The following is a 53,864-nucleotide window of genomic DNA, read 5'->3' as shown; positions in this document are numbered from 1 at the left end:
CTCGCCAGGGGCAGCGGCGGGAGTGGCTGGGGCCGCAACCGGCGCAGCGGCCGGAGCAGTTGCCGCTGGTTCTGCCGGCTGGGCAGGCGCGGGGTCAGAACCGCCACACGCCGCAAGGGCGAGCGCAGCAATCAGGGCGAGCGGGGCAGCAGCAGAAAAGCGCATGGGTTTTCAATACCTTGTAACGGCCTGGATACATCCGGGAGCATCTTCGCGCCGCAGCCGCCCAAACTCAACAGACAGCCTGCCGCAGCGGCGAAAATTCTCAAAGCCTGCCGAAACAAGGCGCTGGCAGCCAGTCCCCGGGCGGGCGGGACGGGGCGCAGCGAAGCGCAGGACAGCCCGCCCCCGATCGGCTACTCTCCTCGGCCCATGGCTGATTCTGCTCCTCCCCGCCCTACGATCCGCAAGCTGCCTGCGGATGTGGTCAACCGCATCGCCGCCGGCGAGGTGGTGGAGCGCCCGGCCGCGGCCGTGAAGGAGCTTGTGGAAAACGCCCTCGATGCTGGCGCGCGCAATGTTGCCATCGCCATCGAGGAAGGCGGCCTGAAGCGCATCACCATTGAGGATGATGGCTGCGGCCTTTCTGCCGAAGACCTGCTGATCGCGCTGGAGCGTCACGCCACCTCGAAACTTGTGCCGGATACCGACGGGCGCGTTGATCTTCTCAACATCTACACCATGGGCTTCCGGGGCGAGGCGCTGCCCTCCATCGCCTCGGTCAGCCGTATGCGCATTGTCTCGCGCGCGACCGGGGAAGAGGCTGCCGAAATCTTCTCCGAGGCCGGGCGTCTCGATGGCCCGCGCCCGGCGGCTTATACGGGCCGCAGCGCCACCGGCACGCGCATTGACGTCAACGACCTCTTCCACGCCACGCCCGCCCGCCTCAAATTCATGCGCGGCGAACGCGCCGAAGCCATGGCCGTCACCGACGTGGTCAAACGCCTCGCCATGGCCAATCCGGAAGTAGCCTTCAGCCTGGAAAGCAATGGCCGCAGCCTCTTCCGCTATGCCGCCGAAGGCCCCGGCGATGCCGGCCGCCTGAAACGTCTCGGCGCTATCATGGGGCGGGAGTTTTCGGAGAATGCCGTTGCCGTGGACGCCACGCGCGAGGGCGTGCGCCTGTCAGGCTTTGCCGGCCTGCCCACGCTCAATCGCGGCAATGCCCAGCTGCAATTCCTGTTCGTCAATGGCCGCCCCGTGAAAGACCGTATGCTGACGGGCGTTGTCCGCGCGGCCTATCAGGATTTCCTGGCGCGGGACCGCCATCCGATGGTGGCACTGTTTGTGGATCTTGATCCGGAAGGCGTGGACGTGAACGTCCACCCGGCGAAGACCGAAGTGCGCTTCCGCGACGCGGGCGGTGTGCGCGGCCTGATGGTTTCGGCCCTGCGCCATGCCCTTGCCGCCGCCGGTCACCGCGCCTCCACGACGGTGGCGGGATACACTCTCGGCAAGGTGCGCGCCGAGCCTGCGCCGCAAGCGGGCTTCCTGTGGCAGGCGCCCCAGAGCGGCGGCTATGTGCAGCGCCCCGCCATGCCGCCGCAGGCTTACGCCCCGCGCCATGTGGAGGAAGACGCGGCGGAAGAAGAGTACACCCCGCGCGGCTATGTGCCGGAGCCGGGCGCGCCGGAAGCTGCGCCCATGGCCAGGGTTGAGACCGGCCCCATGCCCGCCCCCGGCACGCTTGCCGAATATCCTCTCGGCGCGGCCCGCGCGCAGGTTCATGAGACCTATGTTATTGCTCAGACGGCGGACGGTATAGTCATTGTTGATCAGCACGCCGCCCATGAACGCCTCGTCTATGAGGCGATGAAGCGCCAGATGGCCGAAGGCGGCGTGCGCCGCCAGGCGCTGCTGATCCCGGATATTGTCGAGCTTTCCGAAGACGAGGCCCACCGCGTGTGCGCCCGCGCCGAGGAACTCGCGGCTCTCGGCCTCGAAATCGAGCCCTTCGGCCCGGGCGCCATCGCCGTGCGCGCTACCCCCGCCCTCTTCGGGGAAATGGATGCTGCCGGGCTGATCCGCGACCTTGCCGATGATTTTGCCGAATATGAAGCCGGGCTCACCCTGTCGGAGCGGTTCGAGGAAGTGATGGGCAATATGGCCTGCCGCTCCTCAATCCGCGCCGGGCGCCGTCTGAATGGGGACGAGATGAACGCGCTCCTTCGCCAGATGGAAGCCACGCCCCATTCGGGCCAATGCAATCATGGCCGCCCCACCTATGTCGAGCTGAAGCTGGCCGACATTGAACGCCTCTTTGGCCGCAGAGGGTAACCCCGCGATGAATTTCAGTGCCCTGATCTTTGACTGTGATGGGGTATTGGTGGATTCCGAGGCGATTGCCATTGCCGCCGAACGCGAGATGCTTGCGGGCTGGGGCCTGGACTACGATTTCCAGACCTTCGTTTCCCGCTTTGTTGGCCTGCACAACCGGGATTTTTACACGGCGCTTTCGGCGGACGCTGCCGCGCTCGGCCTTGCGCTGCCTGAAGGCTTTGGCCCGGCGCTGCAGGCCAATAACTGGAAGCGGTACGAGACGGAGCTGACGGCCATCGAAGGCGTCGCCAGCGTGACCGAAGCTTTCGGCGGGGCCCTTGCGGTTGCGTCCTCATCGGAAGCTGACAAGCTCGTCCGTAAGCTGCAGATCGCCGGACTGCATGACCTTTTCGTGCCGCATATCTATTCCTCCGATCTCGTCACCAATGGCAAGCCTGCGCCGGATCTCTTCCTGCTTACGGCGGACAAGCTGAACGCCGCGCCCGAAGCCTGTCTCGTCATCGAAGACAGCATCAACGGCATCAGGGCTGCCCGCGCCGCGGGCATGACCGCCTGGGGTTTTACCGGTGGGGGCCATGCCGACGCAGGGCTTGCCCAGCGCCTTGAAGCGGCGGGCGCGCACGGCGTTTTCAGCTCCCACCGCGAAATTGCCAGCGCCCTGAGCGCGCGCTAGCCTGGTGCCCATGTTCACGCGCCGCGCCGTCCTCACTGGCCTTTCCGGCCTTGCTCTCTCGGCCTGCGCCCACCGCTCCGGCGCGGACGCATTGCGCATCCCCGCGGCCTCCGCGCGCCGCCGCATCGAGGATCTGGTCTATTCGGCCATGGTGCCCGCCGCGGGTCTGGTCGTGCGCTATCGCGGCGAGGTTGTCTTCGCCCATGCAGAAGGCCTCGCCCAGGGCGCCGCCGGGGAAGCGGACCGCGCGCCCTTCACGCCGGAAACCGCTTTCTGTGCCGCTGCGCTCTCGCCGCTTGCCGCCGCGCCCCATGATCCCCGCTTCGCACCGCGCGGACCTGCCGCCACGCTCTATACCCGCGAAGATGAGGGCTTGTGGCAGGTACAGACAGAGGCTGGGGAATGCGCCGGCGCCAGCTTTCTGGGCCTTGCCAGCCTCGCCCGGGCAGCGGGGCGAACCTCAGACCTTCCGGGCGTCCAGACCTATCAGGCAGACACCTCGCCGATCCCGGGCGTAAAGCTCATCGGCCGTCAGGGCGAAGCTTATGGATCATATTCCGCCGCCTTCCACGCGCCCGATCTGGAGGCTGAAATCGCCTTTGCTGTCACGGGAACGTCCGTGTCCGGTACAGAAAGATCAGTCCATCATCCCGTGATGATCAAGGCGACCGAGCCGCTCTGGGCGGCCGCGGAAACCTTACTCGCCGCTCTCTAGCACGGCAGCCTTCGGCGGCGGTCCGATCAGCAGGAAGTTATAGGGCGTACAGGTTCCCTCAACGATGTAGCGCTTTTCGAAAAGATAGTATTGCCCAACTTCAACAGGCTCCCGGAACGCTTCGGCCCGCTGGTAAAAGGTCACGCCGTCTTCATCGACAAGGTCAATCTCGGGGTCGCCAACGCCGGTAACGGTCGCGCCGATCACCTTGGTCTCATAGCTGCACGGCCCGCCCACCATTGGGGGATCCGGTGGCATCGCGCAGGCTGAAAAGCTCACGGCAAAAGCCAGCAATGCAGAGGTGGCGGCAAATTTCATGGTAGGCGTCTTCCCGGAAAACCCGCCCCACCCTTATCTCTGCTCTTGCAGCGCGCAAGCCGGTCTCAGCCGGATTTCTTTTTCGCCTTGCGCGGTTTGGCGGCTTTCTTCTCCGCTTCCTTCGCCTTGCGGGCCCGGTCGGCCCCGCCGCTGGCGACCCACCAGAAGATGCGCCACCCTTCCGCGAACGTCATCTTGGGTGCCGGAGCGAGCGTGCCCTGCTTCTCGGGCTGGGCCACTTTCGGTGGTTTGCGTTTCTTCTTCAGGGGGCGGACAGGTTCGGCGGGTTTGGGCGGGCTCTCCAGGGGTGCCTCATCCTCTGTAAACTCCACCTGCGCGGGCACGTCCCCACCCTCGAACTCCGCCTGCAGATTATTCAGCAGGTGCGCGTCGGAGAAGTCGATCGCCAGCTCCACCCAGAGCGGCAGGTGATCGGACATCTGCCAGGTCAGCCAGCGTTTGGCGTAATAGTCCTTGTCCTTGCCGGCGTCGCGTGGGCTGCCATCGGGTTTGAGGTCGCGGTGGCGCGTGGGCAGGATTGGCGCATAATGCTCGTAATGATCCGGCCGGAATACGGTCTGGCTCCAATCGAACACCCCGGACGACAGGAAGGTCAGTTCGTCCTTCTGCGTGCGGAACGCGATCTGGTCATAATAGTGGGTTCCCAGAAGGTTTGACGGATACTGTTCCGGCGGCAACTGGAAGCCCGCCTTGGTCAGGGCGCCCATTGTTTCATCAACCGGGTTCTTGATGTTGAAATCGCCCAGAAGAATGTAGTTCTCGTTCTCCCGGTCGGCGCGGCTGGCCATCTCGCGGGCGATATAGTCGATCTCCGACACGCGCCGGGCATAGCCATCGCTCCCCTTCGATGCCTCCCCGAAATAGATATGCACCGTGCACAGTGAAAACTTGAACCATCCCGCCTGAAAGCTCACCATGAACGGCGTGCGCGCAAACTGTTGCTCGCCGGGCAAGAGGGCGTGTTTGGGCAGCACGATTTCGCCCACGATATTCCGGAAGCGGACCTTGCGGGCATCAAACACAAAGCACATGCGTTCACGATTGCCGCTGGCGCCGGTCGTCACATCCGTCGCGATGAAGTCCCAGCCGGGCCCCATCAGTCGGATCACATCCTTCAACGGCCCCAGATCCTCGTTCACTTCCTGAAGGGCACACACATCAAACGAGGAGAGCACTTCGGCAATATAATGCAGGCTCTCGCGGCGGCGGGGGCCGTGGCGGAACTTGTTGTTGTCGAAATCGCGGATGTTCCAGGTGCCGATAATGAGGCTGGCATCCTTCGTTCGCCGGGGTACGCCGCGTGGAGGCGGCGAGGCGAGTTGCGCACGCAGCTCCAGCAGGCGGCGCGAGGTCCAGTCGCTCTCGGCCTCCGAGAAAAGCTTGCGATTCCGAAGGTCGGTATACCAGACCATAATGTCCCCATCGCGTTCTGCGGCTGGCCTGCTTTGCGGAGGCCGTGGTTAACGAAGGGTTAATATGCCGCCGATTCGCCGGGCGGGGCAGGGTGTCAGACAGTCACAACCCGGCCAGGGTTCATGATGCCTTGTGGATCCAGCGCCCGTTTGATCGCGCGCATGGCGTCTGTGGCCGCGGGCGGGCGCAGGCGGGCCAACTCGTCCCGTTTCAGGCGCCCCACGCCATGCTCGGCAGAGATGGAGCCGCCATGGGCCATCACCGTATCATAGATCACCCGCGTGATGGCCGCTTCCTTCGCTTTCAGCTGCGGGCTTGCCGCATCCAGGGCTTCAACCACCGAATAGTGCAGATTTCCGTCACCCACATGCCCGAAGATAACGAAATCTGCCGTAGGCAGAACATCCCGCACAGCCGCGTTGCACGCTTCGATGAATACCGGAATGCGGCTCACCGGCACGGAGATATCCTGGTTCAGCGCCGCCCCGTAGGCGCGCTTGGACAGCGGGATCGTCTCGCGGATATGCCAGAAGGATTTCGCCTGGGTTTCGCTTTCCGCAATCACGGCGTCCTGGATCAGGCCTTCTTCCATCGCCGCTTCCAGCGCGCTTTCCAGCAGGCTGCGGGCATAGGCCCCATCGGTCTGCGAAATATCCATCAGCACCCGCCACGGCGCGTTCGACGGCATGGGGTCGCGCGTGGTGGGGATATCGGCGACCACCATATCCACCGCATTGCCGGGGATGATTTCGAAACTCGTTACCGAATCCCCCACCCGCCCGCGCACCAGCGCCAGCAGCTTCACCACATCTTCCGCAGACGCACAGATCACCCAGGCGCTTGCCCGCTGCACCTGCGGGAACAGCTTCAGCGTCGCTGCCGTGATCAGTCCCAGCGTGCCCTCGGCGCCTGCGAAAAGATGTTTGAGATCATAGCCGGTATTGTTCTTGCGCAGGCCGGAAAGCCCGTCCCACACCTCGCCGGAAGGCAGCACCACTTCCAGCCCCAGGATCAGGTCGCGCATCATGCCATAGCGCAGCACGGCCACGCCCCCGGCATTGGTGGAGATGAGGCCGCCAATCGTCGCGGTGCCTTCCGAACCGAGCGAGAGCGGGAACAGCCGGCCCGCCGCATCGGCCGCTGCCTGCGCGGAAACGAGCGTCGCGCCTGCCTCTATGGTCAGGGAATTGTTGAACGGGTCGGTCTCGCGCAGGGCGGTCATCCGCGTCATCGACACGCAGACTTCGCCATGCGGCGTGCCGCCATCGATCAGGCCGGTATTGCCCCCCTGGGGCGTCATCGCCACGCCATGCTGCGCGCAGAGTTTCACCAGCGCGGCAGCCTCGGCGGTGGAGGCAGGCCGCGCGATCAGCGGCGTTTCGCCCTTATAGGTGCCCCGCCAGGGCGTTGCGGCGGCATCGAGCTTTTCCGGCTCCTGCGTCCAGCCCCTGGGGCCGAGCAGGTCTTTGACGGCGGCGAGAAATATCGGTGGCAAGGTCTGGGTCATGGTTCATTCTAGCGCGTCTCGCGCCCCTGTCATCTCGGAGGGTTCCGTATCGGCTGGTGGATGTCCGCTTATCCTGCCTGCGCCGCCAGCGCGCCCAGCGCGTCGCCATCCACCCGGTAAACCGTCCACTCATCCATCGGCCGCGCGCCGAGCGCGAGGTAGAAGTCGATCGACGGCTGGTTCCAGTCCAGCACGGACCATTCCAGACGCCCGCAGCCGCGCGCCATGGCAATCTCCGCCAGTTTTGCCAGCAGCGCCTTGCCATAGCCCTTGCCGCGCGCGGCGGGGGTTACGAACAGGTCTTCCAGATAGATGCCGGGCCTCGCCAGGAAGGTGGAGTAGTTGTGGAAGAACAGGGCAAAGCCATGCGGCTTCCCCTCCTCCTCGATCAGCAGGACTTCGGCATAAGGCTTTTCCCCGAACAGGGTGGCGCGCAGGGCTTCCTCCGTGGCCACACATTCGTGTTCCAGCTTTTCATATTCAGCCAGCGCGCGAATGAAGCCGAGGATCACAGGCGTATCGGCCGCCTGCGCGAAACGAATGCGGTGCATGTCTTGAAACCTTCTGTCAGATACAAAAAGGCCCGCCTTGGGGGCGGGCCTTTCCGGTAAGGATCAATCCTCGAAATCTTCGTCCTCAACGACGACATCCGCGCCGCTATCCTCGTCGGCTTCGTTACGCAGTTCCTGTTCGGCTTCTGACAGGCGGCGCAGCAGGTATTCCTCGCATACGGCGATCAGCTCGTCACGGCGGTCTTGGTAGAAGTGGTTGGCGCCGGCCACCTTGGCGCGGTCAACCTTCTGGCCCTTCTGTACACGGACTTTCGTCAGCGCGCGTTCCACATCTTCGGGAGACGCAATGGAATCCTTGTCGCCGGCCACGATCAGGCCGGAGGCCGGGCAAGGCGCGAGGAAAGAGAGGTCGTAATGGTTGGCCGGCGGCGAGATGGCGAGGAAGCCGTCAATCTCCGGGCGGCGCATCAGCAGCTGCAGCGTGATCCACGCGCCGAAGGAATAGCCCGCACACCAGACGAAGCGCGGCGATTCCGACAGGTTTTCCAGATAGTCGAGCACATAGGCGGCGTCTTCCAGTTCCCCGATGCCCTGGTCATAGGCACCCTGGCTGCGGCCCACGCCGCGGGAGTTGTAGCGCAGCACGCCGAAGCCATGCTTTTCGAACAGCTGGTAGAGCATGATCGTGATCGGGTCCTGCATCGTGCCGCCCGCTTTCGGGTGGGGGTGCAGGATCAGCGCAATCGGCGCGCCCGGATACGGCGGCTCGGTGTAACGCGCTTCAATACGGCCCTGAGGGCCAGGAATGATGATCTCGGCCATCGCAAACCTCGGCATTATTTCCACAGAAGGGGGGGTAGATAGGCCAACTCGCCTTCAAAATGCAAATTTTTCTGCAGGGTGCGGGATTGCCCGGAAAACACTATATAAAAGGAACCATGATCTACGCCGATTACAACGCCACCGCCCCCCTGCGGCCAGAAGCCCGCGCGGCCATGCTGGCTGCGCTTGATCTGGGGCCGACGAACCCCTCCTCCGTCCACAAGGCCGGGCGGGCGGCGCGCGCCGTGGTGGAGAAGGCCCGCGCCGAGGTCGGCGCCGCTATCGGCAGCCGCGCTGAAGACATCGTATTTACCAGCGGGGGCACCGAATCTCTCGCCCTTGCCATTCAGGGCGCCGTTGCCGCGCTCGATGGCGCCGCCACCCTCATCGTCTCCGCCATAGAGCATGATGCCGCCACCAAGGCCGCCGCCCATGCCGGCGTGCCAGTCGAGACCGCCTACGTCCTCCCCAGCGGCCAGGTTGACCTTGACGACCTCAAGGCCCGCCTCACCGCCTGGGACCGGAGCCTGAAAGGCACGCCCATCATCGTGCTGATGCTGGCGAACAATGAAACCGGCATTCTCCAGCCCGTTCAGGAGGCCGCCGCCCTGATGCGTGAGGCGGGCGGCCTCACCGTGTGTGATGCCGTTCAGGGCCTCGGCAAGGTGCCGGTCAATGCCGCCCTGCTGGGTGTCGATTACATTGCCCTCTCCGCCCACAAGATCGGGGGGCCGCAAGGGGTGGGCGCGCTGTGGCACCGGGCGGGCGCGCCGCTCAAAGCCGTTCAGTATGGCGGCGGCCAGGAGCGCGGCCTGCGCTCAGGCACCGAGAATGTCGCCGGAATTGCCGGTTTTGGGATGGCTGTGTCCAAAAGTGTCCAGGATTTGCCGCGCTATGCCGCGCTTGGGGCCCATCGTGACGCGATGGAGGCGCGCCTGAAGTCCGAAGGCGGCGTCACCGTGATCGGCGAAGGCAGCCCGCGCCTTGCGGGGGTGTCCTGCTTCGCCCGCGCTGGCTTTCGGGCGGAAACCCAGGTGATGGCCCTTGATCTGGCAGGGGTTTGTGTTTCGGCAGGCTCTGCCTGCTCGTCGGGCAAGGTGAAAAGATCGCTTGTGCTTATGGCGATGGGCGCAGATGACGCCCTTGCGGAATCGGCCATCCGCACCAGCTTTGGCTGGAACAGCCAACCGGAAGACTTCCGCAACGTCGCTGACGCCTGGCTTCAGGTAAACCAGCGGGCAAGCTCAAAACTGGGCGCCTGACCCTGACGTTCACAGCCCAGCGCTTACTGTTCCTTGGGGCCGACGGCTGCGGGCTCTTCCAGGAAGACCCTGGCGAATACGTAGCCTCCATAGGAATACTCAGTCTTGGGGCCAGCATCTGCTGCGGTCCCAATTTGCGTTTCGGCAGGGTTGGCGGGCTGTTCCGTGAAAAGGTAAGCCTTGCCGATGAGGTCGGGATTTGCGCGGATCAATACATACCGCTCGTTGGCGCGGGATGGAAAGAACACGGACCATGTGCCGCCGCGTTGCAGGAAGGCTTCCGGGCCGAATGTGCGAACAGGCGCCAGTTCCGCGTCGAGGGTAACGACTTCAGAGGCAAACAGGCGTTTGGCCTCGAATACGCCCCCAGCCTGAATGGTGGAAATCTCGACGGAGCCGGGCAGCTTGTACAGCACGTAGGGGAGCTTGGTCTCGTTGACGACCTGACAGGCGGTTTCTGGGCCAGCGATGATTGACAGGGTGCCGGCGCGCTGGCGCTTCTTGATGGTCACCGTCTGAGCTGTGTGCGCTTCAATGTTCTGCGTGCAGCCCGCCGCCCCATCAAATGACAGGCTGGCCGGAGGCGGTGGTGGTGGCGGCGTCGCGCAGGCGACAACCATGCAGAGGGCGGCGGCCGCAGAGGCGGCCTGCAAGTGGGAAAGTTTCATCTGGAACAAAGCCTTCTGGAAAGTTGCGATCACAGCGTTTCGGTTACCGTGTCTGCATCGGGCGCCGCTGAAGAGGCCGTTGGGGTTTCGGCATCAACACCCTTAAGCCCATCGGCTATCGTAACGGGCGAAGAGGGCGCCGCTGCGAGAATGAGGGCGGCCGTTGCCTGCGCGGTGCGTTGCAGGGCGTGGGTCAGCGCTGCCACGGCGCGCTCGGGCTCATCCTGGGTGTAGGCGTCAACATTCTTGAAGGCGCTGTCCAGAACATAGGGCACGACGATTGTTGTGGAGCCAACATTGGGGTCTGCGGGCTGGTATGGATTCATCTGGACGGGCGCCTGCAGCCCTGGGCGGCCATAGCTCAGCGCGTCGTTCATCAGCAGCTTGCCCGTCTTGGCGTCGTGGATCTTCACCTGGGCGAAGACGGAAGGATACTAGACCATGTTGTCGATGGTGAAACCATACTGGCGGATCAGGACATCCACTGACGCATCGTGTTCGGCGGCAGGGTCCGCCGTTACGGGAACGAATGTCCCCTTCGCGCGCGAGACCGGCTTGTGGCTGGCTTCGATCTGGCCTGCTGAAAGAGCGCTCACTAGAGCTTCCTCAAAAATGGCGCGGGCATCGAAGCCCTGCTCGGCCAGCATCCGCTCGATCTTGCCGTTCCGATTGGAGTCTATGCCTGCATCGATTGCGGCCACCACCAGCGCGCCCAGAATGCCGCCTGCGGCGCCGGCGCCTGGTGAGACCTGACCCGAATTGACCATCGACTGGGCCGTTGCGTTGCCTACCGACATGTCTATGGGCATGTCTTCCCCGGTTGCCCGCTCAGGCATGCCCGTAGACATAAGGACCACACGGTTTAGTTGAATTTGTTCGGCATCCAGGGCCAGAACAGGATCTTTATCGGATTGCGCGTTCGCCTGAGAAGCGAATACAAAACAAAGTACTGCGGCGCACGCCGCGAAAGAGCGATGAGTCATGAGTTACCCCCCGATTGCAGGCGGAACGCTTATTGGCCAGGTATTTGTTGTCAATATGCCAACCATAAATTGCCTGGATGCTCGTCTTTTCTTGACGCTTTTGTTTCTGTGCGGCGTTCGGCTTTCCTGCCGGCTGCGTTTTTGCGGGGTTCCGCCGCAAGATGTCTCCGGCTAATGCTGCCGAAAGAACGGCGCGCGAACCTTGAAGCTGGCTCGATGACAGCCATGTCTAGGGCTCTCACTAGGCGCAGACGGATGGACCGGTATGGAATGCTGCGGCGGAATTGAAGAGCATGATGACGAGTGCACCGAGGTGAAGGTGAAGGAAGGCATCGATGCGAAGACGGTCGAGGCGGCAAAGCGCCTGGAGTCGGAGAATTATTCTGCCGGTTTCGTCACGGACATTGAAATGGACATGGCCCCGAAGGGTCTTTCCGAGGATACCGTCCGCTTCATCTCCGCCAAGAAGGGCGAGCCCGAATGGCTGCTGGAATGGCGCCTAGAGGCCTATCGCCGCTGGCTGACCATGGAAGAACCCTCCTGGGCCCGCGTCGATTATCCCAAGATCGACTTCCAAGCCTATTATTACTACGCGGCGCCCAAGGCCGGCGCGAAGTACAAGTCGCTCGATGAAGTCCCAAAGGAAATTCTGGAGACTTACGAAAAGCTCGGCATCCCGCTGCGCGAGGCGGAAGTGCTGCTCGGCGTCGAAGGCGCGGCTGAAACCGCCGCGACCGCGCGCGAGCGGCCCAAGGTGGCCGTCGATGCGGTGTTCGACTCCGTGTCCGTTGCCACCACTTTCCGCGAGGAGCTGAAGAAGGCCGGCGTGATCTTCATGTCGATCTCCGAAGCCGTGCATGAGCATCCGGAATTGGTGAAGAAATATCTCGGCTCGGTCGTTCCGACCTCCGACAATTTCTATGCGACGCTCAATTCGGCTGTCTTTTCCGACGGGTCGTTCGTCTATATTCCCAAGGGCGTACGCTGCCCGATGGAGCTGTCGACCTATTTCCGCATGAATGCGGAGAATACCGGCCAGTTCGAGCGTACACTGATCATCGCCGATGAGGGCGCCTACGTTTCTTATCTTGAAGGCTGCACCGCGCCGATGCGGGACGAGAACCAGCTTCACGCCGCCGTGGTTGAACTCGTGGCGCTCGATGACGCCGAAATCAAATATTCCACGGTGCAGAACTGGTGGCCGGGCGATGAGGATGGCAAGGGCGGCATCTACAACTTCGTAACCAAGCGCGGCGATTGCCGCGGCGCCCGCTCCAAGATTTCCTGGACGCAGGTGGAAACAGGGTCTGCCGTCACCTGGAAATATCCGTCCTGCGTGCTGCGGGGCGACGATTCTGTCGGCGAGTTCTATTCCATCGCCGTCACCAATGGCCGCCAGCAGGCCGATACCGGCACCAAGATGATCCATCTGGGCAAGCGCACGAAAAGCCGGATTATCTCCAAGGGCATTTCGGCGGGCAAATCCGACAACACCTATCGCGGTCTTGTTTCCATTCACAAGAAGGCTGAAGGCGCGCGCAATTTCACCCAGTGCGACAGCCTTCTGATCGGCGACCGGTGCGGGGCCCATACTGTGCCCTATATCGAAAACCGCCGCGCCGACGCGCAGCTCGAGCATGAAGCGACGACGACCAAGCTCTCCGAAGACCAGCTTTTCTATGTCCGCCAGCGCGGCATTGGCGAGGAGCAGGCTGTTGCCCTGCTCGTCAACGGCTTCGTCCGCGAAGTGCTGCAGGAACTGCCGATGGAGTTTGCTGTCGAGGCGCAGAAACTTCTGGAAGTCAGCCTCGAAGGCAGCGTTGGCTAGATTGCGTTTTTCTCCCGGCGCGCGATAGGATCGGCTGCGGAGGAGAGACCCATGAAATTCCAACTGCTTGCGGCTTTGCCGCTTGTCGCACTGATCGCCTGTACGCCGAAAGCGGAGGCGCCGGGTGAAACCGCCCCCGTTGCGGAAGAAGCCGCCGTCACGGCCGCCAGCCTTCCCACCTGCGCGGATGCCGAGGCCACGAGCGGCGGGCAATTGCCCCAGCTTACCAGCTGCCGGCTGGAACTGGGCGATGGCAGGAATGTTGTGGTCAGCTCTACACAGATGACGGATGGCGAAGGCACGCTTCGCGCCGAGCTTACAGGCGCTGATGGCGCCTCCCTGCAGGTCATCGAAGAAGCGGCCACCGGTTTCTACAACTATCCTTTCCTGGAAGACCTGACCGGCGATGGCGCGGCGGACCTGATGCTGCCGCAACTCTCCGGCATGGTGAACATCAGCTATGCGCTCTGGATTCAGGGCGCTGATGGCTTGTTCAGCCGGGCCGGCGAGCTTGGGGGCTTTGACATCACGCTGGGCAGCGACGGCCTGATCGCTGCGTCTGGCCGTTCTTCTGCCTTCGAATGGGAGACGAGCTATTATTCGGTCGAGAATGGTGCCCTGAAGGAGATTGCCGTCGTGGTGACCCGCGCCGATCCGGAGGAAGGCGAGCCGGCGTCAGACCAGCCCGCCTGCGAAGTCATCCGATCTGCCGACGGGGTGGATATCGCGCCTTTCTGCCAGCCGGCTGCTGACGCGCCCACCGAATAAAGCCGGGCAGGCACGAAACTTGCTGGGGTGGCGGCAGGAAACCGCCGGCTCGCAGGGACTCTGGCATGAAAAACCTGGTTAAAATCGCTGTTGGTCTGGGCCTCGCCGCCCTGATGCTGACGGCTGCCTGCGCCACAAATCCAGACATTTCGCCCGAAGAAACAGCCGAGCGCCGTGCCCGGCTGGCCGCTGTGTCGCTGCTGCCGGACTGCGCGGCGGCTCAAACCCTTACTGGCGACCGTGCCGAGCGGCTCCCCGATTGCCGCTTCAGCGGGGTGAAAGGCCTTCACCTGATCCTCAAAACCGACCCTCTGGACTGGGAAATGCTCGGTCCTTCGGGCTTTGTGAGTATTTCGGTGATGGATCGCCAGGGCCGCCCTATCGCCGATTTCTCCGAAGTCATCCACGGGCTGTACGTCTATCCGCAACTGCTGGACGTGAACGGCGACCGGCGCGCGGACCTCATCATTCCCCGCTCTACGGACGCCGTAAATATGGTCTATGCCCTGTGGATACAGCAGGAGAGCGGCGATTTTATTCATGCCGGGCAGGTGACCGGCGCCGAAATCGCCTGGACAGCCGGCGGCATGATCGCCGCAGCCAGCCGCACCGGCGCGTCAGACTGGGAAACCGCCTATTACCGCGTGACCGGCGCCGCGCTTCAGGAGCTCGCCCTGGTCCACGCGGCAGGGAGCCAGCCACCCCGGCGCGGGGGGCGCTGCGAAATCCTCCGGCTTGCGCCGGGGCTTGAGCCCACCAGCTTTTGCGCGGCCCCCTGAACGGTTCAATCGGGCACAATTCTTGCTGATGACAGCCCGGCGGGGGCCGGTGGGGCCCCCTGAGGGAGCATCACCCATGTCGGGACTATTCAAGGAAATTGGCGGCTATGTGCTGCTGGCGCTGGCCATTTTTGCCGCTCCGCTGCTGGCTGCTGTCATCGGTTAGGGGCGCAGCAGCGGCTTTTCGGCGCTTTGCGCTTTCAAATCATCGCAGGGCGCCCTAAATCCCCGCCATGTTGAAGATCCAGAATCTGAGCGCCACGGTTGGCGAAGGCGAAGCGGCCAAGACCATCATCAATGGTCTGTCGCTGGAAGTGCCTGCGGGCGAAGTTCATGCCATCATGGGGCCGAATGGGGCTGGCAAGTCCACCCTGTCCTATGTGTTGACCGGGCGGGACGGTTATGAGGTTACCGGAGGGGCCGCCACGCTCGACGGGCAGGACATCCTGGCCATGGAGCCGGAAGACCGCGCCGCAGCCGGCCTTTTCCTCTCCTTCCAGTATCCGGTGGAGATCCCCGGCGTGCCGGTGATGACCTTTGTGCGCACCGCGATGAACGCCCAGCGCAAGGCGCGCGGCCAGGCGGAAATCTCCGCGCCGGATTATCTCAAGAAGTCCCGTGAAGTGGCCAAGATGCTGAACCTTGACGCCGACATGCTGAAGCGTCCGGTGAATGTCGGCTTCTCCGGCGGGGAGAAGAAGCGTCTGGAAATCTATCAGATGCTGATGCTGGAGCCGCGTTTCATGGTGCTGGACGAAACAGATTCCGGCCTCGACATTGACGCCCTGCGCACCGTGGCCGAGGGTGTCAACGCCCTGCGTGCGCCAGAGCGCGGCATGCTGGTCATCACCCACTATCAGCGCCTGCTCGACCATATCAAACCGGATAAGGTGCACGTTCTCGCCAAAGGCCGCATCATCAAGACCGGCGGCCCGGAACTCGCCCTGCGCCTTGAAGAAGAAGGCTATGACGGCGTGCTGGCGGAGGCAGTGTGAGCGCCGCCCTGAAAGATATGATCCGTAATCCGACGGTTGCGGAACTCGAACTGGTCGCGCGCTATGCCGCCCTGAAGGCGGATCCGCGCCGGGAGCGCCTGTTTGAAGCTTTCGCGCAGACCGGCCTGCCGCATCGCCGCATCGAAGACTGGCGCTGGAGCGACTTCAAGGTTGCGGTCGGCGCGCTGGACGCGCCCGCTGTGCCGCCGGCGACGGACCCTCTCGCTACGGACGGTGTGGCCACGCTGAAATTTACCCCGCAGGGCTATACCGCGCCCGCCACTCTGCCACCCGGCCTCCGCCTTCTGGCGAAGGATGAGGCTCAGGCGATGAGCGGCGCTGAAAACGCGCCCCTCGGTGCGCTGGCCGCTGCGCTCTCCGGAGCGAAGAACGCTCCGGCAACGCTGCTCGCGGAAGTCACGGATGAGGCGCCTGTGCGGCTGCACATGGTGTTCTCCGGCCCTGGCGCCATCAATGCGGCGCGTGTGGTGTTTCTGCTGCGCCCCGGCGCCCGGCTTGAGGTTTCCGAAAGCCATCTGGGCGGCGCGGCCCTTTCCACCGCACTTGTCGAGTACACGCTGCAGGAAGGCGCAAAGCTCTCCCGCGCCGTCTATCAGCGCGGCGGCAAGACCGAAGCGCAGGCGATCACGGCGCTGATCCATCAGGATGCGGACGCTGAAACGAAGCAGACCGTGCTGGCATTCGGCGCGAAGGTCGCGCGCATCGAGACGCGCCTCGTGCACCAGGAAACCGGCTCTCACGCCACGCTCAATGCGGCCTATCTGGCGGGCGACGGCTATCACATCGATTTCACCAGCCATGTGCGCCATGGCGCGCGTGCCTGCGTGACAAGGCAGGTGACCAAGGGCGCTGTGCTGGATGGCGGGCGCGGCGTGTTCCAGGGCAAGTTCCATGTGCCTCGCAATGCCGGCCAGCAGACCGACGCCTCGATGCAGCATAACGCGCTGCTGCTGGAAGAAGGCGCGGAAGTGTTCGCCAAGCCGGAACTGGAAATCCTGGCAGATGATGTTCAGTGTGCGCACGGAAACACCTCAGGCGCGCTGGACCAGAACCAGCTGTTCTATCTGCGTCAGCGCGGCATTCCTCTGGAGAAGGCCCGCGCGCTGCTGACTGAAGCTTTCATTGCCGAAGCTCTGGAAGAGGCCGGCGATCATCAAGAGGCCCTGCGGGCAGAGGCACAGTCCTGGCTGTCGGAAGTCTGAAGCCCATGTCCCGCAAGCTCGATATCCCCGCCATCCGCGCTGAATTTCCGATCCTCTCGCGTGAGGTGAATGGCCATCCGCTGGTCTATCTGGATAACGCTGCCAGCGCGCAGAAGCCCAATGCTGTCATCGACGCGCTCGCCGGCCAGATGCGCACGGCGTATGCCAACGTGCATCGCGGCCTGCACACGCTGGCCAACGAGACGACCGAAGCCTTCGAGGCTGCGCGGGAAACCGTGCGCGCTTTCCTGAATGCGCCGTCTACGGATAATATTATCTTCACCAAAGGCTCTACCGAGGGCATCAACCTTGTTGCCTCTGCGCTCGCCGCGCGCATCCAGCCCGGCGATGAGATTGTGCTCTCCATCATGGAGCACCATTCCAATATCGTACCCTGGCACTTCCTGCGCGAGCGCCATGGCGCCGTGCTGCGCTGGGTCGGCCTCAAGGAAGATGGCTCGCTTGATATGGAGGCGATGGCGGATGCCATTGGCCCGAAGACGAAGATGGTGGCCATCACCCATATGAGCAATGTGCTCGGCACGGTGACGGATGTGGCCCCGATCACGCAGCTTGCCCATACCGCTGGCGCCGAAATCCTGATCGATGGCAGCCAGGCGGCGGTTCATCTGCCCGTCGATGTGCAGGCCATCGGGTGTGACTGGTATGTCATCACCGGCCACAAGATCTATGGCCCGACCGGCATCGGCGCGCTGTATGGCACCGCTGCCGCGCTGGACCGCGCCCGGCCTTATCAGGGCGGCGGCGAGATGATCGAGATCGTCGAGAGGGAGCGGGTCACCTACAACACCGCGCCCCACAAGTTCGAAGCGGGCACACCGCCGATCCTGGAAGCCATTGGCTTTGGCGCGGCCCTGCGCTGGCTGGGGCAGTTCGACAAGGCGGAGATCGCCGCCCACGAACATGCCCTTTACGAGCGCGCGGCGAGCATTTTGCGCCAGGTCAACGGCATCCGCATCCATGGTGAGGCCGCCGGCAAGGGCGCTGTGCTGGCCTTCAGCCTTGAGGGCGCCCACCCGCACGACCTTGCCCAGATCCTTGATCGCTACGGCGTCGCCATCCGCGCGGGCCATCACTGTGCGCAGCCCTTAATGCAGCATTTAGGCGTCCCGGCTACGGCCCGGGCCAGCTTTGCCCTATATAATACCGAGGTTGAAGTGGACGCGCTGGGCGAAGCGCTCGCCAAAGCGCGCAAAATGCTGGTATAAATACGTATATGGCCGATGATATGACCTCCCAAGACCTGCTCGGTGTCCGCGATCCTGCGGCTCTCTCTGCGATTCCGCAGGAGGAACTCGACCGGCTGACCGATGAGCTGATCGCTGCGTTCAAGACCGTTTTCGACCCCGAAATCCCGGTCGACATCTATGAGCTGGGCCTGATCTACAAGGTGGATATCGATGACGACCGCAAGGTAGACATCGAAATGACGCTGACCGCGCCCGGTTGCCCCGTGGCCGGCGAAATGCCTGGCTGGGTTGAGAACGCCGCAAAGAGCGTTGAGGGAATCGAGGCTGTCGAAGTCTCCCTGACCTTCGATCCGCCTTGGGATCCTTCGCGGATGTCGGATGAGGCCCGCCTCGCGCTCAACATGCTTTGATTGAAGGAGGGGCTTCGCGCCCCTATTTACAGACCATGGCCCGCAGACCCCGCCCCAAACCCGTTCGCCTGACCGACGCCGCTGCCGCGCGCGTAAAGGAAATCATGGCCGAGCGCGGTCTGGGTTTCCTGCGCGTCGGCGTCAAGAATGGCGGCTGCGCGGGCATGGAATATGTGATGGACTATGCCGAGGCGCCTCAGCCGCTGGACGAGGTAGTTGAGGATAATGGCGTCACCATCCTGATTGATGCCAAGGCGGTGCTGTTCCTGCTTGGTAGCGAAGTCGATTATGAAACCACGCTGCTCCATGAGAAATTCGTGTTCCGCAATCCTAACCAGACCGATGCCTGCGGCTGCGGCGAGAGCGTGACCATCGTGCCGGCCGGGGCCGAGTAATCTGCCCGGCGGGCTGATGCAGGTTCGCGGATTTCCCCCTCTTTCGGCGCCAGACGCTGAGCTTCTGATTCTCGGCAGCATGCCCGGCATCGCCTCGCTGGAAACGGGGCAGTATTATGCCCATGCCCGCAATGCCTTCTGGCCCATCATGGGCCACCTCTTCGGCGCCGGCCCGCAGCTTGCCTATGCTGACCGCGCCATGCGGCTGCGCCAGCAAAAGGTCGCGGTGTGGGATGTGCTGCAGCTATGCCTGCGGGCAGGCAGCCTCGACGCAGATATCCGCGAGGAGGTGCCCAATGACTTTGGCGCTTTCTTTGCCGTCCATCCGCATATTCGCCGGATCGGCCTTAATGGCGGCAAGGCGGCCGCGAGTTTCCGGAAATACGCGGCGGTTCATGTGCCGCCGGGCGCAGAGGCCGTGACACTGCCTTCAACCAGCCCCGCCCATGCCGCGCGCCGCTTTGACGACAAGCTGGCGCTTTGGCGATCGGGCCTTCTGGGCAGTCCTCAGGAATAGCCCTGCGTGTCAGTTCGCCAGCTTCATCAAAACGATGCCGCCCGCGATCATGGCTGCCGCGAGGAGGCGTATCGGAGTGGCCGCTTCGCCGAGCCAGATGACGCCGAAGATGAACGCGCCCGCCGCGCCGATACCGGTCCAGACCATATAGGCCGTACCCAGCGGCAGAGATTTCATCGCCATTGCCAGCAGCGCAAAGCTGGCCGGCATGGCCGCGATCATTATGAGGGTGGGGATGGGCCGGGTGAAACCAGCCGATTGTTTCATCGCAGCGGCCCAGACGATTTCCAGCAGACCGGCGACGACAAGAAGGCCCCAAGGCATGGGAAGCTCCCGCAGAAACGGGCCGTCCCGAAGCGTTCCCGGTATGGGGGAGGCCGTCCTCCTGCCTGTACTGCTTAGATAGTCATTCCGGGGCGAGGCTCAAGCCTTCTTGTAGGCGGCAAGGTCTTCCAGGGTCGGGGCAGCCTCGAAGCCGTTAGGCGGGTCCGGAATGAGGCGGGCGCGGGCGGCGGGCTCACCGGTCGCTTCAGCCACCAGTTCGGCAGTGCGTGTTTCAACCGCTTCGGTCAGCCGGGCGATGAACTCGTCCCGGGGCAGGCCGGGCGGGATCGGCTCGAGAAATTCGATGACGGCAGTGCCCTGGCGGCGAGGGCTTTCCTGCTGCTGCCAGAACACACCGATATTGGTGGCAACCGGCACGACGGGCACGCCCATCGCCTCGGCCATGTGCCAGACGCCGGATTTGTAGCGGAAATGATAGCCAACCGGGGCAAGGTGGCCTTCGGGATAGATCAGCACACGGCGGCCATCGGCCTTGGCCTTGTGCATGCCATTGGCCAGCGAAGACGCTTTCTTCTCGCCGCCGCCGCACGTGTCGATGACAATGGCGCCGAGCTTCTTGAGGATGCCGCCGACCAGCGGGAAGCGTTCGAGATGATCGCCGGTGACGAAAGCCAGATCCTTGATTTCCGGATAGATCAGGAAGCCGTCGCCCCAGCTCTGGTGCTTGGCGCCGATCACGAAGGCGCCTTCGGGCAGGCGCTCACGGCCGCGGACTTCCTTGCGGATGCCGGCGATGTGGCGCAGGGCGAAATTCATGGCCCGCGTATAGCTGCGGATGATGGCGCGCACCGGGCCATGGCCGGGCCAGGCCAGGAAAGGCAGCGAGACGAGCACATAGCCAATCGAGAGAACCCAATAGGCCAGCTGGAAGAGAGTGCCACGCATGGAAATGCTCCGTAGGGGGAACGGTCAGGGGGCTGTCAGGACTTCAAAACGGCGAGAACGGCGCGCGCCAGGGCAGGCGCATGCCGGGAAAGCGGGCCGGGCAGGCGGTTGTAGATCTTGTTCTGACCTGCCTGCATCACCACGCCAAGTGCCATGGCGGCCTTCAGGGCGGGATCCCCCTTCGGAACGGCGCCGGCATCCATCAGGCCGGAAATGATCTGTTCCGTGACGGATACCGGATCATCCTCGCGCCGCCGGTCATAGGGGAGGTATTTGTGAAGCGAGACGAGGTGGAAGGAGAAGAGCAGGAAATCTTCATCCGCCAGGGCGCAATAGGCGGCGACGGCGGCATGCACCTTCTCGTCCAGAGTGGCGGTCCCGCCCAGAGCTTCGGTCAGCATGACCGAAAGGCGGTTGTGGGTTTCCATGAACAGGGCGAGGGCAAGCTCGTCCTTGCCTTTATAGTGGCGATAGAGAGCGCCTTCCGAAACCTGGGCGCTTTCGGCGATCTCCCGCGTGGTGGCGGCATCGACGCCGACATTCACGAACAGTTCGAGCGCCGCGCGCTCAATTTTCGGGCGGGCATCACGCACACGCGGGCGCCGGCCGGCAGCGTCCGTTTTCGTGACGACCGGTTTGGCTGCTGTTTTGGTGCGTGCGCCCTTGGCAGGGGCGCGCCTTGACGGTTTGCCGGACGGGGAAGCGGGGGTGGCTTTGCGGGCCATGGGCGACAGCTCCTCTGATCTTCGTGCCCCGTGTATTACACAGGCTTGCAATGATTGCAAGTGATCAATCGCTCACAAAATGGCCTTGCGCGGATGCCGGAACAAAAAAAGGGGGCCGGAAGGCCCCCTGAAGCGTTCTGCCGCCAAGGCTCAGACCAGTTCGATGCGGTAGCTTTCGATCACGGTGTTCGCCAGCAGCTTCTCGCACATTTCCTTGACGCGGGCCTCGGCCGCCGACTTGTCCGTCTGGCCCGTCAGGTCCAGCTCGATGACCTTGCCAACGCGCGCGCCGCCGACTTCCTTATAGCCCATCCGGGCCAGGGTATCGGCCACGGCCTTGCCCTGAGGGTCCAGCACGCCGGATTTGAGGGATACGTGTACGACCGCTTTCATTATTTGCTGCCCCCGGTGAAGTGGATGACGTTGTCGGTCTCTTCGCCTGATTCCCGGATGATGCCGAGACGGCGTGCGACTTCGGCATAGGCTTCCGTAACGCCGCCCATATCACGGCGGAAACGGTCCTTGTCCATCTTCTCGCCGGTCTTGGCGTCCCACAGGCGGCAGCTGTCCGGGCTGATCTCGTCGGCCAGCAGGATGCGCGGCATGTCGTGATCGTTTTCGAACCAGCGGCCGAATTCGATCTTGAAGTCGACAAGGCGGATGCCGGCACCGGCGAAGAGGCCGGACATGAAATCGTTCACGCGCAGGGCGAGGGCGATGATGTCGTCATATTCCTGGGCTGTGGCCCAGCCGAAGGCGGCGATGTGTTCTTCGGAAACCATCGGATCGTGCAGGGCATCGTTCTTGAAGTAGAACTCGACCAGCGGGCGGGGCAGGGACTGACCCTCCGGAATGCCGAGGCGCGTGGAGAGCGAGCCTGCAGCGATGTTGCGCACGACCACTTCCAGCGGAATGATGTCCACTTTCCGCACCAGCTGCTCACGCATGTTGAGGCGGCGGATGAAGTGGTTGGGCACGCCCACGCTGGTCAGATGGGTCATCACGAACTCGCTGATGCGATTGTTCAGAACCCCCTTGCCATCCAGCACGGCCTTCTTGGTCGCGTCGAACGCAGTTGTGTCGTCCTTGAAATACTGGATCAGCGTGCCCGGTTCGGGGCCCTCATAGAGGATTTTTGCTTTTCCTTCGTAGATGACGCGGCGCTTGTTCATCTCAACCGGCCTTTCCTGCGCGTTCTGCGGGGATAGCGTTGCCAACGGGAATCATTCACCCCGCTCCCCTGAAGCGCGGACTGTTACGCCAAACCCGCGACAGAAACAATTATTGCGAACACCTGAGCATCCACCCTATATCAGCGCCGATAGACACCGGCAGATGTGAAAGGGCCACCTCCATGAGCACATTCGATGATCGTGAACGCGCAGAGGAGGCCCGTTACGCCTTGGATCAGGAAACCCAGTTCAAGATCAACGCCCGCCGCAACAAGCTGCTGGGCCTCTGGGCCGCTGAACTTCTGGGCCTGAAGGACGGCGACGCTGAGGCTTATGCCAAATCAGTTGTGATCGCGGATCTGGAAGAGGCCGGCGATGATGATGTCGTGCGCAAGGTGCGCGGCGACCTCGAAAAGGCCGGGATTGTGCGCACGGATGTCCAAATCCGTGAGGAAATGGCCCGTCTTCTGCCCGTCGCGCGCGAGCAGATCATCAACGATATCAAGGGCTAAGGACCACCGGCGGCGTATAGTTATCGCCGCAGCCGGGGCCCGTGCCACCCATCGGCACAAATGACACGCAGCTATAGTGGGCGCCGGTTCCGGAGGTGAAGGTCGGCTTTCCGGTCCAGCCCTCGATAAAGGGCTTGCCCACCCAGGCGCTCATCATGATCTTGCCGGGGGCTGCGGGGATACCTGCGTCTCCCGTCGGGGTTGAATAGATGGGCTGTCCCTCGATGAACCAGGTAATCCGGTCCGGGGTCCATTCGAAGGCATAGAGGCGATCTGCGTCAGCGGCGTCGAAGGGCAGGTCAAAGCCCTCAAAGGCGCCGCGTTTGCCTTTCCGGAAATAGTTGAAGTGAACCTTGGTCGTGTCCTGGCCGAGGAATTCGATGTCGACTTCGTCGTGGGGATCGCCAAAGTGCGCGCCGGTGAAGGTGAAGAAGGCCGAGACGGTGCCTGAGCCGCGGGCCGGGCGCATGATCACCTCATAGCGGCCATAGCCGTATTTTCCGGGGCTCTGCAGCTCGGCGATCGTGTAGGGCATGCTCTCGCCCTTTACGCGGTGGATCGAGAGCAGCGTGCCGCTGGACGTCTCGCTGACGTTATCCTCGCGCCAGTTGCCACCATAATGGGTCGCAAGGTTATCATGGGTGGAGGCCCGGAAAGGTGTCTGGCCGCGCATGCGGGTCAGGAAAGCCTCCTGCTGGCGGTTCGGGATCGCGGGTTTGGGCGCTTCGGGCAGCACCGGCGTGTAGGTTTCCGGGGCCTTCCAAGGGAAGAATTGAGGCTGAAGCTGCGGGGCACGCTGGCGGACGGAAGGGGCTTTCGGGGCAGGCGGTGCCGAGATTTCAGCAACAATTACAGTCTTTTCTGCGACAGGCGCCGGGGGCGACAGCGCAATCGCGCCGGTGGCCGCAACAATCGCCAGGCAAGCCACAACAGCCAGATCGATGCTTCTGGAAAACCGGGTCCAGATTGCGGACTGAGTGTTGCCGATGTGGGCCATGACTGCCTCCGAAGGTTAATCCTTCGTGAAGAGCAAGTTATGCGCCAACTATTTGTTAAGCAAAACCCCTTCGCCCCATCCGGGAGTATCAGGAGGCGTCTTCGCCGCCATTGGCGGGGGCTGTCAGGGCGCTGCGGTTTCGCATCATGAACAGCGGAACCGATCCAATCGGCGTGATGGCCCAGTCGAGGGGCTGGTCATGCGGCTCGGCGGGCACCTTGTCGATCTGCTGGGCCGCATAGGCGACCGCGCAGGCAAAGGCCCGGCCTTTGGCGCGCAGCTTTTCCAGGGCCCCATCATAATGGCCCCGGCCATAGCCGAGGCGGTTTCCCATCGTGTCATAGGCCAGCAAGGGCGTCAGAACGAGGGTTGGGGTGACTTCCGGTGCATCCGCCGGGGGCTCCGACAGGCCGAAAGGGCGCCGGTCCAGCGGCTCACCCGGCGACCAAAGCCGCCAGCTGATGCCGGTTTCCTCCATGCGGGGCAGGCACAGCTCCGCGCCGGCGCGGGCGAGCCTTTCCATCAGCGGGAAGGGATCGAGTTCTTCATTGATCGCGACATAGCCCGAAACGACGGGGCCATACCGCTCCAGCAATTTCATTGGAAAAATATCGGCGAGCTTTTCGGCGGCGTCCGGATCGCGCGCAGCGGCTTCGGCGCGGATGGTGCGCATCCGGTGGCGCAGGGCGGTCTTGTCGGCTTCAATACTCATGAAAGCCCTCCTAGTGCTCGATGGGCGCAGCAGAAAGGGCAATAGCGCACAAGAACCACGTCGCCGCCGGGCACATTTCACTCCCGTCGACCTAGAGACTAGGTGGGCGCCGGATGAGCCAGGGCCACGGCCCCAGCCAGAGTGCCAGCCCCCTGACGGTAAGTAAGGTCGCCGGAGATCAGTCCCACGCGGGCGCAGCAGCCCTTGTGCCTGGTAAATCTAGTGGCTCTGCCCCGGTTTGGAAAGCGGCGCGTGGCGCTCAGTTCTGTGAGATTTTGATGTCGAAGGCATACAGCAGGGTTTTCTGCTTGGCCGAAAAATTGTTGTCCGACACGATCCAGACGCGGATCAGCCGATCTGACAGGGCCTCAGCGGCGATACCCTCGAAATTGTCTACCAGAAGCGGGCGGCTGAGTGTGAGGGTTTCAGCCTCGCCTGGTCCCCATGTCAGGCGGATGCGGTTGCCCTGAAGGGGATCCCAGGCGCGATACATTTCCAGGGTGCGGGCGGTGCCATCCGGCAGGGGGACGATCTCGCGGCCGACCAGACCGTGCAGGCTGGGGGCGGGGGCGGTGTTGCCGGTCCATTCTGCGGTGCCATCGGCGAGCACGCGGCCCAGCGGCGAGGTGCCGAGCATGCCTTCATAGCCAAAGCCGAGGGCCCCATCGGCCTCCAGGAAGATTGCCTCAGGGCCCTGATTCTCATCGACATTCCGATTGTTGTGCTGGCCCGGAAGATTGGCAACGCGGGCTGCGCGGGCGGCCGACCCGCAGACGCCGAGCGCAAAGGCTTCGATCCGGAAGCTGCGCTCAAAGCTGACCAAAGCGAGGCCTTCCGACCAGACGAGGCCTTCGGCGTCGCCTTCTGTCTTGCCGGTCAGCATCATCCCGTCACTACCTTGCATATACGAGATTTTTGCGCCTGAGGGCGCGCCCTTCTCGAGGCCGATCCAGACGAAGGCGCCCGCATCGGTTACGCTCAGCAGGCCGCCGCCTTCAGGGGCTGGCAGCAGGGCGAGACCGGAGAGGCCACCGACATTGGAGTTGGACGAAGTGAGTTCCCAGGCCCCTGAAACGGTTACGGTTTCCGGAATGCGGCGGGCGATCTGGGCGGCGTCGCCCAGGGAAACCGGTGTGACCGACAGGTCTATGGGGAGGGGCTCCTGACGCGGGGTGCCGGGCGGGCAGGAGGAGGCGATCAGGGCGGCGGCATGGTCCGCAGCGCGCCAGAGACCGTCACGGCCGGTGGCATCGGGTGACACGGCCTGGACATTTTCGGACACATCCGGACTCTGGCGGACATCGGCGATCACCGGGGCGCCATTTACGACCACTTCTTCCGGCCCTGCGCAGGTGACCAGGAAGCTGGCGGCCATCAGGGCGGTCAGTGGGGCGCGGAAACGCATGGGGGGCTCCTGAGGCGTGCTTCACGGGCGGCTATCGCGGCGAATGCCGACCACCGGATGACAAAGGTCTGACCATTTCGTGAAAAGGTGTGCGGCCCCCTCTGGATTTAAAAAGCGAACCCTTTCAGGTTCAACGGCATGAGTCAGATACCGCTTGCCCGCCGCTCCCCCATTCCGCCGGAAAACTGCAATCTGGCGCGCGCCATCGAGCTGATCGGGGACCGCTGGACGATGCTGATTCTGCGGGCGGCGCTGTATGGCGTGCGCCGGTTTGACGATTTCCAGTCCGAGCTGAAATGCCCGCGTACGGTGTTGTCGGGCCGGCTGAAGACATTGGTAGATGCCGGGCTGCTGACCAAGCGGGCCTACAAGGTGCCCGGCAAGCGGGCGCGGCCGGAATATGTACTTTCGGCGATGGGCATCTCCCTGCGCCCGATCCTGATCGGGCTGACGCAGTGGGGCGATGTGTGGCTGGGCCAGGGCGAGGCGCCGCCGATCAGCTTCACCAAGGCCGGATCGAAAAGCGCCATCCGGGCCGCCTTCGTGGACGCAGAGGGGCGCGAGGTGCGTCCCGATCAGATCCGGGCAGTGCTGCGCGGTTAGCGCTGCGCGCCTTGATCTGCGATCAAGGCGCTTGCGCTCCCTTTTGAGTGTCGCCGCGCTTTGGCGCAAAACCGCATACACTTTTGCGCGCGCCGCTTTATCTCACAGTTTGTGCAGATTGCGGTTCATTTGGCTCTTGCAAAGCCGCCGCTTCCCGCATATTCCGTCCGCTCCGCTGACAAGGCGGACATATCTGTCGGATGCGGGCGTAGCTCAGGGGTAGAGCACAACCTTGCCAAGGTTGGGGTCGAGAGTTCGAATCTCTTCGCCCGCTCCAGACAGAAAACAGCCAGACATTGTTATTGAAACAGCGTGCCTTGCGGCGGCGCTGTCATGGCGTTTGTGCCGATGGGGAACGCTCAGCTCGTGAAGCGGATGGCGATGTCGTGGCCGTCCTGGCGGATGAATTCGGCGGGGGTGTTGATGCCGAGTTTGGCCGAGACGAAGAAGAACTTGCCCGGGATCATGACCTTGTTGCGGAACCGGATGCGCGCGCCGGTCTCTGAGATGTCTATGCAGACACCTTCTTCGCGGCCTTTCGGCTCCCACACCAGAACGCAGGGCGCCCAAGTGGACTGGCGGTCAGCCCTTGGGGCGCGCCGGATGAATTTGGCCTGATCGGCAGGCGCGTTGGTTCGCAGAGCGGCCGACAGGCGCTCCGCCGAGATCGGCGTACCAGGTTTTTTGCCGAACACCACGAGCGCGATCTGACCTCCTCAGAAAAAGCGAGTCGACTTCAAAATGTCTCAATTCGAGGCAGATGGAAACCCCGCCTACTGCCGCAGGGGCGTTGGAGAAATTGACCGGTTTCCGGCAATTTCGGGCCGCGACAATCGGCTTTGACAATAGCGCTCGCCAGATTGCATTTGCCGCATTATCTCAAAAGATATATCTATTGGTTTTGAGGATTTTGTGGCGACCTTATTCGACAAGCTGTGGGATCTGCACCGGGTGGGCGATGCGGGTGATGGGGAAGACCTGATCGCCATCGACCGGTTGCTGCTGCATGAGCGCACGGGCGGCGTCGCGCTGAAATCTCTGGCCGCCAATGGCCATCCGGTACTCGACCCGGCACGCGTCTTTTCGATCATGGATCATATCGTGTCGTTCCGGCATGGCCGTGGGCGGAATGAAGCGCGCAGCCCCGGCGGGGAGGCCTTCATTCTTGAAACACGCGAGATGGCGCAGAAAGCGGGCATCCACCTGATCGACACTGACAGTCCGGCGCAGGGCATCGTGCATGTGGTGGCGCCCGAGCTGGGCATTGCGCTGCCTGGCCTGACGCTGGTTTGCCCCGACAGCCATACCTGCAGCCTCGGCGCGCTGGGCGCGCTGGCCTGGGGCATCGGATCAAGCGATGCCGAACATGCGATGGCAACCGGCACGCTGCGCGCCGCAAAGCCCCGGCAGATGCATATCCGCGTTTCAGGCAACCTCGCCCCTGGCGTTTCGGGGAAGGACCTGGCGCTTTACATCATTGCCCGCTTTGGCGCCGATGGCGGCAAACGCTGCGCCATCGAATATTCGGGGGATGCGATCCGTGATCTGAGTATCGAAGGGCGCCTGACCCTTTGCAACATGGCGGTGGAGTTTGCCGCGTTCACGGCGCTGGTCGCGCCGGATGCAAAGACGCTGGATTATATTCGCGGGCGGGTGTTCGCGCCGTCTGCGGCACAGGAAGAGGCGGCGTTGGCGCATTGGGAAGAGCTGTGCACGGACCCCGGCGCAGTGTTTGACGAAGTGCTGGAGGTGGACGCCGGCAAGGTGCAGCCGCAGGTGAGCTGGGGCACCAGCCCGGAAGATACAACGGCGCTGCGGGAGGCCATTCCGGCCGACGCAAGCACGCGGGCGCTTTCCTATATGGGGCTGAAGCCTGGGCAATCTGTCTACGGATTGCCAATCGGCGGGGCGTTTATCGGATCCTGCACCAATGGGCGTCTCAGCGACCTGAAGGCGGCGGCCGAAATTCTCAAAGGCCGGCGAATAGCGCCGGGTGTGCGCGCGGTGTGCGTGCCGGGGTCTCAGGCGGTGAGCCGGGAGGCTGAAGCGCTGGGCATCGACCGGATTTTCATCGAGGCGGGATTTGAGTGGGGCGCGCCGGGATGCGCGATGTGCTTCTATGCGGGCGGGGAAACCTTCCCACCGGGAACGCGGGTGATGTCGTCCACCAATCGCAATTTCGAAGGGCGGCAGGGGCCGGGCGTGCGCACGCATCTGGCCAGCCCAGCCGTGGTGGCTGCCTCGGCGGTTGCAGGCATGATCTGCGCGCCCTCTGACATTCTTGTAGCTGGAGGCGTTGCCTGATGCCGACACCATTCCGCCATCATCGCGGCGTGGCCGCTCCGTTGCCCGTCGATAATGTGGACACTGACCAGATCATTCCCTCGCGGGAGATGAAGACAGTCAGCCGCGACGGTCTTGGCGAGGGCTTGTTTGCGGGCTGGCGCTATACCGTTCCGGGCGGGCGCGAACCGGTGGGCGATTTCGTGCTCAACCGGCCGGAACAGGCGGGCACATCCATCCTGGTTTCCGGCACCAATTTCGGCTGCGGATCCTCGCGGGAACACGCCGTCTGGGCACTGATGGATTATGGCGTGCGCGCGGTGATCGCCAAATCCTTCGGCGAGATTTTTCACGGCAACTGTCTGCGCAACGGGATTCTGCCGGTGGCGCTGCCCGAGGGGGAGGTTGACCGGCTGCTGAAACTGGACGGCGGCGCCGAGATCGCGATTGATCTGGAGGCGCAGACGGTAACGGCAGCGGCATTGCCAGGCTGGACGGGGCGGTTTGAGATCGGGGCGTATGCCAAGCGGCTGCTGCTGGAGGGGCTTGATCCTATCGGGCTGACGCTGCTGCAGGCGCCGGCGATCCGGGCCTATCAGCAGGCAGATGCCGGAAGGCGCCCCTGGGTTTATACTGCGGGCTGACTTCAGCTGACCTGGACGAGGCCGCGGCTGACGAGATTTTCAATTTCTTCAGTCGTGTGACCGAGAGCGCCCAGCACCTCGACCGAATGCGCGCCGATGCGGGGCGGATCGAGCATCAGGCCGGGGCGGTCATCATCCAGCGTCAGCGGCAAGGCGGGGAGCGATACTTCGCCACCTTCGGGAAGCTGCATATTCAGCAGACTGCCGTTGGCGAGGAGGTGAGGGTCTTCCAGCAGGTCTTCCGGGCGCTGGATGGGCGCGAAAGGCAGGCCGATCTTTTCCAGCTTGTCCATCAAATCCTGCTTGGAATAGCCGGCGAACAGGGCGCGCAGGCGGGGCAGGATAAGGCCGCGGTGGGCAACGCGGTCATTGTTTCCGGCGAGGCTGGGATCGGTGGCCCAGTCATCCAGACCGAAGGCCTTGCAGAAAGATGTCCACTGACCATCGGAGACAACGCCGACAAAGACTTTCTCGTCGTCCTTTGCATCGAACACATCATACACGGCCCAGGCCGAGACACGCGCCGGCATGGGCGCGGCGGGCGAACCGGTGACGGCGTATTGGGCGATATGCTGGCCGACGAGGAAGACGGTGGTTTCAAAAAGGGAGGCTGTGACGTGCCGGCCCTTGCCGGTTGTCTGGCGCTCGTTGAGGGCTGCAAGGGCGCCAATGGCGCCGAACATGCCGCCAGTGACATCAATGACAGAGGCGCCCGCGCGCAGCGGCCGGCCGGGAGGGCCTGTCATATAGGCAAGGCCGCCCATCATCTGGGCCACTTCATCCAGCGCTGTCCTGTGCGCATACGGACCGTCGAGGAAGCCTTTTTCCGAACAGTAGATAAGGCGCGGATTGCGCGCGGAGAGGGCGCTATAGCCAAAGCCGAGCGCTTCGAGGGCGCCGGGGCGGAAATTCTCGATGAAAACATCTGCCTGATCGGCCAGGGCGAGGGCAATGGCCTTGCCTTCCTCCGATTTCAGATCGATCGCGAGGCTTTTTTTGTTCCGGTTATACATCGGGAAATAGCCAGCGCCGGAGCCCTTGAGCTTACGCGTCTTGTCGCCGCCGATCGGCTCGACCTTGATCACTTCGGCGCCAAGATCCGCCAATACGAGACCGGCCGCCGGGCCCATCACCATATGAGTGAATTCAAGTACGCGCAGTCCATGCAGCGGCCCGCCGGTCTTGCTCATACCTGATACTCCCTGAACTTCCTGCCCGCGATGATTGCCATTACTTGCTCAAATGATATATCTTTTCAAGCGAGGGCATACATTCTTTGATATAACAATCAGGTGGAATTCGATGAGCAGCGTATTGATCAGCGAAGTTGGGCCGCGTGACGGCCTGCAGAACTGCAAGGCGATCATGCCCACAGCAGAGAAAAAGCGCTGGATTGCGGCGCTGGCTGAGGCGGGCGTGACGGAGATCGAGATCGGATCTTTCGTGTCGCCCAAACTGCTGCCGCAGATGGCGGATACGGCGGAGGTGCTGGATTTCGCCGTGACAATTCCGGGGCTGACGGTGGCCGTGCTGGTGCCCAATCTCAAAGGCGCGCAGGCGGCGATTGACGGCGGCGCGCACAAGATCACGCTGCCGATGTCGGTCTCGGAAACCCATTCGCTGCGCAATATCCGGCGCACGCATGCGCAGGTGATCGAGGAGGCACAGGCGATTGCCGATCTGGTGAAATCGCTGCCGGAGGGTACGCGGCCGCATTTTGAAGGATCGCTCTCCACGGCATTCGGCTGCACGCTGGAAGGGCCGGTGCCGGAGGCGACGATCCTGCGCTGCGCCGAGCAGCTGATGGCGGCCGGGTGCGATGAGGTCGGCCTGTCGGACACCACGGGCTATGGCGATCCGGCGTCCGTGAAACGGCTGATCCGGGCGGTGCGCGGGGTGGTGGGGGCGGAGAACCTCACGGGCGTCCACCTGCACAACACGCGCGGGCTGGGGCTGGCCAATGCGCTGGCTGCCTATGAGGAAGGCATCACGACGTTTGACGGCTCGCTGGGCGGGCTGGGCGGGTGCCCGACGGCGCCCGGCGCCAGCGGCAATGTTGTAACCGAAGACATGGTGTTCATGTTCGAGGCGATGGGCATTTCGACCGGAATTGACCTGCGCAAGCTGATGGCGACGCGCGAGATTGTGGCAGCGGCGCTGCCGGGGGAGGAGCTTTACGGCTTCACCCCGAAGGCGGGCCTGCCGCTGGGCTTCAAGGGCGAGCCGGTGCCTGCGCCTGCTATGGTGAGCTAAGGGGAGCAGCGCGGGGTGCGGGCAAATCTTCCGGCGTTAATCACGCTGATCGGGTATGCGGTGCTGCTTGTGGGCGTGAGCTTTTGGGCGGCGCGGCAGGTACGCTCGGAGGCGAGCTCTTTCCTTCTGGGCGGGCGGTCGCTGGGGCCGCTGGTTTCCGGGCTGGCCTATGCGGCGTCGAGTTCGAGCGCCTGGGTGCTGCTGGGCTATTCGGGGTTTGTGTACAGCACGGGCCCCTCTGCGCTGTGGATGATCCCTGGCATTCTGCTGGGCTACGCGGCGGTGTGGCTGTTTGGCGGGCCTGTGCTGCAGGCTGCGAGCCGGGACAAGGATCAGCTGACGCTGACCGCCTTCCTGACGGAGACAGCCGGGCCGCGGGTGACGCGGCTGATCCAGATTTCGGCGACGCTGATGATCGCCTTCTGCTTTTCCTACTATATCGCCTCGCAGTTTCAGGGCGCAGGCGTGGCCTTTGATGATCTCTTCGGCATCGGTATGACCGGGGGCATCCTTCTGGGCGCTGTGATCATTCTGGCCTACACCTTTGCGGGCGGCTTCCTTGCGGTGTCGGTGATCAATACCGTGCAGGGCGTGGTCATGATGCTGGTGGCGATTCTGCTGCCGGTGCTGGCTTTCAGTGCGGCGGGTGGGGCGGGCGGTATTGCGAGCGCGCTGGACGATGCGCCGGCCGGTTACCTCTCCCCTTTCGGCGGACGGGCGGGCTGGGTTGCGGCAGGATTTGTTCTGGGCATGACGGCGACGGGGTTTGGCGCGCTGGGCCAGCCGCATCTGATCAGCTGGATCATGGCGGCGCGCGATTCCAGGGCGCGGGTGATGGGCGCGGGCGTCGCCATTGGTTGGGGCGCGGTGGTCTATGCCGGCATGGCGATTCTCGGGCTTTCGGGGCGAGCCCTGTTTGGCGCCGACACACCGGCTGAAGGCATCTTCTTCAAACTGGCCGGAGACCTACTGCCCGGCATCCTTTCCGGGATTGTCGCGGCGGCGATCCTTTCGGCGATCATGTCGACCGTGGACAGCCAGCTTCTGGTGGCGAGCGGGGCAATCAGCCATGATCTGGGGGCGGCCCGCCTCATGGGCGGGCGAACAGTTCTGGCGACGCGCCTTGCCATGCTGGCCGTGAGCGTGGTCGCGGTGGGGCTGACGCTGGCGCTGCCCGCAACGATCTTTGACCGGACCCTTTTTGCATGGTCGGCCCTCGGCGCGAGTTTCGGGCCGGTGGTGGTCTTGCGCGCCTTTGGCAGGCGGCCGGGCGGGCCAGAGGTACTTGCTTCGATCCTGGCAGGATTTCTGACTTCGCTTGCTTACGAGTTCTTCCTGGATTCCGGACCGGGCGCCGTCTGGGCACGCACAGTGCCCTGGCTTGCGGCAGTCGCGGCGCTGATGCTGGTCAGAATTGTTGCAGGGCAGCACAAAGAGACGCTTGGCGCCTCTGCCAAGTTGTGAGATGCAAAAGATATAACTATAAAAGATATATCCTTATGGGGGCCCAGAATGCTGTTTGCTCGTCACATCGCGCTGGCTGTTGCCGCAGTGATGGTTTCCGCCTGCGCGTCTCTGAGCGAGGCGCAGGGGCCTAAGCTCAATCCGTCGAACCCGGCAGACGCCCTGACGCTGATGCGCAAGGTGCATTGCTCGACAGTGGACAATGAGCCGGCCATCTTCTGGTGGGAGGGGGAGACCTTCTCGCGCCGGCAGGGAGAGAAGGACATCCACCTCTTCGACGTTGAGGGCTATAATATCCGCGCCTGTGCGGCGATTACCAACGAGGCGGGCCTGAAGGGCTACCAGCTCGTGTCGCGTGAAATCCTTCTGTACAAGGATAAGGATACGGGGGAAGTTCTCAAGACCTGGGCCAACCCCTGGACAGGCGAAGATGTGGAAGTACTTCATGTCGCCAACGACCCGGTGAACTGGAAAGTCTACGAGACCGGACGTGATGGGCAGCCTGTAAACTGGGGCGGCGAGGTGAGCGGACCGTTCTGGTGGCTGCGCTCGACCATTCCGCTCTGGTATCCCAATCCGCTGGCCGGGGATTACCAGAAAGAGATTGGCGGAACTTATCACGCTACGGAGCTTTTCAATTTCTTCGGAAATGCCGGGGAATTGCTCGACCCGAAGACGAAAACAGCTTCGGCGACCGTTGCCTGGACGCGCGTGGCCGACTGGTTGCCCTGGATGATGATGAATGGCCGGGAAGGCGTGATGTATATTCACACCTCTGGCCGCAAGGTCGCCAGCTATGACGAGATTTCCGACACGATGAAAGCGGAGATCGCGGCGCACTATCCCGAGTATGCAAGCCCGCCGCCTGAAGGTGATCCGCGTGCGAACATGACGAGCTGGACTTACTTCAAAGGGATCAGGGATGGATCGATCAAGAAGCCAGATCGGTAACTATCTGATTTAAATGAGAAAACCATAACGAAAAAGGCCGGAGCGATGCTCCGGCCTGGTCTGTTTTCTTTTGATCTCTAATCAGATCAGAAAGTTTTTCCGTCATAGGATTTCCAGTCGGCGCTGATGAACTTTTCGTCGATCAGTGTACGCTGGAAAAGGCGGTCTTTCTTGAACCACTGCCAGGTGCGCGAACGAGACTGGCCATCATCGGAAAGCTGGATCATCTCGTAGAGATAAAGGTCTGGTTCGCCTGTGCGGGTCCAGTTGAGCATGGTGGTACGCTTGAAATCATCAAGGGGAACATCGCTGGCCCAGCCATTGATCAGTTCATTGTCCCAGGCGATACGCCCGTTGACGATGTTTGCAGGGAAGTCCCTGATTTCACTGCGGCCGTCCGCCCACCGATAGAAATTTGTCTGGTGATAGGCCGGGCCGGTTTCCGGGAAACGGCAGAGCAGGCGGGAGGCGTGCTCATCGGTCTTGTTACCCTCGGCGTCATAGTAACGATAGACACCTTCCCACACGCCTTCATGGCGCGCGAGCAGGGGCATGATCTTTTTCAGTTCTGTGGAGGTGATGGAGTCGGTCATGGCTGCCTCATTTCTGCTCTGACTGTGCCTCGAATGTCACGCGTGTGTCAAAATAATCTCGTCTGCCCACGGAAAAGAGCTTGCCAAGCATATAAACGCGACTGATCATGAATGGTATATCATTTGGCGTCACTGTCGAGACGTGGTGTCGCGCGCAGAATGACGCAGCGGGGAGTACCTGACATGAAGAAGACAGTATTGTTGGCTGGTGCCGCCGCTTTGGCGATGTCAGTTCAAACCTTTCCGGGTTATGCCCAGGAGGCCTCGGAGGAGACCGAGCTGAAGCAGGACGTCATTGTCGTCAGTGCGCGCAAGAAGGATGAGGGCCTTCTCGAAGCGCCGGTGGCCGTCAGCGCCTTCAGCGAACAAGCCATCGAAAACCTGCAGCTGGAATCGGTCGATGATATCGCCCGGTTCACGCCCGGTCTTTCGTTCAGCAAGGCGTTTGGCCGGTCCACCGAGCGCCCTGTCATCCGGGGTCAGTCCAACGTTCTGGCCGGCGTGCAATTCGGCGTGGAATCGGGCACGGCCTACTTCATTGATGGCATCTATTATTCCGGCTCGATCCAGAACCTTGATCCCAATGACCTGCAGCGAGTGGAGGTGATCAAGGGACCGCAATCGGCGCTTTACGGTCGCAACACCTATGCCGGCGCGATCAACTTCATCACCAAGGGCGGCACGGAAACTTTCGAAGGCACGGGCAAGGCCCGTATCGGCAGCAACAATACGAAGGAGTTTTCCGCATCCATCTCCGGGCCGCTGTTCAAGGGGCTGACCGGACGGCTGAGCTTCCGTGACTATGAGTATGGCGGCGAATACACCAACGCGGTGACCAACGAGACCGTTGGCCAGGAAGCGACGACCAGCATTGCCGGTGTGCTCGACTGGGAACCGATTTCCAATTTCGACACGCGCCTGCGGGTCAGCTTCACGGAGGACCGTGACGGCGTGCTGCCGCTGTTCCTGCAGTCGGCTGCTGAAAACAACTGCATGCCGGGCTACAGATCGCTGGCCTACTGGTCGCGTTCGGGCAGCACCAACAACAACCAGTATTATTGCGGCGTCATCAAGCCCGGACAGGTGGCGGTGAACTCAAGTTCAGATGCGGACGGGATACCGAATGTTATTCCCGGCGCGCCGCTGACGGCAACCTTTCCCTTCATGGCCGCTACTTACGGCCTGGGTGACGGGACAGCATTCGATGGCATCTTGCGCGACATGTGGGTAGCCAACTCGGTGTCGAACTATCGCTTTGGCGACTCTGGCTGGGAACTCAGCCTGCTGGCTGGCTATTCGAAAGAGCACAACAAGCAGGGCTATGACTCGGATCATTCGCCGGTCAACTTCTTCCTGTCCGGTCCAACGCTGGAGCCGTTCTTTGCAAACACCACACGCAAGGACATTGAGGATTACAGCATCGAGGCGCAGCTCGCCACGCCGCAGGACCAGCGCCTGCGCGGCATGCTGGGGGTCTATATGTATGACCAGATCCTCTATGAAGGCGATATCACCTTCGCCGATCCTTCCGGCCGGGCGGCTGATACCGGCAAGCGCACCGTGCGCAACGAAGCCGTCTTCGGTCTTGTCGAGCTCGACTTCACCGACCGTCTGACGGCCACACTCGAAGGGCGGTATGCGGAGGAAACCAAAACGGATCGCACCTCCACGGTGACACCGGAGGTTTCCTACAGCAAATTCACGCCGCGCCTGACGGTCGATTATGATCTGACCAATGGCGGTACGGTCTATGCCGTACTGGCGCAGGGCGTGAAGCCGGGTGGTATCAACGGCGCAATCGGCGAAGCGGTCGGCATGCCGACCTACAAGCAGGAAGAGTCCGACAATATCGAACTCGGCATCAAGACGCCGCTCCCGGATATGGGCGTGGGCAACTGGAACCTGTCTCTGGCCGGGTATTATACCGAAGCCACCAACGTACAGCTGACCTCCGCTGTGGCGGCGACCTCCGGGGCGATCAACTCCATCGCCACCAACCAGGGTGCAGGTGAAATCAAGGGTATCGAAGTTGATCTCAATGGCTATGTGAATGACATTGTCAGCGGCGGTTTCACTTATGCCTGGACCGATGCGAAGTTCACCGAGGGCTGTGATGCTGATGAGTGGATCATGTCGTCGGGCGGTGGCAACTTCACGAGCCCATCGACCCAGAGCGGCGTTGACTTTACGTCTCTCTTCCCTGGGTCGGGGCCTGCTTCCTGCTCGATCGCGGGCCGCACATTCCCTCTGACATCGGAGCATCAGGCAAGCGTGTTCGTGCGTCTTGATTTCCGCGATGCGGGTCCGTTCGGCTCTGACTTCTTCATCTCCAGTGACCTGACCTACGAAAGCTCTAAATTCGTGCAGATCCACAACGCGGCCGAGACAGGCGACGCTACTCTGCTGGGGGCCCGTTTCGGATTTGAGACCGACAAGTGGACGCTCGCGGCTTATGGCCAGAACATCACCGATGAGGACTCCATCGTGGTGGCAACGCGCTGGCTGCAAGGGCCTTATTTCTCCACGGGCTTCAGCTCGAATACTGCGCCCACGACCGCTTCTCGTGGCGCGCCGCGTGCATTCTTCGGCTCGCTTCGCCGCGGACCGCAGTTTGGCGCGGAGCTGCGTGTCCGCTTCTGATCGGACATACAGCCAACTCTGGCGGCGCCGGACTCCCGTCCCGGCGCCGCTTTTTTCTGTGTGCAGATGTTCCCTTGAGGACTAGAGCTGCGCAGCTTCCAGGACTGCATAGGCGGCGCGTTCGCCTGTTTCCAGTGCGCCTTCCATGCCCGTGTGCAGGAAGGAGAGATGCTCCCCGGCAAAGTGCAGCCGCCCGGAAGGCTCGGTGATGCCGGTGGCCCAGGCGCCAATCTGGCCCGGCGCCCAGTGCATGTAGGCCCCGCCCGAGCGAGGTTGGGTCTCATCCCAGCGCACAACCTTGATGCCGCGCGTGCCGGTGCCGCGCAGGCGGGCGAATTCGGCATCGGCAATGGCGAACCAGTCTTCATCCGTGCGGCCGGGATCAGCGCCCTGGCCGTTGATCCAGCAGGTGAGGCTTGCCACTTCGCCTGCCTCGTCGAAGTTTGCGAAGACACGTTCGATGGGACCATCAGTCCACATTTCGATGGGCAGGCCGTCGGCCTCCCAGTAGCGCGCCTCGGGCTCGACATGAATCTGATGGATCCGGGTATAGGGCAGGGCACTGATCGCCGCGCGGCGCTCGGCGGAAAAGGTATCTGTTTCCGAAAGCGTCAGATCCAGCCGGCGCAGGGCGGGGAAAGGCAGGGTGCAGATTGCGAAGGGGGCCGTGTAGATCGTGCCACCGGCAGTCACTTCGACATGGGTGCCACGCTCGGCAATTGCTTCGGCCGGTGTTCCCAGGCGCAGCGTACCTTCGGCCAGACTGGCCGCCAGCGCTTCTGTAAAGCGGGAGGAACCGCCGGCAATGCGGTCTGACGGGCCAAGGGCGGCATCTTCGGCATAGAGTGTCAGGGTGCGCCAGACATTGGCGATGGAATAGGTGGCAAGGCTGTTGCCGTTCAGGGAACTGTCGATCAGCGCGCGCGAGGCCTCGTCAAAGCCGAGCCCGGCGAGGAAATCGCCGGCGGAGATATCGCTGGCGGGGGAAATTTCCCGCCAGGCGTAATTGTCTGCAAACGGATTGCTCCGTCCGGCGGCGACCAGCAAGGCAGCTGATGGCGTGAGCGGGCGAAAGGGGCCGGGGAAAGGGTTTTCCGGCGCGGCGGCCCAATCGCTCGCTGCCATGACGCGGCCAGCTGCAGCGACTGCGGCGTCGCGCGGACGGGGCGGATAGGGAACGACCGGCACGCCCAGGTCCAGCGCGGTCTTGCGCATCCTGGCATAGGTCTGGCCGACCTGCTGGCCGCCACCTTCCGGCATGCCCGGCACATCATCGAGCGTCAGGATGCGTCCACCTGGCCGCGTATCCGCCTCCAGGATCAGCACCTTCATGCCGGCCGCCTCCAGCATTCGCGCCGCATAAAGGCCGGAGAGCCCGGCGCCCAGAATGATGACATCGGCGGCATCCCGACGCCCTTTCGCGGGCACAGGTGCACAGGCTGATAGCAAAGCTGCGCCTGACAGGAGTGCAAATTTCCGGCGTGACATAGGCATATTGTGATTTCCTCTCGACGGGACGCTCAAATGATATACCAATTAAAACACGATAAGACGTGGAGTTGCGTTCGCGCAAGCTCCGAACAAGCGAGGAGTTTGTAGAATGGCGGAAACAGGTGAGTTCAGTCGCGGCTGGCCGGTAGTCAGCGCGGCGGCCATAGGTGTCGGACTCGGACTGTCGCCGCTGCCTTTCTATACGATCGGGGTGATGATCCCGCCGATGCTGGCAGAGTTTGGCCCGATGGGCTGGGCGCCGGGCGACATTCTCAACGCGCTGGCGATCTATACCTTCGGTGTGTTCGTGGCTGCTCCAATGGTCGGCATCATGGCACAGCGGTTTGGTGCACGCCGGGTGGCCTTGATCTCGACGGTAACGTTCAGCCTTGCGATGATGGCGCTGGCCTTCAACAATGGCTCAAAACCTCTCTACATATTCTTGTGGCTTCTGCTGGCGTTTGCTGGCGCGGGGACGCTTCCGATCACCTTCACACGCCCGGTTGCCGCATGGTTCGAGAAGAACCGGGGTATTGTCCTGGGCATTGCTCTTATCGCCACCGGCGTAAGCGGGGCGCTCGCGAAATTTTTCGCGCAGTATATCGTTTCCAATCCGGAATGGCATTTCTTCAACGGGTCTGGCTGGCGCAGTGCCTATGTTCTGCTGGCCTTGCTGCCCCTGACGATTTCGCTGCCGATGAGTATCCTCAGCCTACGGGACATTGATGACAAGCCGGCGAGCACGTCGCCGCTGGTTCGCCTGAAGCTGCCAATTCTGGGTATCTCACTGCTCGGGACGCTGGGGCTGAGCGCGATTGTTTGGATGCAGGTTCTGCCCTTGATCAATATGCATGGTCCCCGTCTTGAATACCTGATGGCGATTGCTTTCTCGATCATGATGCTTCTGCCCGTGCTGGCAATGATCGTATTCGACATTCGCAAGTCACCTCCGGTGCCGGTTGAGGGCAAGGCGGTGGTGATGACGGGCATGAGCCTAGCGGCGGCGGCGAAAGATTGGCGCTTCTGGCTGCTCGGCATTTGCTTCATGCCGATCTCCTACGCAGTGGGCGCCGTCATTCCGAACATTGAGCGCATTCTTGTGCATCAGTCGTTCGATATTAATGAGGCAGTCGGTCTTGCCACGCTGACCGGGCTTGCCGTGCTGCTGGGCCGGGCAGTGGGGGGCTATCTGATTGACCGCTTCTGGGCGCCTGCGGTGGCGTTCGCCTTCCTCGCCTCGCCGGCGATTGCGCTCTGGCTTCTCGGTCAGCCGGGACTCACGCCGGGCATGGCGACGATTGCCATCCTGATGATCGGCTTCGGCGCGGGCGTGGAATATGATTTCATGGCCTACATCGTGTCGAAGTATTTCGGGATGAAATCCTACACCGCAATCTATGGCGCGCTGTATGCCTTCTTTGCGGTGGGCGCCGGTCTCGGGCCGTCGATCATGACCGATATTGCCGACGGCCGGGGTATTCACTTCCTGGGGGCCAATACTGGCATCCTGCCGGGCCATGACTGGCAGTGGACGCTGACGAGTGCGGCCATAATCCTGTTCATCTCCACGCTGCCGATCCTGGCACTCGGAAAGTACCGGTACGGACGGGAGCATGAGGCAGAGGCGCCGCCGGCGATTGCGCCGGCAGGCGCTGTCGCCTCCTCAGAGGTGTGATCTCAGAAGGGCTGCAACTTCTTCGGGCCACACGTCCATGAAGTTGTAGCCCCATTGGGGGCATTCGATGACTTCGCCATTGCGCACCAGTTCTGTTGCGCGGCGCGTGCATTCTGTGAGGTCGTCTGCCGGGTTGAGAATGGTGATCCGGTTTGGCAGGGTTTTCAGCGCCTGCTCGAAAGGCTCTGCAAAAGAGAAGGCGGCCGCATGGCCCCACTCATATTCTTCCCCCCCAAGCAGGTTCATCATCAGGGATTGGGCCAGCATTTCCAGCGTTGCGCCAGGGCCACGGCGCTCGATGATCCGCTGCCACATGGTGGAGAAGCGTGTGCCGGCGTCATCCAGCGGGATCGGGGTGAAATAGTCGGCAAAGAAGGCGCGCTCTTCATCCGTCAGCAGAGCAGCGGACACCATGGCGATGTTGCCAACATGGCCGGGGCGCATCACCGCCATTTCTGTTGCAACTTTTGATCCGGTATGATTGCCGAACAGCGCGATAGTGTCGTGGCCAAGGGCATCGGCCACCTGCCAGCAGGCCTCAGCATAGGCGGGCACCGTAGCGAGGTGCTCTTCCGGCGGCTTGTCGGATTGGCCATAGCCGGGATAGTCCGGCGCAACGACGATGCGTTCATCACCGATCACGCCCATCAGGGTTTCGAATTCCATGCCGCATTTCGGGCTCTGGTGAAGGCAGTAGAGCGGCGGCAGGGAGGAGGCCGCTTCGGGAACCGCTATGCGGTAGTGAAGCTGGCCGTATGTTCCGTCTGCATATGATTTTCTGACGCGGGCCATTATGCCTGTTCCTCTGAAACGGTGATGATGGGTTTGCCGACATTTGCGCCGCGCATGAGCTTGCCGAACAGCGCGGGTGTACTGTCCAGGCCGTCGGCATGGTCTTCCGCGAAGGCGAGCTTGCCGTCGCGAATCCAACCGCTGGCTTCGGTGACGTATTCATCCCAGCGGGGATAGAAATCGTAGACGACGAGGCCGAGCATCTGGGCCCGCTTGCCGATGACGGCGCCAGCATTGAGGGCATGGGGCGCAGGGCCGGCCGACTGGTAAGCATCCGCCAGGCCGCAGAGCACGCCGCGCACATACGTCCTGGAAACGGACAGTGCGGTCATTGCCATTTCAGCGGAGACGTTCTCGAAGAACACGCTGGCGCCTTCGGGAAGCGCTTCCTTCAGAGCGGCCTGCCAGCCTTCGGCCTTGTAATCGATGCAGGCATCGAAGCCGTAAGTGTCTGTCACGAGGCGGCATTTTTCGGGGCCACCGGCGATGCCGACGACTTTGGCGGCGCCCTTGATGCGGGCGATCTGGCCAGCCGTGCCGCCGACGGCGCCGGCCGCTGCGTCGACCAGCACAACATCACCGGCAGTCACCTTTGCCAGCTGGGTGATGCCCGCCCAAGCTGTCAGGCCGGGCATGCCGAGCACACCGATATGCGCGCGCAGGGGCGCGGCGGCCGGATCGAGCTTGCGGAAATGGCCCGGAGGCAGCGCGGCATATTCCTGCCAGCCGCCTTCCATTGCATGGACATAATCGCCCTCGGCAATACCGGGGGCGCGGCTCTCCACGACCTGGCCGACGATGGCGCCCGGGATGGCATCGGCCATCGGCGCCGGGGGCGTTTCCCCCATATGGCGGCCCCTCAGGCGCGAGCCGATATAGGGGTCGAGCGAGAGATAGATTGTACGCACCACGATGCCGCCGGGCGGACAGTCCGGATACGGCACATCAATCGCGACGAAGTCTTCCGCCACGGGCGTGGCGGAGAGCGCAGCTTTCAGCGTATAGCGTTTCATGCTTCGACAATCTCGATCAGGGCGCCATCAAGGTCTTTGATCGTGGCAGCACGCTTGCCCTGATAGATCGGACCATCGCGGCGGGTTGGCGGGGTGATCCAGGGGCCGGGCAGGCTATCGAATTCCGGATGCCAGAGCGTACCGACCGCGCAGCCGGGCACCAGCATGCCCTCATGGTGGGGGCGCGGGATGGCGGCGGGGGGATACTGGTCGAGTTCGAGGAAGACATCACGGCCATGGATCATGGTGGAGATCTTGTGGAGCTGTTCCATCGGCAGATCATACGCCTTGGCGATCATCGTATAGACGATTTCCATTTCCTCGCGCCCGACAGCCAAGCCGCAATGGCGCACCATCCAGTCGAGCGAAGCCTTCATGTCGCTGCAACCGAGGACTAGGATGAACAGCTTGTCGATGGTTGAGGCAGCGCGCGGAAGGTCGAAGGCGGGCAGGTCGTCGCGGATCTGGGTGAGATAGACGATTTCCTCGTCCGGGCCTTTGACCTGCATCGGGTAGATCGCGTCGAGGCCCTCGATCTCGCGTGGGGGGCCGATGATCTCGAAGGGGGAGTTTTCCATACGCGCATTGGCGGTCAGAACATCCTGAACGCAGATCTCGATGGCGTTCCAGCCATAGGAGCGCAGGGCCTGGTAACCAGCCACCGGGGGCTGCTGGATGAGACGGAGATAGACCTCGGCGCCGGAGGAGGGCTGCATCACGGCATAGGGCAGGCCGGCAGACGCCGGAGCCTGCCAGCTGGCGGCGAGATCTGCAGGCACATCGCCGCGCTCCACGACCGAATAGTCGAAATATTTGGCATAATTGGCGATTGAACGTTCCAGATCGGAGACAGTCAGCGTGGCGGCTCTGAGCAGCTTCATGAATGGGCCTTTTCTTTTGTTATGGCCTCTGGAGGCCGTCCAATAAAAGATATATCATTTGAATCGATTGGGCCAAGCTGAAAGGATGCAGATGGCGGCGTACATGATCGTTTTTGCGCGGGTGAAGGATCGCCAGCGCTTCGTGGCTGAATATGCAGCACCGACTGCGGCGCTGATCTCACGCTTTGGCGGGGAATATGTCGTGCGCGGCCCGGGTGTCGAGTCGCTTGAAGGCGGCCTGTTTGACGGGGCGAGCACGGTAATCTCGAAGTGGCCGGACAAGGCGGCGATCCGCCGCTTCTGGGACAGCCCGGAATATCAGGCGCTGAAAGCCGCGCGCCAGCCGCTGGCCGAGGCACATGTAATGATTGTGGAAGACCCGGCATGAAACATTTGCCGCTTCTGTGTCTCGCTCTGCTTACCGCCTGCGTCACCGCGCCGGCAGGGAGCGGGAATACATATCCAGATGGTCTGCCTCCGGATGTTTCAAGGCGTGCGCTGCTGCCCGCCGCCGTGCAGGCCAATCCCGGGCTCTCCGCGCGCGACATCATTGCGGCGGCGCATGAGGCTGCCGGCGGGGAAGACTGGCGCGATGTGAAAAGCCTTTATCTTGAAGGCTACAACATCATCCGCCGGGCGGACGGCTCCGAAGTGCTGTGGGACAGGTATGCCATGTGGCGGGAGTTTTCCGACAGCAAGGCCAACGCCCATGCTGCGGAGGGCAAGGTGCGGATCGAGGCGTGGAGCGGCGAGACGCTGGCGATGCTGATCAGCTTCGATGGCGAGACGACCTATGATCAGAATGGTCCGATGCCGGAAGAGGTGGCGGCGAAGGCCTGGGCGTCGAATTTCGGCTTTGGCGCTATCCGCAACGCGCTGGATGAAGGCTGGACACAGGCGCGTCTGCCCGACGATCTGATTGATGGCTTGCCTGCCTATATGGTTGAGCTGACGGATCCTGCGGGCGGCAAGACGAAGTTCGGTATCCGCCAGTCAGACTTTGCCACCGTGTATGCAGGTTTCAGCACGCCGCGCGGTTGGCATGAGCGGCGCTATTCGAATTTCTTCACCGTGCCGGGCTCGCGCTGGGTGCAGCCTGGCCGCGTGCGGCTTTTCTATGATGGCATGAAAGCGAACGAGGCGGTCTGGACCAGGGTGGAGATCGGCGCACCGATTGATCAGTCCGTGTTCGTTATTTCAGAAGAACCGGAGCGGCCGACCTTCTGACAAGGCCGGGCGCGGGCCAGAAAACACTGTGGCGCCCCTCGCCAGATGGGCGCCACTTTTATTGCCCTGTTTCAGAAGGGTTTTACGGCGCCGAAGAATGCCGTGGTAAGAATGCCGGCCCAGTAGGTGTAGGCGATCAACCGGGCGACCTTGATGGAGCGGTCGAGCCTGGCTTCCACTTCCGGATTGGGGCCTGCCGCCAGGATGGGGAACAGGGCACGCCATTCATGCATCACCAGCCGCAAGCCGAAGCCGAGGATTAGCAGCAAGCCATAGGTGAGCATCTTCGCTGAGAACCATTTCTGGCCTTCGCCTGCCAGGAACGGACCATAGCCGAGAAGCGAGGAAATCGAGCAGATGATCAGCAGGGGGATGACAATATAGCGCGTCCAGTCTTCAATGTCTGACAGCAGTTTTCCCAGCGGTTTGCCGCGATTGGAGAACGCGCCCCAGGTAATGGCCATCCAGAGAACCCAGAGGCTCCACATCGCGACCAGCCAGCCGCCGCCGAAAGGCTGCACGCCCCAGAGATAGCCCATATGCAGGCCAAGGGGCAGCAGCGATATGATGCCCGTACGCGCCATGATGTCGATACGGTAAGCCGTATCCATGTGGCGCGAGCGTTCCTCCAGAGACAGGGCGGGGTTCACGACCTTGTAGGAGGTCTGGAACACGCCCCATTCGCCGCCAAGCCAATAGACCATAGCAACGATATGCAGCCATCGGAGGATTGGCAGCTCGTAGGCCGCAAGAAATTCTAGCATGGTGCCTCCCAGCGAAATGATCAAAAGATATATCTTTTAAGCTGGGTGGTGCGTAAAATTCCATAGTGGAAAATACTTAGGCGCGATGTTTCTGCGGGTCTTTCCGTATGCGTTGCATTGGGGGGGGCCGCGCGCACAAAAAAGCGCCCGCAGAGCGGGCGCTTTCCTTATCATGAATGGGCCGGGTGGCTCAGGGCGTCGTGGTGGCGAATTCCTCGGCCACCTCTTCGGAGGAGGCTTCCTCGCCGCGTTCGATGGCTTCCCGGTCCTGCTGGACGATGCGCAGAACGCGGGCGATGTATTCCTGCGTCCAGGCGCCGCGTTCTTCGGCTTCCTTCTTGGTCGGCGTGAAGGCTTCGATCGACGCCTTTGTCACCTTGCCGTCCCGCTCCATCAGGCGTTCTATCGTATCCATCCGCTCCCGGAGGACTGCGACTTCCTGCATGAGGGCGAGGGTTATGTTCATCACGCGCTCGACATCAGGGTCTTTCAGGAACCAGGGGCGTTTGCCCTTGGCTTTGGCGCCGGAGAGGGCGAGGGGATCAAGTTTCGTGGTCATGGTTCAGGCTACCTTCCGCGCGCCGATGACGTGCCATGCGGCTTTGCGGCCATAGTCTTCCTGCTTGGTATCCTTCGCGGCCTCGGGGAAGACTTCCGGATCAACCACAGCGGCCACGCCGCCATGAATGAGGGCGTCTTTCGCAAAGCCCGCCTTTTCCATCCATGCGTCGAGATCAATCTCGTGCATTTTCGTCCAGAAGGGCTCGTTATTGTAGAAGGCGTCCCAGTCGCGCATGGCCTGTTCGAACAGCGGCATGTCGGCGGTGTATTGAGGCTGCTCGACGTGCAGCACGATACCGCCCGGCTTCAGGAGACGTTGGGTTTCCGCGAAGATTTTCGGCATGGATTTGTAGCTGGTCTCGTGCAGGAACATCGTCGACTGCACCCAGTCGAAGCTGTTGTCTTCAAACTGCGAGAGGTCTGAAACATCGCCCTGGATGAAGGTGATGTTGTTGACCCCGAGCGACTTGGCGCGCGCCAGACCGTAGCGCAGCATCGGTGCGCCCGCGTCTACGGCCACAATCTCCGCATCCGGATAAGCCTGGGCGAGCGGCACGACATTGTGGCCGAGGCCGCAGCCGATATCAAGGATCCGCTTCGGTTTGAAGTCCGGCATGTTCTGCTTGACCCATTCGGCGACAGCGACGCCGCCGCCATCATTGAAGCGGCCCAGCATGCCGCCCGTGGTGGCGAAGATGCCGATGTCATAATTGGCGGGGCCAGTTACATCGCCGGGCACGAGTTCGGTGTGATAGCTGCCGGGCATGCAGTGATGGTCGATAGCCTCGGTCGAGCGAGGCTGCCTGAAGCCGGGTGCGAGCACCAGGCGGCTGTCGCTTTCGGTCATTTCCCGAACCTTGCCGTTGAGATCATCGGCTTGGCGGAGGGTTACCCAGCGTCCGGCCTGCTGGCGCGATTCCATCGTGCCGCGGCGCAGCGCTGACCACCATTGCCACATCGGATCCTGGGTCAGGGCTTTGCGCACTTCATGGCGATCCTTGAAGCTGCGCTTTTCCTTCTTCTCGAAGGCGGGCTTGATTCTGGCCTCGAAGGCTTCGCCGACACCCGGCATGATATTGGCCGCCAGATGGCGGTTCATATGGGCGAGGAAATTGAACCGGGCGACCTCATCATGCGTGGTTTCCGGAAAAACGCCATGGCGGCCGACAACGCGGTAGTCCGGGGGGCCGTCATAGGCGCGCGGCGCGGGCGCTGCCTCCTTTTTGGCCGCTTTGCCTTTCGGCGCTGTTTTGGGCGGGCGCACCGTGTCAGCCATCCTATTCCTCCTGCGCTAGGGTCAATTCACAATTGACCTACAACCAAAAGATATATCATTTAGGCGAAATGACCAAGTAGGGGAGATTACCCATATGAGCACCCGGATTGTCGCACTTTTCAATCTTAAACCCAGCGTTTCCGCTTCAGACTATGAAAATTGGGCGAAAACAAAGGACATTCCCACCGTCAATGGCCTGAACTCCGTCGATGCATTTGAAGTTTTCCGGTCCACGGGTGTGCTCGGCTCCGATGCCAAGCCGCCTTTTGCCTATATCGAGATCATCGATGTGAACGACATGGAAGGCTTTGGCGCCGAGGTCAGCACCGAAGCGATGCAGAAGATTGCTGCCGAGTTCCAGCCGATGACCGACGACCTGGTCTTCATTCTTACCGACAAGATCGGCTGAGGGCGGCGGATGGGAACGCTTACCGGCAAGACGGCCGTTATTACCGGCTCTGGCCGCCGCAAGGGGCTTGGTGAAGCCATCGCCCGCAAGCTGGCTTCAGAAGGTGCGAATATCGTCATCTCCGACATCGGCAAGACGCGCGACGCCGCTACGGGGGAAGCCCATATCGGCACGACGGAAGAAATGGAATCGATCGCCGAGGAGCTTCGCGGGCTGGGCGTGCAGGTGTCCACCTGCGTTTGCGATGTGCGCAGCCTTGAGGAAGTCCGCGCGCTGGCCAGGCATGGCGCGCAAACGCATGGATCGCTCGACATCTGGGTGAACAATGCGGGCATCGGCTACATCATGAAGCCGCTTCTGGAGGTTTCGGAGGCTGACTGGCGGGCCGTGATTGATGTGAACCTGACCGGAGCTTTCTTCGGCCTGAAGGCCGCTGCCGAAGTCATGATCGCGCAAGGCAAAGGCGGGCGGATCATCAACATCGCCAGCCAGGCGGCCAAGTCTGGCTTCCCGCATGCACAGGCCTACACCTCGTCCAAACACGGCCTTGTCGGCCTGGTGCGGTCTGCGGCGATTGAGCTTGGGCCCAACGGGATCACCGTCAACAATGTGTGCCCGAACCATGTGACCACGGGTCTTGGCGCCTGGCAGAACGAGTATTTCTCCAAGGTGACCGGGCATGCCTCTGTCGAGGATTACATGACCAGTATGGCCAATCGCATTCCGATGCGCCGCCCCGGCCTGCCGGAAGATACGGCGAACGCTGTTGCCTGGCTGTGTACGGATCAGGCGGCCTACATCACGGCTGAAAGTATGAACGTTTCCGGAGGGGAGGAACCCCATTGACCAAGCTGCCACCTGATCCTGCGCCTGAAGGGTTTACCTGGCCGGGCGGGGCGAAGCTCGCCCTGTCGGTTGTTGTGAATGTCGAGGAAGGCGCCGAGCGCCGGATTGATGAAGGCGATAAACGGCCTGAGCCCGTTGACGAGCTGGGCGCCGTGCCCGGCAAGCCGATCCGCGTGCATGGGAACGAGACAAACTATCAGTATGGCATCAATCGCGGCGCGCCGCGTGTGATCCAGATTCTCGACAAGGCGGGCATTAACGCCACCTGGACGGTGTGCGGTTTGGCGCTCGAGAAGGCGCCCTGGCTGGCGAAAGCGATTGTGGATCGGGGCGATGAGCCCTGCAACCACGGCTACAAATGGGCCTTCACCGCTTTCATGGAGGAAGAGGCTGAGCGCGCCTTTATCGCCAAGGGCACCGAGAGCATCGAGAAAACCTGCGGGCGCCGTCCTTCGGGCTGGCTGTCACGATATCTGCATACGGACATCACGCGCCGCCTGATTCTCGAGCAGGGCTATACTTATCATATGGACGACTATTCGGACGACTTTCCCTATTGGGCGAAGGTCGCGATGGCCGACGGCACGGAAAAGCCCATGGTGGTGTTGCCCTATGCCATTGATTCCAATGATATGAAGTTCTGGCTTTCGCCCAGCTTCACGCCGGATATGTGGCTTGATTATGCGCGCCGGTCTTTTGACTGGCTGTATGAGGAAAGCCAACGGGAAGGCGCCCGGATGATGAGCCTCGGCCTGCATCTGCGCATTATCGGACGGCCCGGACGGATTAGGGCGTTTGCAGATTTTCTCGACCATGTGAAAGGGCATCCGGATGTCTGGGTGGCGCCGCGCGAGCAGATTGCCGCGCATTTTGCCAGCCAGGTCTCTGCGGACACCGCCCGGTGATCTTTAGCCAGAGGGGGCTTGCGCAATGAAGATAACGACTGCGGGTGTTTTGATTGCTGTCTGGGGCTGTGCTGGCTGCGCCTTGGCGCCGGAGCAGGCTCCGGCAGCGGCGGAAGGAGCGCCGGCGCTCCTGGGGTCGGAAAATCCGTATCCGGTTCATCCGATCAACCTGCGCCGGACCACGCTTGTTGTACGGGACGTCGAGGCGTCCTTGCGCCTCTATCGGGATGCGTTGGGATTTGAGGTTGTTTATGATCAGGAACTGACCTCGCCCGGACTGGTGACCCGCCACGGCGCCGATGGCATCAATCGCTCGCGTCTGGTGCTGACGCAGACCAACAGCGCGGCCATGGGCATGATCGGTCTCTGGCAGTTTCTGGACCAGACGGAGAAGGATACGGCCCCGCCGAGCGTGGCAGACTTTACGCCGGGAAATGTGGTTTTGCTGTTCAACACCACCGATCTGGAATCGCGTTTCGCAGCAGCGTCTGCTGTGCCGGGCATTCAGGTAATCAGCGCGCCGGCAGAGCGGCATTACCCATCCCCGGCCGGCGATATCATCGTTATGGTTTCGATGCTTGTGGACCCGGATGGCTACACGATCGAACTCAACCAGATGATTTCCGACCCCCGCGCCGCCCGCTAGGGCGGCCTGTCGATTTCCACCGGCTGAGACATTGACACCTTACGGTATCGGTTTAATTTGTCCGGACAAAGTTTCGGTTTGGATTTCCTTATGCCATCAGTTTATCGCTCCTTTCTTTTCGTTCCTGGCGCGCGGCAGGACCGGTTTGCAAAAGCCGTTGCCGCAGGGGCAGATGCCGCCATCATCGACCTGGAAGACGCTGTGCTTCCCGGTGAAAAGGACAAGGCGCGCGCTGATGTTCTGGCCTGGGTGAGCGCGTGGGACGGCAAGGGGCTGGCTGTCCGCATCAACTCTCCGCGCACCGCCCATGGGTGCGCTGATATTGCCGCCTTTGCGGCCTCCGGCCTTCTGGCGAAACTTGATTTCATCATGGTGCCCAAGGCGGAAACGGCGGTTGATCTGGAGATCGTCGCAGAAGCCCTGGGGGTGGACATTCCCCTGATTGCCGTCATGGAAAGTGGCCGCGCGCTCGCCAATGTTCAGTCAGTGGCGGCGAAAGCGACAGGCGGCATGCTGTTCGGGGGCGCCGATTTTTCCGCGAGCCTTGGCGCCGATCTTGCCAACTGGGACGCGATGCTCACCGCGCGCGCACTGGTGGCTGCCGCCTGCGGGGCGACCGGAATTCCGGCCTACGATGTGCCCTATCTTGATGTGAAGGATCCTGCCGGCCTTACCGAGACAACCCACAAAGCCCGCCTTATGGGCTTCTCGGGCCGCGCCTGCATCCACCCCGACCAGGTCGCGCTCGTCAACGCCGCTTTCACGCCAAGCCAGGCCGAACTCGCCGAAGCGCAAGCTATCATTGATGCGCTGAACGCGGCGCAGGGCGGCGCCGTGTTGCACAAGGGCAAGCTGGTTGACCGCCCCGTCATTCTCGCGGCCGAGCGCGTACTCAGCAAAGCAAAATCAGTCTAAGGAAGAAAGTATCCATCATGGTCCAGAATTGGAAACAGGTTGGCCCGAACCGCTACCGCGAAACCTTCGGCCGCTATTTTGAAGACTTTAACGCTGGCGACATCTACGAGCATCGTCCCGGCAAGACCGTCACCGAATACGACAACCACCTGTTCACGCTGCTGACGCTGAATACGCATCCGATGCATTTTGATGCGGAGTTTGCCAAGGCGTCCGAGTTCAAGCGCAATCTCGTCGTCAGTCCGTATACGCTCGCCTTGCTGATTGGCATGAGCGTCACCGACACCAGCCAGAAAGCCATCGCCAATCTCGGCATGGATGAGGTGAAGTTTACGGCGCCCGTTTTCGCTGGCGACACGATCTATGGCGAGAGTGAAGTGCTCAGCAAACGGGAAAGCCAGAGCCGTCCCGGCCAAGGCATCGTGACCATCGTCACGCGGGGTTACAACCAGGACGGCACGATGATCTGCACGTTCAAGCGCAACATGCTCATCCCCTCGCGCGGCAATGCCGTGGAAGACAAGGTCGGCAATTACTGATCGGGTTGCCCGGTCGGTTCAGGAGAATGCATATGGCTGACACGACATATCTCAGCGAAGAAGACGAGCGCCAGATCCTCGACTCGATCCAGAAATGGCTCGAGAAGAAGGTCGCCCCCGTGGCGATGCAGCTCGAGCACGACAATATCTGGCCCGCCGATCTCGTGGCCGACATGACCGAGCTTGGCCTGTTCGGCGCGCTGATTCACCCTGATTATGGCGGGCTTGGCCTGTCGGCGACGACCTATTCCAAGATCGTCACCATGATCTCGGAAGAATGGATGAGCCTGTCGGGCATCTTCAACTCTCACCTGATGATGTCGATCGTTGTGCAGAAATTCGGCACCGACCGGCAGAAGGAATACTGGCTGCCGAAGTTTGCCGCCGGTGAGCTGCGCGGCAGCCTCGGTCTGACTGAGCCGGACGCAGGCACCGATCTTCAGGGCATCCGCACGGTAGCGCGCCGTAAGGGCGACAAATACATCGTGAACGGAACGAAGACCTGGATATCCAACGCGATCGAGGGGCATTGCGTGGCGCTGCTTGTCAAGACCGATCCCGATGCGCAGCCGCGCTATAAGGGCATGTCGATCCTGATCGTTCCGAAGATCAATCCGGAAACGCGTGAGCCGCTACCGGGTGTCAAGAATGGCCGCAAGCTGGAAAAACTCGGTTACAAGGGCATCGATTCGGGCGAGTTCATTTTCGAGGATTATGAGTGCGACGCTGAGCTTTCCCTTGTGGGCGGCAAGGAAGGCGAAGGGTTCTTTATGGCGACCGGCGGTCTCGAAATTGGCCGGATCAACGTGGCGGCGCGTTCGGTCGGGATTGCCCGCCGCGCGCTGAAGGAGAGTGTCCGTTATGCCCAGCTCCGGAAGACGATGGGCAAGCCCATCTGCGAGCATCAGGCCATCCAGCTGAAACTCGGCGAGATGGCCGCCAAGACGCGCGCCTCCGAACTTCTCGTCCAGGACGCTGCGGCGGCCTATGACCGTGGCGAGCGCGTGGATATGGAAGCAGGTATGGCGAAATATTTCGCGTCGGAAACGGCGGTCGAAGTAGCCACCGAAGCTATGCGCATCCATGGCGGCTATGGCTATTCCAAGGAATATGTCATCGAACGGCTCTACCGTGACGCCCCTCTGATGTGTATCGGGGAAGGCACAAACGAGATGCAGCGGATCATCATTTCCAAACAGCTCGTGAAGCGTAACCCGGCCTGATCCTGATCCATGGCAGTCGGTGTAAGGAGGGTAAGAACAAGATGACACGGCTTCTCGAAGGCATCCGCATTCTCTCGGTCGAGCAGTATGGCGCAGGGCCCTATGGCACGCAGCTGCTCGCCGATCTGGGGGCTGAAGTCATCAAGATCGAGGATGGCCAGCGCGGCGGGGATGTCTCCCGCGCAGTCGGGCCTTACCTTCTCGGCGAAGGGGATTCTGATTTCTTCCAGACCTTTTCGAAGGGCAAGAAATCCATTGATATCGACCTCAAGAGCAAGGAGGGGCGCAAGCTTTTCGACACGCTTGTGGTCTCTTCCGATGCGGTCGTGAACAATCTTCGCGGCGATCAGCCCGTAAAGCTCGGCCTCGACTTTGCGCGGCTCGGCGCCGTCAATCCGAAGATCGTTTGCGCCCACCTTTCGGCCTATGGCCGGAACAATTCGCGTGCAGGCTGGCCGGGCTATGACTACCTGATGCAGGCGGAAGCCGGCTTCATGTTGGCGACGGGGGAGCCTGATGGCCCGCCGATCCGCTGCGGTCTTTCGATCATCGACTTCCACACCGGCAGCCATCTCGCCACAGCGATTCTTGCCGGTATCCTCGGCGCGCAGCGTTCAGGGACGGGCTGTGATGTCGATGTAACGCTGTTTGATACTGCGCTGCATCAGCTGTCCTATCCGGCGACCTGGTATCTCAACCGCGGCCACGCGACCGAGCGCCTGCCGCGCGGCGCGCACCCCTCCATCGCGCCGAGCCAGCTGGTGAAGACAAAGGATGGCTGGGGCTTGTTGATGTGCCAGACGCCGAAATTCTGGGATCTTTTCTGCGAACTTGCAGGCGCTCAGCATCTCAAGACAGATCCGCGTTTTGCCACCAATCCGGCACGCCACAAGAACCTTGCACAGCTCACGGAAGTGGTTGACGAAATTCTCAGTCATCGGACGAGCCAGGAATGGGTGGACCATTTTGCCGGGCAGGTTCCGTTTGCGCCCGTGCTCGATATCCCGCGCGCGCTCGACAATCCCTACCTCGCTGAAACCGAGATGCTTGAGGTTGTTGCTCACCCTTCCAAACCGGAAGGTCTGCGTACCCTGGCGTCCCCTTTCCGCGTGAACGGGAAACGCCCCGTCACCTCGCGGGCGCCCGAGCTTGGCGAGCATAATGGCGAGTTCAGCCAGGGCGCGCCGGCAAAGCCATGAAACTCGCCGGTCTCAAGG

Annotated in this window: 59 protein-coding genes and 1 tRNA gene (1 of these 60 running past the window's edge); 33 read left to right on the top strand and 27 right to left on the bottom strand. The window is 62.3% G+C overall.

The window, feature by feature from the left end; all coding sequences use genetic code 11:
- A protein-coding gene (locus tag HPO_RS11335; RefSeq protein ID WP_035598640.1) for a c-type cytochrome crosses the window boundary here: on the bottom strand, window positions 1–165 show its 5' end (the start). 378 nt of this gene lie to the left of the window's left edge; only the first 165 of its 543 coding nucleotides appear in the window; its start codon is at window positions 163–165; the stop codon falls past the left edge of the window.
- Window positions 166–372: 207 nt separating this feature from the next.
- Between HPO_RS11335 and mutL the strand changes: the two genes are divergently transcribed.
- The 3 genes from mutL to HPO_RS11320 are packed head-to-tail and all read left to right on the top strand — an operon-like array spanning window position 373 to window position 3,668.
- Window positions 373–2,277 (top strand): DNA mismatch repair endonuclease MutL, encoded by a 1,905-nt coding sequence (mutL, locus tag HPO_RS11330; protein WP_035598637.1) that lies wholly within the window; start codon window positions 373–375, stop codon window positions 2,275–2,277.
- A 7-nt stretch (window positions 2,278–2,284) separates the two neighbouring features.
- Window positions 2,285–2,953, top strand: coding sequence for an HAD family hydrolase (locus HPO_RS11325; protein WP_035598635.1), 669 nt, complete (start codon window positions 2,285–2,287; stop codon window positions 2,951–2,953).
- Between the two features lie 10 nt (window positions 2,954–2,963).
- The gene (locus tag HPO_RS11320; protein ID WP_035598633.1) at window positions 2,964–3,668 is read left to right on the top strand and encodes a hypothetical protein; all 705 of its coding nucleotides are present in this window, start codon (window positions 2,964–2,966) and stop codon (window positions 3,666–3,668) included.
- On the opposite strand, the gene HPO_RS11315 is transcribed toward HPO_RS11320, so the two are convergent.
- The 5 genes from HPO_RS11315 to HPO_RS11295 form a co-directional block, all read right to left on the bottom strand.
- The gene (locus HPO_RS11315; RefSeq protein WP_035598630.1) at window positions 3,651–3,986 is read right to left on the bottom strand and encodes a hypothetical protein; all 336 of its coding nucleotides are present in this window, start codon (window positions 3,984–3,986) and stop codon (window positions 3,651–3,653) included. The two genes, HPO_RS11320 and HPO_RS11315, sit on opposite strands and share 18 nt — an antisense overlap.
- 65 nt (window positions 3,987–4,051) lie before the next feature.
- A complete protein-coding gene (locus HPO_RS11310) occupies window positions 4,052–5,419 on the bottom strand; it encodes an endonuclease/exonuclease/phosphatase family protein (RefSeq protein ID WP_051612544.1) in 1,368 nt (455 codons plus the stop codon).
- A gap of 95 nt (window positions 5,420–5,514) precedes the next feature.
- The gene (locus HPO_RS11305) at window positions 5,515–6,927 is read right to left on the bottom strand and encodes an FAD-binding oxidoreductase (RefSeq protein ID WP_035598627.1); all 1,413 of its coding nucleotides are present in this window, start codon (window positions 6,925–6,927) and stop codon (window positions 5,515–5,517) included.
- 68 nt (window positions 6,928–6,995) lie between these two features.
- Window positions 6,996–7,478, bottom strand: coding sequence for a GNAT family N-acetyltransferase (locus tag HPO_RS11300; RefSeq protein ID WP_035598625.1), 483 nt, complete (start codon window positions 7,476–7,478; stop codon window positions 6,996–6,998).
- A 63-nt stretch (window positions 7,479–7,541) separates the two neighbouring features.
- Entirely contained in the window at window positions 7,542–8,261 is a 720-nt protein-coding gene (locus HPO_RS11295; RefSeq protein ID WP_035598621.1) for an alpha/beta hydrolase, read from the bottom strand.
- Window positions 8,262–8,377: 116 nt separating this feature from the next.
- On the opposite strand from HPO_RS11295, the gene HPO_RS11290 reads away from it, so the two are divergent.
- Window positions 8,378–9,523: a cysteine desulfurase family protein gene (locus HPO_RS11290; RefSeq protein ID WP_035598618.1), complete on the top strand. Its 1,146-nt coding sequence runs from the start codon at window positions 8,378–8,380 to the stop codon at window positions 9,521–9,523.
- A 23-nt stretch (window positions 9,524–9,546) separates the two neighbouring features.
- Here HPO_RS11290 and HPO_RS11285 read toward each other — a convergent pair whose 3' ends face one another.
- The 3 genes from HPO_RS11285 to HPO_RS11275 are packed head-to-tail and all read right to left on the bottom strand — an operon-like array spanning window position 9,547 to window position 11,039.
- A complete protein-coding gene (locus tag HPO_RS11285; RefSeq protein ID WP_157532784.1) occupies window positions 9,547–10,191 on the bottom strand; it encodes a hypothetical protein in 645 nt (214 codons plus the stop codon).
- Window positions 10,192–10,220: 29 nt separating this feature from the next.
- Entirely contained in the window at window positions 10,221–10,604 is a 384-nt protein-coding gene (locus tag HPO_RS11280) for a hypothetical protein (RefSeq protein WP_035598611.1), read from the bottom strand.
- A 21-nt stretch (window positions 10,605–10,625) separates the two neighbouring features.
- A complete protein-coding gene (locus tag HPO_RS11275; RefSeq protein WP_157532782.1) occupies window positions 10,626–11,039 on the bottom strand; it encodes a hypothetical protein in 414 nt (137 codons plus the stop codon).
- A gap of 400 nt (window positions 11,040–11,439) precedes the next feature.
- Here HPO_RS11275 and sufB point away from each other — a divergent pair, with 400 nt between their 5' ends.
- The 9 genes from sufB to HPO_RS11230 all read left to right on the top strand — a co-directional run bounded on the left by sufB (window position 11,440) and on the right by HPO_RS11230 (window position 19,300).
- Window positions 11,440–13,002, top strand: coding sequence for a Fe-S cluster assembly protein SufB (gene sufB / locus HPO_RS11270; protein WP_051612543.1), 1,563 nt, complete (start codon window positions 11,440–11,442; stop codon window positions 13,000–13,002).
- 51 nt (window positions 13,003–13,053) lie between these two features.
- Complete coding sequence (locus HPO_RS11265; RefSeq protein WP_035598605.1) at window positions 13,054–13,770, top strand: hypothetical protein; 717 nt, start codon at window positions 13,054–13,056, stop codon at window positions 13,768–13,770.
- A gap of 65 nt (window positions 13,771–13,835) precedes the next feature.
- On the top strand, window positions 13,836–14,549 hold the full coding sequence (locus HPO_RS11260; protein WP_035598603.1) for a hypothetical protein: 714 nt from the start codon (window positions 13,836–13,838) through the stop codon (window positions 14,547–14,549).
- 233 nt (window positions 14,550–14,782) lie between these two features.
- A complete protein-coding gene (gene sufC / locus HPO_RS11255; RefSeq protein WP_035598600.1) occupies window positions 14,783–15,544 on the top strand; it encodes a Fe-S cluster assembly ATPase SufC in 762 nt (253 codons plus the stop codon).
- Complete coding sequence (locus tag HPO_RS11250) at window positions 15,541–16,767, top strand: SufB/SufD family protein (RefSeq protein WP_051612542.1); 1,227 nt, start codon at window positions 15,541–15,543, stop codon at window positions 16,765–16,767. Before sufC ends, HPO_RS11250 begins: the two co-directional genes overlap by 4 nt.
- Before the next feature lie 5 nt (window positions 16,768–16,772).
- A complete protein-coding gene (locus HPO_RS11245) occupies window positions 16,773–17,996 on the top strand; it encodes a cysteine desulfurase (RefSeq protein ID WP_035598598.1) in 1,224 nt (407 codons plus the stop codon).
- 8 nt (window positions 17,997–18,004) lie between these two features.
- Complete coding sequence (locus tag HPO_RS11240; protein ID WP_035598596.1) at window positions 18,005–18,388, top strand: SUF system Fe-S cluster assembly protein; 384 nt, start codon at window positions 18,005–18,007, stop codon at window positions 18,386–18,388.
- 35 nt (window positions 18,389–18,423) lie between these two features.
- Window positions 18,424–18,783 (top strand): HesB/IscA family protein, encoded by a 360-nt coding sequence (locus HPO_RS11235; RefSeq protein WP_035598594.1) that lies wholly within the window; start codon window positions 18,424–18,426, stop codon window positions 18,781–18,783.
- Window positions 18,784–18,799: 16 nt separating this feature from the next.
- Complete coding sequence (locus HPO_RS11230; RefSeq protein ID WP_035598591.1) at window positions 18,800–19,300, top strand: DNA-deoxyinosine glycosylase; 501 nt, start codon at window positions 18,800–18,802, stop codon at window positions 19,298–19,300.
- Window positions 19,301–19,309: 9 nt separating this feature from the next.
- Here the strand turns inward: HPO_RS11230 and HPO_RS11225 are convergent, their stop codons facing one another.
- From HPO_RS11225 to purC, 5 genes are all read right to left on the bottom strand, one after another.
- Window positions 19,310–19,624 (bottom strand): DMT family transporter, encoded by a 315-nt coding sequence (locus HPO_RS11225; RefSeq protein WP_035598589.1) that lies wholly within the window; start codon window positions 19,622–19,624, stop codon window positions 19,310–19,312.
- A 99-nt stretch (window positions 19,625–19,723) separates the two neighbouring features.
- Window positions 19,724–20,530, bottom strand: coding sequence for a lysophospholipid acyltransferase family protein (locus HPO_RS11220; protein WP_035598587.1), 807 nt, complete (start codon window positions 20,528–20,530; stop codon window positions 19,724–19,726).
- A 35-nt stretch (window positions 20,531–20,565) separates the two neighbouring features.
- Window positions 20,566–21,255, bottom strand: coding sequence for a TetR/AcrR family transcriptional regulator (locus HPO_RS11215; protein ID WP_084324278.1), 690 nt, complete (start codon window positions 21,253–21,255; stop codon window positions 20,566–20,568).
- A gap of 150 nt (window positions 21,256–21,405) precedes the next feature.
- A complete protein-coding gene (gene purS / locus HPO_RS11210) occupies window positions 21,406–21,648 on the bottom strand; it encodes a phosphoribosylformylglycinamidine synthase subunit PurS (RefSeq protein WP_035598585.1) in 243 nt (80 codons plus the stop codon).
- Window positions 21,648–22,427: a phosphoribosylaminoimidazolesuccinocarboxamide synthase gene (gene purC / locus HPO_RS11205; protein ID WP_035598583.1), complete on the bottom strand. Its 780-nt coding sequence runs from the start codon at window positions 22,425–22,427 to the stop codon at window positions 21,648–21,650. Before purC ends, purS begins: the two co-directional genes overlap by 1 nt.
- A gap of 182 nt (window positions 22,428–22,609) precedes the next feature.
- On the opposite strand from purC, the gene HPO_RS11200 reads away from it, so the two are divergent.
- Complete coding sequence (locus HPO_RS11200; RefSeq protein WP_035598581.1) at window positions 22,610–22,939, top strand: DUF1476 domain-containing protein; 330 nt, start codon at window positions 22,610–22,612, stop codon at window positions 22,937–22,939.
- Here the strand turns inward: HPO_RS11200 and HPO_RS19780 are convergent.
- The 3 genes from HPO_RS19780 to HPO_RS11185 form a co-directional block, all read right to left on the bottom strand.
- Window positions 22,929–23,936 (bottom strand): family 16 glycosylhydrolase, encoded by a 1,008-nt coding sequence (locus HPO_RS19780; protein ID WP_051612541.1) that lies wholly within the window; start codon window positions 23,934–23,936, stop codon window positions 22,929–22,931. The genes HPO_RS11200 and HPO_RS19780 overlap by 11 nt on opposite strands.
- An 88-nt stretch (window positions 23,937–24,024) precedes the next feature.
- Window positions 24,025–24,648 carry a 5-formyltetrahydrofolate cyclo-ligase gene (locus HPO_RS11190; RefSeq protein ID WP_035598578.1) on the bottom strand — a complete coding sequence of 208 codons (624 nt, stop codon included), beginning with the start codon at window positions 24,646–24,648 and terminating at the stop codon, window positions 24,025–24,027.
- 259 nt (window positions 24,649–24,907) lie between these two features.
- The gene (locus HPO_RS11185; protein ID WP_035598575.1) at window positions 24,908–26,053 is read right to left on the bottom strand and encodes an esterase-like activity of phytase family protein; all 1,146 of its coding nucleotides are present in this window, start codon (window positions 26,051–26,053) and stop codon (window positions 24,908–24,910) included.
- Between the two features lie 138 nt (window positions 26,054–26,191).
- Here HPO_RS11185 and HPO_RS11180 point away from each other — a divergent pair, with 138 nt between their 5' ends.
- The gene (locus tag HPO_RS11180) at window positions 26,192–26,656 is read left to right on the top strand and encodes a winged helix-turn-helix transcriptional regulator (RefSeq protein WP_051612540.1); all 465 of its coding nucleotides are present in this window, start codon (window positions 26,192–26,194) and stop codon (window positions 26,654–26,656) included.
- Window positions 26,657–26,858: 202 nt separating this feature from the next.
- Window positions 26,859–26,933, top strand: a tRNA-Gly gene (locus HPO_RS11175).
- 82 nt (window positions 26,934–27,015) lie between these two features.
- On the opposite strand, the gene HPO_RS11170 is transcribed toward HPO_RS11175, so the two are convergent.
- Window positions 27,016–27,354: a PilZ domain-containing protein gene (locus HPO_RS11170; protein ID WP_035598571.1), complete on the bottom strand. Its 339-nt coding sequence runs from the start codon at window positions 27,352–27,354 to the stop codon at window positions 27,016–27,018.
- 214 nt (window positions 27,355–27,568) lie between these two features.
- Between HPO_RS11170 and HPO_RS11165 the strand changes: the two genes are divergently transcribed.
- Together HPO_RS11165 and leuD are read left to right on the top strand one after the other, a co-directional pair.
- Window positions 27,569–28,960, top strand: a complete 1,392-nt coding sequence (locus HPO_RS11165; protein WP_035598568.1) for a 3-isopropylmalate dehydratase large subunit — start codon at window positions 27,569–27,571, stop codon at window positions 28,958–28,960.
- Window positions 28,960–29,583, top strand: coding sequence for a 3-isopropylmalate dehydratase small subunit (leuD, locus tag HPO_RS11160; protein WP_035598564.1), 624 nt, complete (start codon window positions 28,960–28,962; stop codon window positions 29,581–29,583). The genes HPO_RS11165 and leuD overlap by 1 nt, the downstream gene beginning before the upstream one ends.
- Window positions 29,584–29,585: 2 nt before the next feature.
- On the opposite strand, the gene HPO_RS11155 is transcribed toward leuD, so the two are convergent.
- Window positions 29,586–30,773, bottom strand: coding sequence for a CaiB/BaiF CoA transferase family protein (locus HPO_RS11155; RefSeq protein ID WP_035598562.1), 1,188 nt, complete (start codon window positions 30,771–30,773; stop codon window positions 29,586–29,588).
- A 112-nt stretch (window positions 30,774–30,885) separates the two neighbouring features.
- Here HPO_RS11155 and HPO_RS11150 point away from each other — a divergent pair, with 112 nt between their 5' ends.
- The 3 genes from HPO_RS11150 to HPO_RS11140 are packed head-to-tail and all read left to right on the top strand — an operon-like array spanning window position 30,886 to window position 34,251.
- Window positions 30,886–31,836, top strand: a complete 951-nt coding sequence (locus HPO_RS11150; RefSeq protein WP_035598560.1) for a hydroxymethylglutaryl-CoA lyase — start codon at window positions 30,886–30,888, stop codon at window positions 31,834–31,836.
- Between the two features lie 15 nt (window positions 31,837–31,851).
- Window positions 31,852–33,300, top strand: coding sequence for a sodium/proline symporter (locus tag HPO_RS11145; RefSeq protein WP_035598558.1), 1,449 nt, complete (start codon window positions 31,852–31,854; stop codon window positions 33,298–33,300).
- Window positions 33,301–33,348: 48 nt separating this feature from the next.
- Complete coding sequence (locus HPO_RS11140; RefSeq protein WP_035598555.1) at window positions 33,349–34,251, top strand: DUF1838 family protein; 903 nt, start codon at window positions 33,349–33,351, stop codon at window positions 34,249–34,251.
- 86 nt (window positions 34,252–34,337) lie between these two features.
- Here HPO_RS11140 and HPO_RS11135 read toward each other — a convergent pair whose 3' ends face one another.
- Window positions 34,338–34,844, bottom strand: coding sequence for a hypothetical protein (locus HPO_RS11135; protein WP_035598552.1), 507 nt, complete (start codon window positions 34,842–34,844; stop codon window positions 34,338–34,340).
- Window positions 34,845–35,027: 183 nt separating this feature from the next.
- On the opposite strand from HPO_RS11135, the gene HPO_RS11130 reads away from it, so the two are divergent.
- Complete coding sequence (locus HPO_RS11130) at window positions 35,028–37,484, top strand: TonB-dependent receptor (protein WP_162174037.1); 2,457 nt, start codon at window positions 35,028–35,030, stop codon at window positions 37,482–37,484.
- Between the two features lie 81 nt (window positions 37,485–37,565).
- Here HPO_RS11130 and HPO_RS11125 read toward each other — a convergent pair whose 3' ends face one another.
- Window positions 37,566–38,978 carry a flavin monoamine oxidase family protein gene (locus HPO_RS11125; protein WP_084324276.1) on the bottom strand — a complete coding sequence of 471 codons (1,413 nt, stop codon included), beginning with the start codon at window positions 38,976–38,978 and terminating at the stop codon, window positions 37,566–37,568.
- Between the two features lie 106 nt (window positions 38,979–39,084).
- Here HPO_RS11125 and HPO_RS11120 point away from each other — a divergent pair, with 106 nt between their 5' ends.
- Window positions 39,085–40,650, top strand: coding sequence for an MFS transporter (locus HPO_RS11120; protein ID WP_035598546.1), 1,566 nt, complete (start codon window positions 39,085–39,087; stop codon window positions 40,648–40,650).
- Here the strand turns inward: HPO_RS11120 and HPO_RS11115 are convergent.
- Genes HPO_RS11115 through HPO_RS11105 form a run of 3 tightly spaced genes read right to left on the bottom strand, consistent with a single transcriptional unit; the run spans window position 40,639 to window position 43,336 of the window.
- On the bottom strand, window positions 40,639–41,442 hold the full coding sequence (locus tag HPO_RS11115) for an alpha/beta fold hydrolase (protein ID WP_035598542.1): 804 nt from the start codon (window positions 41,440–41,442) through the stop codon (window positions 40,639–40,641). The two genes, HPO_RS11120 and HPO_RS11115, sit on opposite strands and share 12 nt — an antisense overlap.
- Window positions 41,442–42,455 carry an MDR family NADP-dependent oxidoreductase gene (locus tag HPO_RS11110; protein WP_035598539.1) on the bottom strand — a complete coding sequence of 338 codons (1,014 nt, stop codon included), beginning with the start codon at window positions 42,453–42,455 and terminating at the stop codon, window positions 41,442–41,444. Before HPO_RS11110 ends, HPO_RS11115 begins: the two co-directional genes overlap by 1 nt.
- Window positions 42,452–43,336: a VOC family protein gene (locus tag HPO_RS11105; RefSeq protein WP_035598536.1), complete on the bottom strand. Its 885-nt coding sequence runs from the start codon at window positions 43,334–43,336 to the stop codon at window positions 42,452–42,454. The genes HPO_RS11110 and HPO_RS11105 overlap by 4 nt, the downstream gene beginning before the upstream one ends.
- Window positions 43,337–43,427: 91 nt before the next feature.
- Between HPO_RS11105 and HPO_RS11100 the strand changes: the two genes are divergently transcribed.
- Together HPO_RS11100 and HPO_RS11095 are read left to right on the top strand one after the other, a co-directional pair.
- Complete coding sequence (locus HPO_RS11100; RefSeq protein ID WP_035598832.1) at window positions 43,428–43,724, top strand: DUF1330 domain-containing protein; 297 nt, start codon at window positions 43,428–43,430, stop codon at window positions 43,722–43,724.
- Window positions 43,721–44,563, top strand: a complete 843-nt coding sequence (locus tag HPO_RS11095) for a hypothetical protein (RefSeq protein WP_035598535.1) — start codon at window positions 43,721–43,723, stop codon at window positions 44,561–44,563. Before HPO_RS11100 ends, HPO_RS11095 begins: the two co-directional genes overlap by 4 nt.
- A 71-nt stretch (window positions 44,564–44,634) precedes the next feature.
- Here the strand turns inward: HPO_RS11095 and HPO_RS11090 are convergent, their stop codons facing one another.
- The 3 genes from HPO_RS11090 to HPO_RS11080 form a co-directional block, all read right to left on the bottom strand.
- Window positions 44,635–45,327, bottom strand: coding sequence for a hypothetical protein (locus tag HPO_RS11090; RefSeq protein ID WP_035598533.1), 693 nt, complete (start codon window positions 45,325–45,327; stop codon window positions 44,635–44,637).
- 190 nt (window positions 45,328–45,517) lie between these two features.
- Entirely contained in the window at window positions 45,518–45,886 is a 369-nt protein-coding gene (locus HPO_RS11085; RefSeq protein WP_035598530.1) for a hypothetical protein, read from the bottom strand.
- A gap of 3 nt (window positions 45,887–45,889) precedes the next feature.
- Complete coding sequence (locus HPO_RS11080; RefSeq protein ID WP_035598527.1) at window positions 45,890–47,164, bottom strand: class I SAM-dependent methyltransferase; 1,275 nt, start codon at window positions 47,162–47,164, stop codon at window positions 45,890–45,892.
- A gap of 94 nt (window positions 47,165–47,258) precedes the next feature.
- Between HPO_RS11080 and HPO_RS11075 the strand changes: the two genes are divergently transcribed.
- The 8 genes from HPO_RS11075 (at window position 47,259) to HPO_RS11040 (ending at window position 53,846) form a co-directional block, all read left to right on the top strand.
- The gene (locus tag HPO_RS11075) at window positions 47,259–47,573 is read left to right on the top strand and encodes an REDY-like protein HapK (RefSeq protein ID WP_035598524.1); all 315 of its coding nucleotides are present in this window, start codon (window positions 47,259–47,261) and stop codon (window positions 47,571–47,573) included.
- Between the two features lie 9 nt (window positions 47,574–47,582).
- Window positions 47,583–48,419 carry an SDR family NAD(P)-dependent oxidoreductase gene (locus HPO_RS11070; RefSeq protein WP_035598521.1) on the top strand — a complete coding sequence of 279 codons (837 nt, stop codon included), beginning with the start codon at window positions 47,583–47,585 and terminating at the stop codon, window positions 48,417–48,419.
- Window positions 48,416–49,324: a polysaccharide deacetylase family protein gene (locus HPO_RS11065; protein ID WP_051612538.1), complete on the top strand. Its 909-nt coding sequence runs from the start codon at window positions 48,416–48,418 to the stop codon at window positions 49,322–49,324. Before HPO_RS11070 ends, HPO_RS11065 begins: the two co-directional genes overlap by 4 nt.
- Before the next feature lie 25 nt (window positions 49,325–49,349).
- Window positions 49,350–49,970 (top strand): VOC family protein, encoded by a 621-nt coding sequence (locus tag HPO_RS11060; protein ID WP_035598518.1) that lies wholly within the window; start codon window positions 49,350–49,352, stop codon window positions 49,968–49,970.
- A gap of 90 nt (window positions 49,971–50,060) precedes the next feature.
- Window positions 50,061–50,885 (top strand): HpcH/HpaI aldolase/citrate lyase family protein, encoded by an 825-nt coding sequence (locus tag HPO_RS11055; protein ID WP_035598515.1) that lies wholly within the window; start codon window positions 50,061–50,063, stop codon window positions 50,883–50,885.
- A 17-nt stretch (window positions 50,886–50,902) separates the two neighbouring features.
- Window positions 50,903–51,424, top strand: a complete 522-nt coding sequence (locus HPO_RS11050; RefSeq protein ID WP_035598512.1) for a MaoC family dehydratase — start codon at window positions 50,903–50,905, stop codon at window positions 51,422–51,424.
- Between the two features lie 32 nt (window positions 51,425–51,456).
- The gene (locus HPO_RS11045) at window positions 51,457–52,647 is read left to right on the top strand and encodes an acyl-CoA dehydrogenase family protein (protein ID WP_035598509.1); all 1,191 of its coding nucleotides are present in this window, start codon (window positions 51,457–51,459) and stop codon (window positions 52,645–52,647) included.
- A 41-nt stretch (window positions 52,648–52,688) separates the two neighbouring features.
- Complete coding sequence (locus HPO_RS11040; RefSeq protein ID WP_035598506.1) at window positions 52,689–53,846, top strand: CaiB/BaiF CoA transferase family protein; 1,158 nt, start codon at window positions 52,689–52,691, stop codon at window positions 53,844–53,846.
- The last annotated feature ends 18 nt before the right edge of the window (window positions 53,847–53,864 follow it).

Source organism: Hyphomonas polymorpha PS728 (genome assembly GCF_000685315.1).
GTDB lineage: Bacteria > Pseudomonadota > Alphaproteobacteria > Caulobacterales > Hyphomonadaceae > Hyphomonas > Hyphomonas polymorpha.
The sequence above is the reverse complement of the archived record's forward strand: the minus strand, read 5'-3'. Positions and strand labels throughout refer to the sequence as shown.

Excerpts from the sequence above, each read along its gene's own strand:
- mutL (WP_035598637.1), top strand. The coding sequence starts at position 373 with ATGGCTGATTCTGCTCCTCCCCGCCCTACGATCCGCAAGCTGCCTGCG.
- HPO_RS11325 (WP_035598635.1), top strand. The coding sequence starts at position 2,285 with ATGAATTTCAGTGCCCTGATCTTTGACTGTGATGGGGTATTGGTGGAT.
- HPO_RS11320 (WP_035598633.1), top strand. The coding sequence starts at position 2,964 with ATGTTCACGCGCCGCGCCGTCCTCACTGGCCTTTCCGGCCTTGCTCTC.
- HPO_RS11315 (WP_035598630.1), bottom strand. The coding sequence starts at position 3,986 with ATGAAATTTGCCGCCACCTCTGCATTGCTGGCTTTTGCCGTGAGCTTT.
- HPO_RS11310 (WP_051612544.1), bottom strand. The coding sequence starts at position 5,419 with ATGGTCTGGTATACCGACCTTCGGAATCGCAAGCTTTTCTCGGAGGCC.
- HPO_RS11305 (WP_035598627.1), bottom strand. The coding sequence starts at position 6,927 with ATGACCCAGACCTTGCCACCGATATTTCTCGCCGCCGTCAAAGACCTG.
- HPO_RS11300 (WP_035598625.1), bottom strand. The coding sequence starts at position 7,478 with ATGCACCGCATTCGTTTCGCGCAGGCGGCCGATACGCCTGTGATCCTC.
- HPO_RS11295 (WP_035598621.1), bottom strand. The coding sequence starts at position 8,261 with ATGGCCGAGATCATCATTCCTGGCCCTCAGGGCCGTATTGAAGCGCGT.
- HPO_RS11290 (WP_035598618.1), top strand. The coding sequence starts at position 8,378 with ATGATCTACGCCGATTACAACGCCACCGCCCCCCTGCGGCCAGAAGCC.
- HPO_RS11285 (WP_157532784.1), bottom strand. The coding sequence starts at position 10,191 with ATGAAACTTTCCCACTTGCAGGCCGCCTCTGCGGCCGCCGCCCTCTGC.
- HPO_RS11275 (WP_157532782.1), bottom strand. The coding sequence starts at position 11,039 with ATGTCTACGGGCATGCCTGAGCGGGCAACCGGGGAAGACATGCCCATA.
- sufB (WP_051612543.1), top strand. The coding sequence starts at position 11,440 with ATGGAATGCTGCGGCGGAATTGAAGAGCATGATGACGAGTGCACCGAG.
- HPO_RS11265 (WP_035598605.1), top strand. The coding sequence starts at position 13,054 with ATGAAATTCCAACTGCTTGCGGCTTTGCCGCTTGTCGCACTGATCGCC.
- HPO_RS11260 (WP_035598603.1), top strand. The coding sequence starts at position 13,836 with ATGAAAAACCTGGTTAAAATCGCTGTTGGTCTGGGCCTCGCCGCCCTG.
- sufC (WP_035598600.1), top strand. The coding sequence starts at position 14,783 with ATGTTGAAGATCCAGAATCTGAGCGCCACGGTTGGCGAAGGCGAAGCG.
- HPO_RS11245 (WP_035598598.1), top strand. The coding sequence starts at position 16,773 with ATGTCCCGCAAGCTCGATATCCCCGCCATCCGCGCTGAATTTCCGATC.
- HPO_RS11240 (WP_035598596.1), top strand. The coding sequence starts at position 18,005 with ATGGCCGATGATATGACCTCCCAAGACCTGCTCGGTGTCCGCGATCCT.
- HPO_RS11235 (WP_035598594.1), top strand. The coding sequence starts at position 18,424 with ATGGCCCGCAGACCCCGCCCCAAACCCGTTCGCCTGACCGACGCCGCT.
- HPO_RS11230 (WP_035598591.1), top strand. The coding sequence starts at position 18,800 with ATGCAGGTTCGCGGATTTCCCCCTCTTTCGGCGCCAGACGCTGAGCTT.
- HPO_RS11225 (WP_035598589.1), bottom strand. The coding sequence starts at position 19,624 with ATGCCTTGGGGCCTTCTTGTCGTCGCCGGTCTGCTGGAAATCGTCTGG.
- HPO_RS11220 (WP_035598587.1), bottom strand. The coding sequence starts at position 20,530 with ATGCGTGGCACTCTCTTCCAGCTGGCCTATTGGGTTCTCTCGATTGGC.
- HPO_RS11215 (WP_084324278.1), bottom strand. The coding sequence starts at position 21,255 with ATGGCCCGCAAAGCCACCCCCGCTTCCCCGTCCGGCAAACCGTCAAGG.
- purS (WP_035598585.1), bottom strand. The coding sequence starts at position 21,648 with ATGAAAGCGGTCGTACACGTATCCCTCAAATCCGGCGTGCTGGACCCT.
- purC (WP_035598583.1), bottom strand. The coding sequence starts at position 22,427 with ATGAACAAGCGCCGCGTCATCTACGAAGGAAAAGCAAAAATCCTCTAT.
- HPO_RS11200 (WP_035598581.1), top strand. The coding sequence starts at position 22,610 with ATGAGCACATTCGATGATCGTGAACGCGCAGAGGAGGCCCGTTACGCC.
- HPO_RS19780 (WP_051612541.1), bottom strand. The coding sequence starts at position 23,936 with ATGGCCCACATCGGCAACACTCAGTCCGCAATCTGGACCCGGTTTTCC.
- HPO_RS11190 (WP_035598578.1), bottom strand. The coding sequence starts at position 24,648 with ATGAGTATTGAAGCCGACAAGACCGCCCTGCGCCACCGGATGCGCACC.
- HPO_RS11185 (WP_035598575.1), bottom strand. The coding sequence starts at position 26,053 with ATGCGTTTCCGCGCCCCACTGACCGCCCTGATGGCCGCCAGCTTCCTG.
- HPO_RS11180 (WP_051612540.1), top strand. The coding sequence starts at position 26,192 with ATGAGTCAGATACCGCTTGCCCGCCGCTCCCCCATTCCGCCGGAAAAC.
- leuD (WP_035598564.1), top strand. The coding sequence starts at position 28,960 with ATGCCGACACCATTCCGCCATCATCGCGGCGTGGCCGCTCCGTTGCCC.
- HPO_RS11155 (WP_035598562.1), bottom strand. The coding sequence starts at position 30,773 with ATGAGCAAGACCGGCGGGCCGCTGCATGGACTGCGCGTACTTGAATTC.
- HPO_RS11150 (WP_035598560.1), top strand. The coding sequence starts at position 30,886 with ATGAGCAGCGTATTGATCAGCGAAGTTGGGCCGCGTGACGGCCTGCAG.
- HPO_RS11140 (WP_035598555.1), top strand. The coding sequence starts at position 33,349 with ATGCTGTTTGCTCGTCACATCGCGCTGGCTGTTGCCGCAGTGATGGTT.
- HPO_RS11135 (WP_035598552.1), bottom strand. The coding sequence starts at position 34,844 with ATGACCGACTCCATCACCTCCACAGAACTGAAAAAGATCATGCCCCTG.
- HPO_RS11130 (WP_162174037.1), top strand. The coding sequence starts at position 35,028 with ATGAAGAAGACAGTATTGTTGGCTGGTGCCGCCGCTTTGGCGATGTCA.
- HPO_RS11125 (WP_084324276.1), bottom strand. The coding sequence starts at position 38,978 with ATGCCTATGTCACGCCGGAAATTTGCACTCCTGTCAGGCGCAGCTTTG.
- HPO_RS11120 (WP_035598546.1), top strand. The coding sequence starts at position 39,085 with ATGGCGGAAACAGGTGAGTTCAGTCGCGGCTGGCCGGTAGTCAGCGCG.
- HPO_RS11115 (WP_035598542.1), bottom strand. The coding sequence starts at position 41,442 with ATGGCCCGCGTCAGAAAATCATATGCAGACGGAACATACGGCCAGCTT.
- HPO_RS11110 (WP_035598539.1), bottom strand. The coding sequence starts at position 42,455 with ATGAAACGCTATACGCTGAAAGCTGCGCTCTCCGCCACGCCCGTGGCG.
- HPO_RS11105 (WP_035598536.1), bottom strand. The coding sequence starts at position 43,336 with ATGAAGCTGCTCAGAGCCGCCACGCTGACTGTCTCCGATCTGGAACGT.
- HPO_RS11100 (WP_035598832.1), top strand. The coding sequence starts at position 43,428 with ATGGCGGCGTACATGATCGTTTTTGCGCGGGTGAAGGATCGCCAGCGC.
- HPO_RS11095 (WP_035598535.1), top strand. The coding sequence starts at position 43,721 with ATGAAACATTTGCCGCTTCTGTGTCTCGCTCTGCTTACCGCCTGCGTC.
- HPO_RS11090 (WP_035598533.1), bottom strand. The coding sequence starts at position 45,327 with ATGCTAGAATTTCTTGCGGCCTACGAGCTGCCAATCCTCCGATGGCTG.
- HPO_RS11085 (WP_035598530.1), bottom strand. The coding sequence starts at position 45,886 with ATGACCACGAAACTTGATCCCCTCGCCCTCTCCGGCGCCAAAGCCAAG.
- HPO_RS11080 (WP_035598527.1), bottom strand. The coding sequence starts at position 47,164 with ATGGCTGACACGGTGCGCCCGCCCAAAACAGCGCCGAAAGGCAAAGCG.
- HPO_RS11075 (WP_035598524.1), top strand. The coding sequence starts at position 47,259 with ATGAGCACCCGGATTGTCGCACTTTTCAATCTTAAACCCAGCGTTTCC.
- HPO_RS11070 (WP_035598521.1), top strand. The coding sequence starts at position 47,583 with ATGGGAACGCTTACCGGCAAGACGGCCGTTATTACCGGCTCTGGCCGC.
- HPO_RS11060 (WP_035598518.1), top strand. The coding sequence starts at position 49,350 with ATGAAGATAACGACTGCGGGTGTTTTGATTGCTGTCTGGGGCTGTGCT.
- HPO_RS11055 (WP_035598515.1), top strand. The coding sequence starts at position 50,061 with ATGCCATCAGTTTATCGCTCCTTTCTTTTCGTTCCTGGCGCGCGGCAG.
- HPO_RS11050 (WP_035598512.1), top strand. The coding sequence starts at position 50,903 with ATGGTCCAGAATTGGAAACAGGTTGGCCCGAACCGCTACCGCGAAACC.
- HPO_RS11045 (WP_035598509.1), top strand. The coding sequence starts at position 51,457 with ATGGCTGACACGACATATCTCAGCGAAGAAGACGAGCGCCAGATCCTC.
- HPO_RS11040 (WP_035598506.1), top strand. The coding sequence starts at position 52,689 with ATGACACGGCTTCTCGAAGGCATCCGCATTCTCTCGGTCGAGCAGTAT.